62 protein-coding genes (2 of these 62 cut by a window edge) are annotated in these 54,149 nt (G+C 68.5%); 44 read left to right on the plus strand and 18 right to left on the minus strand.

Features of this window, described 5'->3' with window-relative positions; genetic code table 11:
• Nucleotides 1-546, minus strand: partial view of a S1 RNA-binding domain-containing protein gene (locus KBY95_RS01145; protein WP_254962844.1) — the 5' end (the start) only. The gene continues 753 nt to the left of window position 1, outside the view; the window shows 546 of its 1,299 coding nt (coding positions 1-546); the start codon lies at nt 544-546; the stop codon falls past the left edge of the window.
• Between the two features lie 71 nt (nt 547-617).
• Between KBY95_RS01145 and KBY95_RS01150 the strand changes: the two genes are divergently transcribed.
• The 6 genes from KBY95_RS01150 to folE all read left to right on the plus strand — a co-directional run bounded on the left by KBY95_RS01150 (nt 618) and on the right by folE (nt 5,817).
• Complete coding sequence (locus KBY95_RS01150; protein ID WP_254962963.1) at nt 618-1,424, plus strand: creatininase family protein; 807 nt, start codon at nt 618-620, stop codon at nt 1,422-1,424.
• A gap of 35 nt (nt 1,425-1,459) precedes the next feature.
• Nucleotides 1,460-2,191, plus strand: a complete 732-nt coding sequence (locus KBY95_RS01155; protein WP_254950332.1) for an aldehyde oxygenase (deformylating) — start codon at nt 1,460-1,462, stop codon at nt 2,189-2,191.
• An 81-nt stretch (nt 2,192-2,272) separates the two neighbouring features.
• Nucleotides 2,273-3,322: a long-chain acyl-[acyl-carrier-protein] reductase gene (locus tag KBY95_RS01160; RefSeq protein WP_254962845.1), complete on the plus strand. Its 1,050-nt coding sequence runs from the start codon at nt 2,273-2,275 to the stop codon at nt 3,320-3,322.
• A 17-nt stretch (nt 3,323-3,339) separates the two neighbouring features.
• A complete protein-coding gene (locus KBY95_RS01165) occupies nt 3,340-4,329 on the plus strand; it encodes an acetyl-CoA carboxylase carboxyltransferase subunit alpha (protein ID WP_254962846.1) in 990 nt (329 codons plus the stop codon).
• 25 nt (nt 4,330-4,354) lie between these two features.
• Nucleotides 4,355-5,065, plus strand: a complete 711-nt coding sequence (locus KBY95_RS01170; protein WP_254962847.1) for an SDR family oxidoreductase — start codon at nt 4,355-4,357, stop codon at nt 5,063-5,065.
• Between the two features lie 8 nt (nt 5,066-5,073).
• The gene (folE, locus tag KBY95_RS01175; protein WP_254962848.1) at nt 5,074-5,817 is read left to right on the plus strand and encodes a GTP cyclohydrolase I; all 744 of its coding nucleotides are present in this window, start codon (nt 5,074-5,076) and stop codon (nt 5,815-5,817) included.
• Nucleotides 5,818-5,832: 15 nt separating this feature from the next.
• Here folE and KBY95_RS01180 read toward each other — a convergent pair whose 3' ends face one another.
• Together KBY95_RS01180 and KBY95_RS01185 are read right to left on the minus strand one after the other, a co-directional pair.
• A complete protein-coding gene (locus KBY95_RS01180) occupies nt 5,833-6,363 on the minus strand; it encodes a hypothetical protein (RefSeq protein ID WP_254962849.1) in 531 nt (176 codons plus the stop codon).
• A 56-nt stretch (nt 6,364-6,419) separates the two neighbouring features.
• Nucleotides 6,420-7,076 (minus strand): phosphoribosylanthranilate isomerase, encoded by a 657-nt coding sequence (locus KBY95_RS01185; RefSeq protein ID WP_396094860.1) that lies wholly within the window; start codon nt 7,074-7,076, stop codon nt 6,420-6,422.
• 79 nt (nt 7,077-7,155) lie between these two features.
• On the opposite strand from KBY95_RS01185, the gene KBY95_RS01190 reads away from it, so the two are divergent.
• Nucleotides 7,156-8,460 (plus strand): site-2 protease family protein, encoded by a 1,305-nt coding sequence (locus KBY95_RS01190; RefSeq protein WP_254962850.1) that lies wholly within the window; start codon nt 7,156-7,158, stop codon nt 8,458-8,460.
• On the opposite strand, the gene KBY95_RS01195 is transcribed toward KBY95_RS01190, so the two are convergent.
• A complete protein-coding gene (locus KBY95_RS01195; RefSeq protein ID WP_254962851.1) occupies nt 8,394-9,263 on the minus strand; it encodes a lipoyl protein ligase domain-containing protein in 870 nt (289 codons plus the stop codon). The two genes, KBY95_RS01190 and KBY95_RS01195, sit on opposite strands and share 67 nt — an antisense overlap.
• A 20-nt stretch (nt 9,264-9,283) precedes the next feature.
• On the opposite strand from KBY95_RS01195, the gene KBY95_RS01200 reads away from it, so the two are divergent.
• Nucleotides 9,284-10,093, plus strand: a complete 810-nt coding sequence (locus KBY95_RS01200; RefSeq protein ID WP_254962852.1) for a sulfite exporter TauE/SafE family protein — start codon at nt 9,284-9,286, stop codon at nt 10,091-10,093.
• Here KBY95_RS01200 and KBY95_RS01205 read toward each other — a convergent pair.
• Nucleotides 10,054-10,539, minus strand: a complete 486-nt coding sequence (locus tag KBY95_RS01205; protein ID WP_254962853.1) for a CRR6 family NdhI maturation factor — start codon at nt 10,537-10,539, stop codon at nt 10,054-10,056. The genes KBY95_RS01200 and KBY95_RS01205 overlap by 40 nt on opposite strands.
• 91 nt (nt 10,540-10,630) lie before the next feature.
• Between KBY95_RS01205 and psaM the strand changes: the two genes are divergently transcribed.
• From psaM to KBY95_RS01230, 5 genes are all read left to right on the plus strand, one after another.
• Nucleotides 10,631-10,735 carry a photosystem I reaction center subunit XII gene (gene psaM, locus KBY95_RS01210; protein ID WP_035828799.1) on the plus strand — a complete coding sequence of 35 codons (105 nt, stop codon included), beginning with the start codon at nt 10,631-10,633 and terminating at the stop codon, nt 10,733-10,735.
• 73 nt (nt 10,736-10,808) lie between these two features.
• Entirely contained in the window at nt 10,809-11,336 is a 528-nt protein-coding gene (locus KBY95_RS01215; protein ID WP_254962854.1) for a hypothetical protein, read from the plus strand.
• Between the two features lie 35 nt (nt 11,337-11,371).
• On the plus strand, nt 11,372-12,376 hold the full coding sequence (locus KBY95_RS01220; protein WP_254962855.1) for a protochlorophyllide reductase: 1,005 nt from the start codon (nt 11,372-11,374) through the stop codon (nt 12,374-12,376).
• Nucleotides 12,377-12,380: 4 nt separating this feature from the next.
• Nucleotides 12,381-12,878: a hypothetical protein gene (locus KBY95_RS01225; RefSeq protein WP_254962856.1), complete on the plus strand. Its 498-nt coding sequence runs from the start codon at nt 12,381-12,383 to the stop codon at nt 12,876-12,878.
• Nucleotides 12,875-13,759, plus strand: a complete 885-nt coding sequence (locus KBY95_RS01230) for a hypothetical protein (protein ID WP_254962857.1) — start codon at nt 12,875-12,877, stop codon at nt 13,757-13,759. Before KBY95_RS01225 ends, KBY95_RS01230 begins: the two co-directional genes overlap by 4 nt.
• Nucleotides 13,760-13,772: 13 nt before the next feature.
• Here KBY95_RS01230 and bchL read toward each other — a convergent pair whose 3' ends face one another.
• From bchL to KBY95_RS01250, 4 genes are all read right to left on the minus strand, one after another.
• A complete protein-coding gene (gene bchL / locus KBY95_RS01235; protein WP_254962858.1) occupies nt 13,773-14,684 on the minus strand; it encodes a ferredoxin:protochlorophyllide reductase (ATP-dependent) iron-sulfur ATP-binding protein in 912 nt (303 codons plus the stop codon).
• A 136-nt stretch (nt 14,685-14,820) separates the two neighbouring features.
• Entirely contained in the window at nt 14,821-16,467 is a 1,647-nt protein-coding gene (locus KBY95_RS01240) for a ferredoxin:protochlorophyllide reductase (ATP-dependent) subunit B (RefSeq protein WP_254962859.1), read from the minus strand.
• A gap of 7 nt (nt 16,468-16,474) precedes the next feature.
• Entirely contained in the window at nt 16,475-17,743 is a 1,269-nt protein-coding gene (locus tag KBY95_RS01245; protein WP_254962965.1) for a ferredoxin:protochlorophyllide reductase (ATP-dependent) subunit N, read from the minus strand.
• 103 nt (nt 17,744-17,846) lie between these two features.
• The gene (locus KBY95_RS01250; protein WP_254962860.1) at nt 17,847-18,350 is read right to left on the minus strand and encodes a hypothetical protein; all 504 of its coding nucleotides are present in this window, start codon (nt 18,348-18,350) and stop codon (nt 17,847-17,849) included.
• A 270-nt stretch (nt 18,351-18,620) separates the two neighbouring features.
• On the opposite strand from KBY95_RS01250, the gene KBY95_RS01255 reads away from it, so the two are divergent.
• Both KBY95_RS01255 and KBY95_RS01260 read left to right on the plus strand, forming a co-directional pair.
• Nucleotides 18,621-20,225 carry a diguanylate cyclase gene (locus KBY95_RS01255; protein WP_254962861.1) on the plus strand — a complete coding sequence of 535 codons (1,605 nt, stop codon included), beginning with the start codon at nt 18,621-18,623 and terminating at the stop codon, nt 20,223-20,225.
• Between the two features lie 143 nt (nt 20,226-20,368).
• Nucleotides 20,369-21,169, plus strand: a complete 801-nt coding sequence (locus tag KBY95_RS01260) for a BMC domain-containing protein (protein WP_254962862.1) — start codon at nt 20,369-20,371, stop codon at nt 21,167-21,169.
• Nucleotides 21,170-21,173: 4 nt separating this feature from the next.
• Here KBY95_RS01260 and KBY95_RS01265 read toward each other — a convergent pair whose 3' ends face one another.
• Nucleotides 21,174-21,770 carry a non-canonical purine NTP pyrophosphatase gene (locus KBY95_RS01265; RefSeq protein WP_254962863.1) on the minus strand — a complete coding sequence of 199 codons (597 nt, stop codon included), beginning with the start codon at nt 21,768-21,770 and terminating at the stop codon, nt 21,174-21,176.
• A 235-nt stretch (nt 21,771-22,005) separates the two neighbouring features.
• Between KBY95_RS01265 and KBY95_RS01270 the strand changes: the two genes are divergently transcribed.
• From KBY95_RS01270 to cbbX, 16 genes are all read left to right on the plus strand, one after another.
• The gene (locus KBY95_RS01270) at nt 22,006-23,022 is read left to right on the plus strand and encodes a sodium-dependent bicarbonate transport family permease (protein WP_254950293.1); all 1,017 of its coding nucleotides are present in this window, start codon (nt 22,006-22,008) and stop codon (nt 23,020-23,022) included.
• 46 nt (nt 23,023-23,068) lie between these two features.
• Nucleotides 23,069-23,350: a P-II family nitrogen regulator gene (locus KBY95_RS01275; protein WP_254962864.1), complete on the plus strand. Its 282-nt coding sequence runs from the start codon at nt 23,069-23,071 to the stop codon at nt 23,348-23,350.
• A 200-nt stretch (nt 23,351-23,550) separates the two neighbouring features.
• Complete coding sequence (locus KBY95_RS01280) at nt 23,551-23,862, plus strand: BMC domain-containing protein (RefSeq protein WP_015107695.1); 312 nt, start codon at nt 23,551-23,553, stop codon at nt 23,860-23,862.
• Between the two features lie 51 nt (nt 23,863-23,913).
• Entirely contained in the window at nt 23,914-25,326 is a 1,413-nt protein-coding gene (locus tag KBY95_RS01285; protein WP_254962865.1) for a form I ribulose bisphosphate carboxylase large subunit, read from the plus strand.
• A 100-nt stretch (nt 25,327-25,426) separates the two neighbouring features.
• Nucleotides 25,427-25,768, plus strand: coding sequence for a ribulose bisphosphate carboxylase small subunit (locus tag KBY95_RS01290; RefSeq protein ID WP_094586905.1), 342 nt, complete (start codon nt 25,427-25,429; stop codon nt 25,766-25,768).
• A gap of 72 nt (nt 25,769-25,840) precedes the next feature.
• Nucleotides 25,841-28,252 (plus strand): CsoS2 family carboxysome shell protein, encoded by a 2,412-nt coding sequence (locus KBY95_RS01295; protein ID WP_254962866.1) that lies wholly within the window; start codon nt 25,841-25,843, stop codon nt 28,250-28,252.
• A 6-nt stretch (nt 28,253-28,258) separates the two neighbouring features.
• Nucleotides 28,259-29,794 (plus strand): carboxysome shell carbonic anhydrase, encoded by a 1,536-nt coding sequence (locus tag KBY95_RS01300; protein ID WP_254962867.1) that lies wholly within the window; start codon nt 28,259-28,261, stop codon nt 29,792-29,794.
• A 2-nt stretch (nt 29,795-29,796) separates the two neighbouring features.
• Complete coding sequence (locus tag KBY95_RS01305; protein WP_254962868.1) at nt 29,797-30,099, plus strand: carboxysome peptide A; 303 nt, start codon at nt 29,797-29,799, stop codon at nt 30,097-30,099.
• On the plus strand, nt 30,099-30,350 hold the full coding sequence (locus tag KBY95_RS01310; RefSeq protein WP_254962869.1) for a carboxysome peptide B: 252 nt from the start codon (nt 30,099-30,101) through the stop codon (nt 30,348-30,350). Before KBY95_RS01305 ends, KBY95_RS01310 begins: the two co-directional genes overlap by 1 nt.
• Before the next feature lie 80 nt (nt 30,351-30,430).
• Nucleotides 30,431-31,054, plus strand: coding sequence for a BMC domain-containing protein (locus tag KBY95_RS16355; RefSeq protein WP_315858877.1), 624 nt, complete (start codon nt 30,431-30,433; stop codon nt 31,052-31,054).
• A 5-nt stretch (nt 31,055-31,059) separates the two neighbouring features.
• On the plus strand, nt 31,060-31,527 hold the full coding sequence (locus tag KBY95_RS01320; protein WP_254962870.1) for a ferritin-like domain-containing protein: 468 nt from the start codon (nt 31,060-31,062) through the stop codon (nt 31,525-31,527).
• Between the two features lie 11 nt (nt 31,528-31,538).
• Nucleotides 31,539-33,383, plus strand: coding sequence for an NAD(P)H-quinone oxidoreductase subunit F (locus KBY95_RS01325; protein WP_254962871.1), 1,845 nt, complete (start codon nt 31,539-31,541; stop codon nt 33,381-33,383).
• Between the two features lie 9 nt (nt 33,384-33,392).
• Nucleotides 33,393-34,925 (plus strand): NADH-quinone oxidoreductase subunit M, encoded by a 1,533-nt coding sequence (locus KBY95_RS01330; RefSeq protein ID WP_254962872.1) that lies wholly within the window; start codon nt 33,393-33,395, stop codon nt 34,923-34,925.
• Nucleotides 34,922-36,082: a CO2 hydration protein gene (locus KBY95_RS01335; RefSeq protein ID WP_254962873.1), complete on the plus strand. Its 1,161-nt coding sequence runs from the start codon at nt 34,922-34,924 to the stop codon at nt 36,080-36,082. The genes KBY95_RS01330 and KBY95_RS01335 overlap by 4 nt, the downstream gene beginning before the upstream one ends.
• A 15-nt stretch (nt 36,083-36,097) precedes the next feature.
• The gene (locus KBY95_RS01340; protein ID WP_254962874.1) at nt 36,098-36,343 is read left to right on the plus strand and encodes a 4a-hydroxytetrahydrobiopterin dehydratase; all 246 of its coding nucleotides are present in this window, start codon (nt 36,098-36,100) and stop codon (nt 36,341-36,343) included.
• A complete protein-coding gene (cbbX, locus tag KBY95_RS01345; RefSeq protein ID WP_254962875.1) occupies nt 36,330-37,298 on the plus strand; it encodes a CbbX protein in 969 nt (322 codons plus the stop codon). Before KBY95_RS01340 ends, cbbX begins: the two co-directional genes overlap by 14 nt.
• Before the next feature lie 3 nt (nt 37,299-37,301).
• On the opposite strand, the gene dnaA is transcribed toward cbbX, so the two are convergent.
• Complete coding sequence (gene dnaA, locus KBY95_RS01350; RefSeq protein ID WP_396094855.1) at nt 37,302-38,735, minus strand: chromosomal replication initiator protein DnaA; 1,434 nt, start codon at nt 38,733-38,735, stop codon at nt 37,302-37,304.
• A 91-nt stretch (nt 38,736-38,826) separates the two neighbouring features.
• Here dnaA and KBY95_RS01355 point away from each other — a divergent pair, with 91 nt between their 5' ends.
• Genes KBY95_RS01355 through KBY95_RS01365 form a run of 3 tightly spaced genes read left to right on the plus strand, consistent with a single transcriptional unit; the run spans nt 38,827 to nt 41,344 of the window.
• A complete protein-coding gene (locus tag KBY95_RS01355) occupies nt 38,827-39,963 on the plus strand; it encodes a trypsin-like peptidase domain-containing protein (protein WP_254962876.1) in 1,137 nt (378 codons plus the stop codon).
• Complete coding sequence (locus tag KBY95_RS01360) at nt 39,960-40,601, plus strand: TIGR04282 family arsenosugar biosynthesis glycosyltransferase (protein WP_254962877.1); 642 nt, start codon at nt 39,960-39,962, stop codon at nt 40,599-40,601. The genes KBY95_RS01355 and KBY95_RS01360 overlap by 4 nt, the downstream gene beginning before the upstream one ends.
• Complete coding sequence (locus KBY95_RS01365; RefSeq protein WP_315858878.1) at nt 40,592-41,344, plus strand: TIGR04283 family arsenosugar biosynthesis glycosyltransferase; 753 nt, start codon at nt 40,592-40,594, stop codon at nt 41,342-41,344. Before KBY95_RS01360 ends, KBY95_RS01365 begins: the two co-directional genes overlap by 10 nt.
• Here the strand turns inward: KBY95_RS01365 and KBY95_RS01370 are convergent.
• Nucleotides 41,287-41,757, minus strand: coding sequence for a GNAT family N-acetyltransferase (locus KBY95_RS01370; protein WP_254962968.1), 471 nt, complete (start codon nt 41,755-41,757; stop codon nt 41,287-41,289). The two genes, KBY95_RS01365 and KBY95_RS01370, sit on opposite strands and share 58 nt — an antisense overlap.
• Nucleotides 41,758-41,899: 142 nt before the next feature.
• On the opposite strand from KBY95_RS01370, the gene KBY95_RS01375 reads away from it, so the two are divergent.
• On the plus strand, nt 41,900-42,667 hold the full coding sequence (locus tag KBY95_RS01375; RefSeq protein WP_254962878.1) for an alpha/beta fold hydrolase: 768 nt from the start codon (nt 41,900-41,902) through the stop codon (nt 42,665-42,667).
• On the opposite strand, the gene KBY95_RS01380 is transcribed toward KBY95_RS01375, so the two are convergent.
• Complete coding sequence (locus KBY95_RS01380) at nt 42,619-44,418, minus strand: ABC transporter ATP-binding protein (RefSeq protein ID WP_254962879.1); 1,800 nt, start codon at nt 44,416-44,418, stop codon at nt 42,619-42,621. The genes KBY95_RS01375 and KBY95_RS01380 overlap by 49 nt on opposite strands.
• Nucleotides 44,415-45,083 (minus strand): ATP phosphoribosyltransferase, encoded by a 669-nt coding sequence (hisG, locus tag KBY95_RS01385; RefSeq protein ID WP_254962880.1) that lies wholly within the window; start codon nt 45,081-45,083, stop codon nt 44,415-44,417. The genes KBY95_RS01380 and hisG overlap by 4 nt, the downstream gene beginning before the upstream one ends.
• A gap of 29 nt (nt 45,084-45,112) precedes the next feature.
• On the opposite strand from hisG, the gene gloB reads away from it, so the two are divergent.
• The 4 genes from gloB (at nt 45,113) to KBY95_RS01405 (ending at nt 48,101) form a co-directional block, all read left to right on the plus strand.
• Nucleotides 45,113-45,871 (plus strand): hydroxyacylglutathione hydrolase, encoded by a 759-nt coding sequence (gloB, locus tag KBY95_RS01390; RefSeq protein ID WP_254962881.1) that lies wholly within the window; start codon nt 45,113-45,115, stop codon nt 45,869-45,871.
• Between the two features lie 144 nt (nt 45,872-46,015).
• Nucleotides 46,016-46,387: an STAS domain-containing protein gene (locus tag KBY95_RS01395; protein WP_254962882.1), complete on the plus strand. Its 372-nt coding sequence runs from the start codon at nt 46,016-46,018 to the stop codon at nt 46,385-46,387.
• Between the two features lie 46 nt (nt 46,388-46,433).
• The gene (locus tag KBY95_RS01400; RefSeq protein ID WP_254962883.1) at nt 46,434-46,847 is read left to right on the plus strand and encodes an ATP-binding protein; all 414 of its coding nucleotides are present in this window, start codon (nt 46,434-46,436) and stop codon (nt 46,845-46,847) included.
• A gap of 105 nt (nt 46,848-46,952) precedes the next feature.
• A complete protein-coding gene (locus tag KBY95_RS01405; protein WP_254962884.1) occupies nt 46,953-48,101 on the plus strand; it encodes a PP2C family protein-serine/threonine phosphatase in 1,149 nt (382 codons plus the stop codon).
• Here the strand turns inward: KBY95_RS01405 and KBY95_RS01410 are convergent.
• Nucleotides 48,085-49,269, minus strand: coding sequence for an ABC transporter ATP-binding protein (locus tag KBY95_RS01410; RefSeq protein ID WP_254962885.1), 1,185 nt, complete (start codon nt 49,267-49,269; stop codon nt 48,085-48,087). The genes KBY95_RS01405 and KBY95_RS01410 overlap by 17 nt on opposite strands.
• 29 nt (nt 49,270-49,298) lie before the next feature.
• Here KBY95_RS01410 and KBY95_RS01415 point away from each other — a divergent pair, with 29 nt between their 5' ends.
• The 3 genes from KBY95_RS01415 (at nt 49,299) to KBY95_RS01425 (ending at nt 50,688) form a co-directional block, all read left to right on the plus strand.
• Nucleotides 49,299-49,727 carry a Rid family detoxifying hydrolase gene (locus KBY95_RS01415; RefSeq protein ID WP_254962886.1) on the plus strand — a complete coding sequence of 143 codons (429 nt, stop codon included), beginning with the start codon at nt 49,299-49,301 and terminating at the stop codon, nt 49,725-49,727.
• Nucleotides 49,728-49,795: 68 nt separating this feature from the next.
• Nucleotides 49,796-50,071, plus strand: a complete 276-nt coding sequence (locus KBY95_RS01420) for a cell division protein SepF (protein ID WP_254962887.1) — start codon at nt 49,796-49,798, stop codon at nt 50,069-50,071.
• An 80-nt stretch (nt 50,072-50,151) separates the two neighbouring features.
• Nucleotides 50,152-50,688: a L,D-transpeptidase gene (locus KBY95_RS01425; RefSeq protein WP_254962888.1), complete on the plus strand. Its 537-nt coding sequence runs from the start codon at nt 50,152-50,154 to the stop codon at nt 50,686-50,688.
• Nucleotides 50,689-50,695: 7 nt separating this feature from the next.
• On the opposite strand, the gene KBY95_RS01430 is transcribed toward KBY95_RS01425, so the two are convergent.
• Genes KBY95_RS01430 through KBY95_RS01440 form a run of 3 tightly spaced genes read right to left on the minus strand, consistent with a single transcriptional unit; the run spans nt 50,696 to nt 52,058 of the window.
• On the minus strand, nt 50,696-50,926 hold the full coding sequence (locus KBY95_RS01430) for a hypothetical protein (RefSeq protein WP_254962889.1): 231 nt from the start codon (nt 50,924-50,926) through the stop codon (nt 50,696-50,698).
• Nucleotides 50,923-51,222, minus strand: a complete 300-nt coding sequence (locus KBY95_RS01435; RefSeq protein WP_254962890.1) for a TIGR02450 family Trp-rich protein — start codon at nt 51,220-51,222, stop codon at nt 50,923-50,925. Before KBY95_RS01435 ends, KBY95_RS01430 begins: the two co-directional genes overlap by 4 nt.
• Nucleotides 51,222-52,058: a fumarylacetoacetate hydrolase family protein gene (locus KBY95_RS01440; protein ID WP_254962891.1), complete on the minus strand. Its 837-nt coding sequence runs from the start codon at nt 52,056-52,058 to the stop codon at nt 51,222-51,224. Before KBY95_RS01440 ends, KBY95_RS01435 begins: the two co-directional genes overlap by 1 nt.
• Before the next feature lie 138 nt (nt 52,059-52,196).
• On the opposite strand from KBY95_RS01440, the gene KBY95_RS01445 reads away from it, so the two are divergent.
• Nucleotides 52,197-53,951, plus strand: a complete 1,755-nt coding sequence (locus KBY95_RS01445) for an NAD-dependent malic enzyme (protein WP_254962892.1) — start codon at nt 52,197-52,199, stop codon at nt 53,949-53,951.
• Between the two features lie 111 nt (nt 53,952-54,062).
• A protein-coding gene (locus KBY95_RS01450; RefSeq protein ID WP_254962893.1) for a bifunctional orotidine-5'-phosphate decarboxylase/orotate phosphoribosyltransferase crosses the window boundary here: on the plus strand, nt 54,063-54,149 show its 5' portion. It continues 1,497 nt past the right edge of the window; 87 of the gene's 1,584 nt are visible here — the first part of the coding sequence; it begins with the start codon at nt 54,063-54,065; its stop codon lies off the right edge, out of view.

The following is a 54,149-nucleotide window of genomic DNA, read 5'->3' on the forward strand; positions in this document are numbered from 1 at the left end:
CTTGCCGCCGATGTCGACATAGACACCGTCGCTCTCCATGCCGATCACCACCCCCTTGACCACCTCACCGGTGGTGCCGACCGGAGCGTTCTCATCGAGGGCGGCGAGGAAGGCTTCCTCATCGAAATCGAAGTCGTCCACGGTGCGGGCCTGGCGGGAGGCCGGCGCAGGGGCGGCCTCTGCGCCGGCGTTGGTGGCAGTGGCGGTGGCAGTGGCGGTGGCAGATCCACGGGAGGCCGAACTGCCGCGGCGATCGGTCGCCGGGCCCAGCAGGTCGGCCATGGTGAGGCCCTCGAGGGCGTCCATGCTGAAGCGGTCCTCGTCCGCCGGGGGCGACGACGGCGGGCGCAACGGCGCTGCGGCCGGGCTCGACGGGGATGGAGCCAGGGGGGCTTCAGCCACCACCTCCTCCTCCTTCTTGATCATCAGCACCTGGGGGGGCTTGCGCAGCGGCGCCGGGGCCGACCCGGAAGGCCTCGCCGGCGGCATCGGGCGCTGGGCGGGGTTCCGGGGCTGACGCGGCGCGGGGTTGCCGGTTCCTGCCATGGAGGTCTCCAGCGAAGCACGGGGCTCCATACTGTACGAATCACCCGTTGAGGCCCGTCCTCACCCCGCCGATGCCCCCCTGCAGCGAGCGTCGCCTCGCCAGCCTCAGTTGGACAGCGGTGCCTGAACAGGCCACCCGCCCGGGAAGCACGGTGGTCTGGCCCTTCGGCGCCATCGAGCAACACGGACCCCTGCTGCCCCTGGGCACCGATGCCCTGTTTGCCGAGCGGGTGGCCGAGGCCGTGCTGGAGCGGCTTGACCCCGACCTGCCGATCTGGCGGCTGCCGCTGCAGAGCATCGGCTTCTCCCCGGAGCACCTGGGCTTCCCAGGAACCCTCAGCCTTCCCGCCGATCTGATGATCGCGCTGGTGCGCTCCGTGGGCAGGGGGATCGCGGCAGCGGGCTTCCAGCGGCTGGTGCTGTTCAACGCCCATGGCGGCCAGATCGGTCTGCTGGAGGCGGCGGCGCGGGAGTTGCGGGTGCTGGAACCCGGCCTGGCGGTCCTGCCCTGCTTCCTCTGGCGCGGCGCCGATGGCCTGGCGGAACTGATTCCCGACCCCGAACGCAGCACCGGGCTCCATGCCGGCCTGGCGGAGACCAGCCTGATGCTGTTTCTCGAGCCGGCCACCGCCGGAGCCCTTCCCGCCGCCGACGGGCTTGCCCCCAACCCGCCTCCCCCCAGCGGCTGGAGCCTGGAAGGGGCCTGCCCCTGTTCCTGGCGCACGGAGGAACTGAGCGTCAGTGGGGTCATCGGTGATCCCGCTGGCGCCAGCGAGGACCTCGGCCGCAAACTCTTCCTGCGTCTGGTGGACAGCTGGGAGCGGCGCCTGGACGCTCTGGTGCGTAGCGATTGGCCACCGACTTCCGGCAGGCCATGACTAAAGTTGTCGGATTGACTGAGCCTGCGGTCCCCATGCCCACCCTGGAAACCACCACGTCCGTCGATTCCGCCCTGGGCCCGCTTGAGGGGAGCGAACTTCCCGACTTCACCACCGCCGCCTACAAGGACGCCTACAGCCGCATCAACGCGATCGTGATCGAAGGCGAGCAGGAAGCCCACGACAACTACATGTCCCTGGGGACGCTGCTTCCTGACCAGGCCGAGGAGCTGGGCCGCCTGGCGCGCATGGAGCTGAAGCACATGAAGGGTTTCACCGCCTGCGCCAACAACCTCGGCGTCACCGCCGACATGCCCTTCGCCCAGGAATTCTTCTCCCCCCTGCGCAACAACTTCCAGGCGGCCCTCAAGGACGGGAAGGTGGTCACCTGCCTGCTGATCCAGGCCCTGCTGATTGAAGCCTTCGCCATTTCGGCTTATCACATCTACATCCCTGTGGCCGATCCTTTCGCCCGCAAGATCACCGAAGGAGTCGTCAAGGACGAGTACACCCACCTCAACTACGGTCAGGAATGGCTCAAGGCCCACCTTGAAGAGTCCCGCGCCGAGCTCGAGCAGGCCAACCGCGACAACCTCCCCCACGTGCGCCGCATGCTGGATCGGGTCGCCGCCGATGCTGCGGTGCTTCACATGGAAAAGGAAGACCTGATCGAGGATTTCCTTATCGCCTATCAGGACGCCCTCACCGACATCGGCTTCACCCCTCGGGAGATTGCCCGCATGGCCGCTGCAGCGCTGCTGGGCTGAGCTGACCGCTCGGGCTCACCGGGGGAGGATGTAGCGTCGGCGACATCGGGCCCTGCCCTGCCGCCGCTTTCTCCTCCCTGCATGTTCGGCCTGATCGGTCATTCCACCAGCTTCGAGTCGGCGCGCAACCTGGCGCGAAGCCTCGGTTTCGAGGAGTACGCCGACGGGGATCTGGACATGTGGTGCAGCGCCCCGCCCCAGTTGGTGGAGAGGATCAGCGTCACCAGCCCCACGGGCCAGTGCATCGAAGGGGCCTACATCGACTCGGTGTTCGTTCCGGAGATGTTGAGCCGCTTCAAGACGGCCAAGCGCAAGGTTCTCAATGCCATGGAGCTGGCCCAGAAGAACGGCATCGACATCACCGCCCTGGGTGGCTTCACCTCGATCATTTTTGAGGATTTCAAGCTGCTGAGGGAACAGCAGGTCCGTGCCACCACCCTGGACTGGCAGCGCTTCACCACCGGCAACACCCACACCGCCTGGGTGATCTGCCGCCAGGTGGAAGCCAACGCCCCACAGCTGGGCATTGACCTGCGTCGGGCCAAGGTGGCCGTGGTGGGCGCCACCGGCGACATCGGCAGTGCCGTCTGCCGTTGGCTCTCCCAGCGCACCGGCGTCCAGGAACTGCTGCTGGTGGCCCGCCGTCCCCAGCCGCTGGCCGATCTGCAGCAGGAGCTGGGCGGGGGCCGCATCCTTTCGCTGGAGGACGCCATGGCCGAGGCGGACGTGGTGGTCTGGGTCGCCAGCCTGGCCCAGGCCAGCAGCATCGATCCGGGCCGGCTGCGCCGTCCCTGCCTGATGATCGACGGCGGTTACCCCAAGAATCTGGACACCAAGGCCGCCGGCGAAGGCATCCACGTGCTCAAGGGCGGCATCGTTGAATTCGGCTCCGACATCGGCTGGCAGATGATGGAGGCGGCGGAGATGGCCAATCCCCAGCGCCAGATGTTCGCCTGCTTCGCCGAAGCGATGCTGCTGGAGTTCGAAGGCCTGCGCACCAACTTCAGCTGGGGCCGCAACAACATCACCCTCGAGAAGATGGATCTGATCGGCGCCGCCTCGCTTCGCCACGGTTTCCAGGCCCTTGGCCTGGAACATCCGGCACCGGTCCCCAGCTTCTCCTCCACCTGATCCCTGCTTTCCCGACCATGGCCCGCCGCGTCCTGCTGGACTTCGAAAAACCACTGGTGGAGCTGGAGGAGCAGATCGAGCAGATCCGCCAGCTGGCCCGGGATTCCGAGGTTGATGTGAGCCAGCAGCTGCTGCAGCTGGAAACCCTCGCCACCCGGCGCCGCGAGGAGATTTTCAGCTCCCTCAGCCCAGCCCAGAAAATCCAGGTGGCCCGCCACCCCCAGCGGCCCAGCACCCTCGACTACATCCAGGTGATCACCGACGAGTGGATCGAGCTGCACGGCGACCGCCGTGGCAACGACGACCGCGCCCTGGTGGGCGGCGTCGGTCGCATCGGCGACCGGGCCGTGATGCTGCTCGGCCACCAGAAGGGCCGGGACATGAAGGAGAACGTGGCGCGCAACTTCGGCATGGCCTCGCCCGGCGGCTACCGAAAGGCGATGCGCCTGATGGACCATGCCGACCGCTTCCGTCTGCCGATCCTCAGCTTCATCGACACCCCCGGGGCCTACGCGGGGGTCAAGGCCGAAGAGGAGGGGCAGGGCGAGGCGATCGCGGTCAACCTGCGCGAGATGTTCCGGCTGCGGGTGCCCATCATCGCCGTGGTGATCGGTGAGGGGGGCTCCGGCGGCGCCCTCGGTATCGGCGTGGCCGACCGGCTGATGATGTTCGAGCACAGCGTTTACACCGTGGCCAGCCCCGAGGCCTGTGCCTCGATTCTCTGGCGTGATGCGGCCAAGGCCCCCGCCGCCGCCGAGGCCCTGCGCATCACCGCTGCCGATCTTCTGCAGCTGGGGCTGGTGGATGTCCTGCTGAAGGAACCCTCCGGGGGCAACCATTGGGCGCCGATGCAGGCCGCCGAGACACTTCGCACGGCCCTGCTGGACCAGCTCGATGCGCTGCAGACCTGCAGCGAATCCGCCCTGGTGGAGGCCCGCTACGCCAAGTTCCGGCGCATGGGCCAGGTTCTGGAGGGGGCGGCGACGGATCCCGCCCACGCGCCGTAGGGTTGATTCCCTGCCACTGCGCCCGTTGCCCACCGCCCTGATCACCGGTGCCTCCCGCGGCATCGGCGCCGCCGCCGCCCGCCGCTTCGCCGCCGAGGGCTACGACCTCCTGCTGGTGGCCCGCACCCCTGCCGACCTTGATGGCCTGGCCGAGGAGCTGCGGGGGCTGGGTCGCCGTGTCGAAACCCAGTCCCTCGACCTGGCCCAGGCGGAGGCCATCCCTGGCGCGATGGCCGAGCTGCTCGGGCGGGGGCTGGTCCCTTCGGTGGTGATCAACAACGCCGGTGCCGCCTGGACCGGCTCCCTGGCGGCCATGCCCCTCGAGCGCTGGCAATGGCTGCTGCAGCTCAACCTCACCAGCGTCTTCCAGGTCTGCCTGGCGGTGCTGCCCGGCCTGCGCCAGGCCGGTGGCGGCAGGATCATCAACGTCAGCAGCCATGCCGCCAGGAATGCCTTCCCGGACTGGGGGGCCTACTGCGTCAGCAAGGCCGCCCTGGCGTCGTTCAGCCGCTGCCTGGAGGCAGAGGAACGCGCCGCCGGCATCGCGGTGAGCACCCTCACCCTGGGGGCGGTGAATACACCTCTCTGGGACAGTGAAACCGTCCACAGTTCCTTCGACCGACGTGCCATGCTTTCAGCGGAGCAGGTGGCTGAATCCCTGCTTTACCTTGCGCGGCAACCCAACAGCCAGACGGTTGAGGACCTCACCCTGATGCCAGCCGCCGGAGCCTTCTAATCCCCCCTATGACATCCACCCTTCCCAACGGCCTCAGCGCCCGTCAGGCCGCTCCCGTCACGACCCCCATTCCTGTCAGCCTGCGGATCCGCGAGCGACTGCAGAAGGAAGGTGTGCCGTTTCTGGCCAACGACAACATTTCCGAGCACCTGCGCGAAGGAGAACTCGACCAGCTGGAGATTGAAGTCGCCGGCAAGGTGAGGGAACTGCTGCGTAGCCTGGTGATCGATATCGAGAACGACCACAACACTGCGGAAACTGCAGAGCGGGTGGCCAAGATGTATCTGCACGAGGTGTTCAAGGGGCGCTACCACGAGCAACCCAAGATCGCCAGCTTCCCCAACGTGAAGCAGCTCGATGAGATCTATACCGTTGGTCCCATCTCCATCCGCTCCGCCTGTTCCCACCATCTGGTGCCGATCCTGGGCAACTGCTGGATCGGGATCAAACCCGGCGAACGGGTGATCGGTCTGTCGAAATTCTCCCGGGTCGCCGACTGGGTCTTCTCACGGCCCCATATCCAGGAAGAGGCCGTGATCATCCTCGCTGACGAGATCGAACGGCTGTGTGAGCCCCTCGGCCTGGCGATCCTTGTCAAAGCCCAGCACTACTGCATGAAGTGGCGCGGCGTGAAGGAACCCCAGACCAGCATGGTGAACTCCGTCGTGCGGGGTGATTTCCGCCACGACCCCAGCCTCAAGCAGGAGTTCTTTGAACTCGTGCGTCAGCAGGAGTCACTGCTCGGCAACTGAGCCGCTGCTGGAGGCTCAGGATCCGGGTCGGGCCATGACCGGCCCCACCACCTGGGACACACTGCGCTGGCTGCCGCTTGAGGTGGGCACGGCCACGACCACCATCACCTGATAGGCCACATCGGCCGGCGTCAGGGCATAGGTGGGACCGCTGGCCCCCTCGATCAGCTGCCAATGGCGCCGGCCAGGGGCCAGCCGATACCAGTGAAAGGCGCTGGGAGGCAAGGCGGCCAACACCTCAGACGTGGCCGTGGCTTGCAGCAGGGCTCCCTGCCTGGCTTCCCCCTGCAGCAGCAGCTGGTTGAGCCCGGCGATCCGCTGCTCCACCGCCCCCTCGATCTGCTGATCCCCGGCGATCTCCTGGCGCAGCAACTGGATCTGCTGCTGGGGATCGGCCGTGATCCCCGGCACACATTGCAGCGTCCCCTGCACCAGCTGACAACCCACCAGATCCTGGGCTTTGAGGCCGGTCCCTGGCCCCATCAGCAGCAGCAGGCCCAGGGGCAGGGCAGCACGAAGGCTGAGGGTGCGACGGAGGAAGGACAAAGGGAGCTCAGAAATCGGACTGCACCGATCCTGGACCCGGCAGCGCCAAACGCCAATCAACCGGTGGCGGATTCACGCACTGCCGCCACCAGGGCCGCGACCCGCGCCAGGTTCTTGACGCCGGGGCGATCCTCCACGGAGCTGGAGGCATCAAGACCATCGGGGCGGAGCCTGGCCAGCAACTCGGCCACCATCTCGGGGCCGACGCCACCAGCCAGCCACCAGGGTGTGGCCGGGCGGAATTCCTCCAGCCAGGCGGTGGGGATCCGGTGCCCGGTCCCCCCCAGCTGGCCGGGCTGCCAGGCATCGAGCAACAGGGCCTCCACAACGCCGGCATAGGCGGCCGCCGCCGCCAGATCCTCGGGGGAGCGAACCCGCAGGGCCTTCCAGAGCCGGACATCCAGCCGCTGGGCCAGCTCACGGCAGCGCTCCACGCTTTCGTTTCCATGCAGCTGGAGCACCGCATGGCCCCGGCCCACGCCGAGCTCCTCCAGCCGGTCGTCGGTGGGATCGGCCACCACCAGCACGCCGAAGCAGTCGCCGCCACCGCCGGCCATGGCCGCGAACAGATCGGGCCGTTGCGCCGCAGGCACAAAGCGGGGCGAGCTGGGAACCGCAATGACGCCGATCGCATCGACCCCCAGGGCCGCGATGGCGGTGGCCTGGGCCGGCTCCCTGAGCCCACAGATCTTCAGCAGCGGCGAGGAAACCAGAAACAGCTCGTCGGGGCTGCCTTTCTAGGATGACGTCGAAAACCCCGGCTCTGGCCGGATCTCTGCCCGGATGGTGCCCGTGGGTGAAGGCTGGCAATTGCTGACGATCCGCGGCATTCCCCTGCGCATCCACCCGAGCTGGTTTGTGATCCTGCTGCTGGCCACCCTGGGCTTCCAGCAGCAGTACGCCATCAGCCTCCGCGGCCAGCTCGCCCCGCCGGCGCTATGGGCCGTGGCCCTGGTCACCTCCCTGGCCCTGTTCGTCTCCGTACTCCTGCACGAGCTGGGCCATTCCCTGGTGGCCCTGCGCCAGGGCGTGAAGGTGAAATCCATCACCCTCTTCCTGCTGGGGGGGGTGGCCAGTGTGGAGCGGGAGTGCTCCACTGCCCGCGGTGCCCTGATGGTGGCGGCGGCGGGTCCGGCGGTGAGCCTGGCGCTGGGCATCGGCCTGCTGGCCTCCAGCCATGCCGCCACCCACCTCACCCCGGTCCTGGGCCAGATGGTGGAACGGCTCGGCGCCCTCAACCTGATCCTGGGTCTGTTCAACCTGCTGCCCGGGCTGCCCCTGGATGGGGGGCTGATCGTCAAGGCCCTCGTCTGGGAATTCTCCGGCAGCCAAAGGCGGGGCGTGGAGGTCGCCAATACCTGCGGCCGCTTCCTGTCCCTGTTCGCCGTGGGGATGGGCACGGTGCTGCTGCTGCGGGGTGGCGGCATCGGCGGGGCCTGGCTGATTCTGCTGGGTTGGTTCGGCCTGGGGGCGGCCCGCAACCAGAAGCAGATGCTGGTCGTCCAGCAGGCCCTCAAGGATCTCAAGGTCAAGGATGTGGCCCAGCGCCGCTTCCGGGTGATGGAGGCCGACACCAGCCTGCGGGAGCTGAGCCGGATGCGCCTCGGCACCGCCCCGCCGATCGCAGAGGCCGGGGAAGGCGCTGCCCCCTCCGACAAGGACGTCAATGGCCCAGCGGAGTGGCTGCTCGTCTGCGACAGGGGCCGCTGGCAGGGTGTCATCGACGACGCCCCCCTCCAGGCCCTGCCCGTTCAGTGCTGGGACAGGGAACGGGTGGGCGATCATCTGCAGCCCCTCTCCAGCCTGCCCTCCATCCCCGAATCGGCCCCGCTTTGGCAGGCCGCCCTCCAGCTCGAAGACGGCGACCACCAGCGGCTGCTGGTACTGAGTCCGGCCGGACTCCCCTGCGGCACCGTGGAGCGGCCCGAACTGGGAGATGCGGTGCTGAAGAAGCTGGGCCTGCGGCTCCCCGCCAATCTGCTCACCGCCGCCCGGCGTGAGAACGGCTATCCCCTCGGCATGGCCCTGGGTCAGGTGGCCCGCGGCATGGTCAGTTCCGGGGAGGTGTCCCTGCTGACGGACAGTGTCGGCCGATAACGTCCCAGGACCGGTGCGATCGCGGCCAGGGCCGCGGACCCGAGGGGCAGGACCCGTGGCGGTGGAGTGTCGTGATCGCCGCCGCCATGGCCCCGCTCAGCCAGCAGGGGCAACCAGCGCGCCGCCGAGCGGTACAGGTGCTGCTCCAGGTCCTCCCCGGCCAGCGGCAGGGGATCGAGCTCCGGGGGATCGCCGCTGAACACCTCCCGCCAGAGGCTGGGGCAGGGATCCAGCTGGATCGATCCGTGCTGCAGCAGATGGCCGCCACGCCAGAGCTGGGCACTGCCCACCCGCTTGGCGCCATTGGCCTGCACCAGGTCGGCGACGGTGCTGGTGGCGAAGCAGCTGCTGCGTTGCAGGCTGGCCGCCTGGCTGCCGCACAGCAGCGGCTGGCCCATGGCCGCGAACGCTTCAACGAGCCAGACGAGGGCTCGGCCGTAGACCGCAGAGCGTGTTCCCTGCGGCCGGGGCCACACCAGGGCATAGGTGAGATCGCCACCATGGAGGACGGCCCGGCCGCCACTGGGCCGTCGCACCAGATCAAGGCGCCCCTGCCGGGCCAGATCACACCAGTGGGGCTCCAGCCGGCGCTGGTGCCAACCCAGGGAGAGGGTCGGCCGCGACCAGCGATACAGACGGAAGGCCGGCGCCGGAACCACCTGGGATGCAGGGTTCGCCGCCGCCACCTGGCCTTCCAGCAGCCAGGCATCGATGGCCATCTGCCAGGTTCCGCCGAGGCGACAGGACTGGATCCAGCGAACCGGCGCCGCCGGCTGGACGGATGGAGCGGCCTGCGCTGTCATGACTTCTGCTCGCCCGGCCCATGGCAACGACCCTGATCTGGAGTCTGCTGCCACTGCTGCCCCTGGGACTGGTGGCCGGCCTGCTCTCCGGGTTGCTGGGCATCGGCGGTGGGCTGATCTTCTCCCCGCTGCTGTTGCTGCTGGGCCTGACACCCCACCAGGCCCTGGCCACCAGCACGCTGGCGATCGTGCCCACCACGCTCGGGGGCACGATCGCCCATGTCCGCAGCGGCAGGCTCACCTGGCCGGGAGGCGTGGCGATCGCCGGCGGGGCCGCCCTCAGCGCCGGGCTGTTCAGCCGCCTGGGCCAGGGCCTGGCCGGCTGGCAGCTGCTGAGCCTGCAGGCGCTGCTCTATGCCCTGCTCACGGGGCTGGTCCGGCCGCGCAGCCAGCCGTCCCCGGCGCACGAACGGGAACCCCATCCCCTCGCCCTCTGCCTGGTGGGGGCGCTGGCGGGGGTGGCGGCCGGCCTGTTGGGGGTGGGTGGCGGCCTGGTGATGGTGCCGGTGCTGGTGGGGGGGCTGGGGATGCCCGTCCATGGGGCGATTCGTTACAGCACGCTGGCCGTGCTGGCCTCCTCCTGCAGCGCCTCGGTGGCCTTCCTGGCCGATGGACGGGCGAATCCGCTGGTGGCTCTGGTGCTGGGAGGTACCGCGGCCGTGGCGGCCCAGTGGTCCGCCAGCCGGCTCGAGCGGGTCCCGGAGGAACGGCTGGTCTGGATGCTGCGGGCCATCACCCTGGTGCTGGCGCTGGACAGCGGCCGCCGCGCCGTGGGCCTGTGGATCGAAGCTCAGGGGATCACGCTCCAGAAACCGGGGTCGAGCTCGTAACCGAGGACAGCGGCCATCTGTCCCAGGTTGGCGCGGCACTCGATCCCCCCGGCAGCGGCCCAGTCGTCGAGGAGGAACAGGCGCTGGGTGATCCAGAGCTCCAGGCTCTCAGGCGCGAAGCGGATCCCCTCGGTGGGGCTGAAGCCATGGGGGAGCAGCATCGCCACATGGCGGGTGAGCTGGCCCCCGCTGCGCTCCAGCGCCAGGGGCAGCCAGGGATGGAGCGCGTCGGCCCGCAGACTCCACAGCCGCAGCTCGGCAATCTCCGAGAGTTCGCGGGGGTCTGCGGCTTCCCGGGGCCAGTCGAAGTCGATCTGAAGTCCGCTGGCGGCGGTGAGCAGCTCGGCTGGTGCCAGCGACGCCAGGCCCGCCAGGGGGGAGAGATCCAGCCCACGCACCTGATCGGCGCTGACCTTCAGGGGCTCGGAGCAAGGGTGAAGCGCCATCAAGAGCTGTGACAGGGCAGGGCCGCAGGCTGGACCGTAGCTCGCGATGACCGAAGAATGGGTCGGTCAAACTCCATTCACCGTCACGGATATGGTCACCCCGATCAACCAGGCCGAAGTGCTGATTGCCCTCGTCGTGGCGGCCCATGCCGGCGTGCTGGCCGTGCGTCTCTGCTTCAGCCTGTACAAAGCCTGAAGCTGCAGGGGCTGCGCCCTTGGCAAGGGGCGGAGAGGCTGCTACAAGCGAAGGGCTCGCAGCCTTTCCTCAGGTGCGCCAGACCCAGCCCCAGCCTCCCCGGCGCCAGTCTTCGGCTGCAAACCGCTCCACGGGCCGGTCGCGGCGCTCCTCGACCCTGCAGGCGGCCCCGGACCGACCGGTCGGCCCGTTGCCCCCCCGTTCCCCTGCCGAAGCCGGGGGGTACGGGCTGGAGAGCCAGCTGCTCTCCCTCTCCGCCGAACGGCAGGAGCTGATGTGCAGCCTCATTGGCCTGGCCGTCAAGCTGGGGCTGGTGGCCCTCACGGGCGTCAGCCTGTTCCAACTCGCCGGCGCTTACCAGCAGCGCATGGAAAGCCAAGGGGAGATCTCGGCCGTTCTGGAGCTTGAGAACGCCAAGCTGGTCAAGGCCAGGGAGCGTTTCGACGCCCTGTTCATGGTGGAGGGAGAGCAGCGCCTGATCCGGGAGCAGAGCCAGTGGATCGCCCCGAACCGGCTGCGGGTGATCTGGCAGTCGAAGCGTCCGTTTCCAACTGTTGAATCCCCCGCGCCCGGTTCCGGAAACCAGTCCGCCCGTCCGTAGGTTGGGGCTCCCTTCGCGCCCGGACCATCCCCGCCATGGTGACCCCATCCGGTGACACCGCCCTATCTCCTGCCAGCCGCGGCGTTCCGGGAACGGCCCTGATCACCGGCGCTTCCTCCGGAGTCGGTCTGTTCGCCGCCAAAGCCCTGGTGGATCGCGGCTGGCACGTGGTGATGGCCTGCAGGGACACCGACAAGGCCCGCCGGGCCCAGGCGGCCCTGGCGATGGCTGAGGCCGCGGTCACGCACCTGAAGGTGGACCTGGCGGATTTCGACAGCGTGCGTGCCTTGGTCGACGCCTTCCACGCCACCGGTCGCCCCCTGGATGCCCTGGTCTGCAACGCGGCGGTTTACCTCCCCCGGCTGAAGCATCCGGAACGCTCTCCCCAGGGCTACGAGATCTCGATGGCCACCAATCATTTCGGCCATTTCCTGCTGATCCACCTGCTGCTGGACGACCTCAAGCGGTCCAGCCACCCCTCGCGCCGGCTGGTGATCCTGGGCACCGTCACCGCCAACTCCAAGGAGCTGGGGGGCAAGATCCCCATCCCCGCCCCCGCCGACCTGGGCGATCTCTCCGGTTTCGCCGCCGGCTTCAAGGCCCACATCGCCATGGCCAGCGGCAAGAGCTTCAAGCCCGGTAAGGCCTACAAGGACAGCAAGCTGTGCAACATGATCACGACCCAGGAACTGCACCGCCGGCTGCACGGCAGCACCGGAATCGTGTTCACCTCCCTGTACCCGGGCTGCGTGGCTGACACCCCCCTGTTCCGGCACACCCCGCAGGCCTTCCAGACCATCTTTCCCTGGTTCCAGAAGAACATCACCGGCGGCTACGTGAGCCAGGCCCTGGCCGGGGAGCGGGTGGCGCAGGTGACGGCGGATCCAGACTTCGCCAGTTCTGGCGTGCACTGGAGCTGGGGGAACCGCCAGACGAAGGGGGGCAAGCAGTTCAGCCAGGAACTCTCGGAGAAGGCGAGCAACCCGGTCACCGCGCAACGGATGTGGGACCTTTCCCTGCAGCTCGTGGGGCTGGCCTGAGGCGATGAACCGCACGCTGCGCTGGGGAGTTGGGCTGCTGCTGCTCGTCAGCCTGGCCGTCGGTGCGTTCCTGCTTCTGCCCTTCCGCACCTGGTTGCCCGGCGGCACCGTGGCGGATGTTCCCACCAGCCAGGTGGTGAACGGCACGGCCTTCAACCGTCTGTTCCCCGAGCCGGAAGCTGGCGACCTACTGGTGTTCACCCAGGAAAAACGTGGCTTCAGTGAGGCCAGGCTCAAGCACGGCGATCAGGTGAAAGCCCTGCTCGCCATCTCCGATGTCACCACCGCTCCGGAAGCACGCCGCAAGTTTGAGGCCAGCCAGAGCCGGCTGCAGGGCTGGCCGCTGGTGGAGCAGGGTCCGCAGGCCACGGCCCTGCTGGTCGCCGACCGATTCCAGATCAAGGTGATCGGCCAGGGCGATGGGCTGGAGGCCGACGAACGTCAGGAGCTGATCGGCCAGTTCAATCTCAAGGGACTGGCGGCCCTGGAGCCCGCCGCGTGAGTTCCGTTCTCGAGCGCCTCGACCGCCTGCCCCGACGCAACCTGACGGTGCTCGCCATCAAGGGCCTCAGCACCCTGGTGCCCGGCGGATGGAAGAACATCACCCGTGCCGACGAGCTCATCGGCGACGTGCTGGGCAGCACCGATCCAGAGCTGATCCGCCAGGTGCGCGCGCGCGCTGACGCCTTGAGCCGGGCGCGCCACGAAGGCTATGGCCGAGCCCTGAGCTTGTACGACGCCGTCAACCGGTCCCAGAAAGCCGCCGGTGGGCTGCGGCTGCTGGCCAACATCGGTGGCGCCTTGCCGTTGGTGAAGCGCGTCGCCGACCTCACCCCCAGCAGTGAAACGCTGCAGGCGGCGGATCTGAGTTTGAAGGTGGCCGCCGAGATGCTGGCCTTCACCCAGGTGAACGGCCTCCCGGGGGACAGCTTCGGCGACTTTGCCGCCGCCTTGGCCGAGTACGCCGGTGAGGCCCGGGTACGAATGGCCGCGTTGATCTGTTTCGATGCCCTGCTGCCCCTGGGCGATCAGGCCCTGCAACGGCTGGATGGCCTGCTGGGAGGGGTTGGCAAGCGGGACCTGCACCAGCTGCCTGCCTATGCCGGCCTGGCCTCCAGGCTGCCGGGGCGTGGCGATGAGGCCCACCTGACCTTCCTGCGCCGGGGCATGGACCAGTGGCTGGGCTGGGCTGGAGGCTTCAGCAGCCAGCTGGGTCTCAGCGGCCAGAAGGCCGTGCAGGCCCTGGAGAGCACCCTCGGCCCCTGGCAGGGGAGCTTCCAGCAGATGGCCACCTTCCTCGATTCCTTCACCGACACCTACCAGCACACGGGCGTGCAGGCCGTGGCCCGTCGGCTGGTGGAGCGGGCCACGGCAGAAATCTGACCCCCCGAGGGGATCAGTCGAAGCCCAGCAGGTCGAAGATCTCCCGATCCTTGAGGGACACGGCCTCCAGCGGCTCCACGTCGGTGAGCATCTTGCGGGCCAGGCTCAGGTATTCCTCCTGCACGGCGTCCACTTCCGGTGTGCTCTCCATCTCGAAGATGGTGCACTTCTTGAGCCGTGATTTGCGAATCGCATCAACGGTCTTGAAGTGGGCCATCGTACGGAGCCCGGTGCGCTCGTTGAACTTGTCGATCTCGTCGGTCTGCTCGGAGCGGTTGGCAATCACCCCGCCGAGGCGCACCTTGTAATTCTTGGCCTTGGCATTGATGGCCTGCATGATCCGATTCATGGCGAAAATCGAATCGAAATCGTTAGCGGTCACGATCAGGCAGTAGTGCGCATGCTGGAGTGGGGCTGCAAAGCCGCCGCAAACCACGTCACCGAGCACATCGAAGATCACCACATCGGTGTCTTCCAGCAGGTGATGCTCCTTGAGCAGCTTGACCGTCTGACCGGTGACGTAGCCACCGCAGCCTGTGCCGGCCGGAGGGCCGCCGGACTCGACGCACATCACGCCGTTGTAGCCCTCGAAGACGAAGTCCTCGGGCCGCAGCTCCTCGGTGTGAAAATCGACGGTCTCGAGGATGTCGATCACCGTCGGCACCATTTTCTTGGTGAGGGTGAAGGTGGAATCGTGCTTGGGGTCACAACCGATCTGCAACACCCGTTTGCCCAGCTTGGAAAAGGCAGCGGAGAGATTGGAGGAGGTGGTGGATTTGCCGATGCCGCCCTTGCCGTAGACGGCGATCACCAGCGCCCCCTCTTCGATGTTCATCGACGTGTCCTGATGCACCTGCAGGCTGCCCTCACCATCTTCACGGGGGTTGGCGGTGGTGCTTGAGGGAGACGTGAGTGTGGTGGTCATAGGAAGAACAAGGGGAAGCCGGCGCACCGGCGGATCACTCGTAAGGGAACAGCCTGCTCAGATCGGATCTCGGCTGTCGGGGGATCACGCAAACCGAAACCTGGCCAGCTTGGGCCACAACGGCTGAAGTGGGTCCTCAACGGCTGAAGTGGGCCTTGGCGTCATAGAGGGCCTCGGCATCAATGCGTGCCAGGCCCCGTTCGCGGGCGAAGGCTTCGGTGTTCTTACGCACCTTGCCCCGCACGAAGAAGGGAATCTTGGCGAGTTCCGCCTCCCCATCCGCTGTCCAGAGGCTCTCGAGCGCCTCCCGCACGGCGTCAGCGGCCGTGATGGTGCCGGGAGCGGATGCCGAAGCGGCCGGAGCAGCCTCGGGCTCCCCCGTCCCCGCCGCCGCCGGGGCGCCGTCACCCAGGTGGCTGCGGTGGCCGTCGACGAACTCGAAGTCGTGGCGGAACATGCCGATCAGGTGCTCCTCCAGGCCCATCATCAGCGGGTGCACCCAGGAATCGAAGATCACGTTGGCCCCCTCCCAGCCCATCTGGGGGGAGTACCGGGCCGGCACATCCTGCACATGCAGGGGGGCACTGATCACGGCACAGGGCAGCCCCAGCCGCTTGGCGCTGTGGCGTTCCATCTGGGTGCCGAGCACCAGTTCGGCGGCCGCCTCGCCCATGGCCTTCTCCACCACCAGGTAGTCGTCGGTGATCAGGGCCTCCAGGCCCAGTTCGGCGGCGGCGGCCCGCACCTCCCTGGCCTGCTCCCGGCTGTAGCTGCCCAGACCCACCACCTGGAAGCCCAGTTCCTTGGAGGCGATCCGGGCAGCGGCGATGGCGTGGGTGGCATCGGCGAAGATGAACACCCGCTTGCCGGTGAGGTAGGTGGAATCCACCGACTTGGAGTACCAGGGCAGGCGGGAGCGGCGCTCGGCCTCGCTCGGTTGCCCCTCCACGGTCTGCAGATCGGCTGGGAGCGCCAGGTCGAGCACGCCATGGAGCTCCCGCAGGAAGGCGGCGGTGGCCCCGATGCCGATCGGCACCGTGCGCACCACCGGGGTGCCGAAGCTGCGCTCCAGCCAGCTGCACATCGGGCCTGCCACCTCCGGATACAGGCAGACGTTGGCGTCGGCCGTGGGGAGGCGCGTCAGATCGGCGGGCCGGGCTCCCAGCGGTGCCACCACCGCCACATCGATGCCGTGCTCGGCCAGCAGCCGGGTGATCTCCAGCACGTCGTCGCGGCAGCGGAAGCCCAGCAGGCTGGGACCCAGCAGGTTGACCCGGGGCCGGCGGCCTTCCTCGCGCCAGCGGGACGGGGAAGGCTTGGGGGTGCCCGGCGGCGGCAGCTGGTCCTTGAGCAAGGTGCGGACCAGTTGGTAGAAGGTTTCGGCCGCTCCCCAGTTCTCCTTCTTGGAGTAGGCCGGCAGTTCCAGGTTCACCAGCGGCACCCCCAGATTCATGCCCCCGGCCAGGGCGCCGGGCTGGTCCTGGATCAACTCGGCAGTGCAGCTTTCCCCCACCAGCAGCGCCTCAGGCTGGAAGCGCTCGACGGCCTGGCGGATCGAGCGCTGCACCAGCTCGGCGGTGTCGCCGCCCAGATCCCTGGCCTGGAACGTCGTGTAGGTGACGGGGGGACGCAGGCCCCGCCGCTCGATCATCGTGAACAACAGGTCGGCATAGGTGTCGCCCTGGGGGGCATGGAGCACGTAGTGCACCCCCTCCATGGAGGTGGCGATGCGCATGGCCCCCACGTGGGGGGGGCCTTCGTAGGTCCAGAGGGTCAGTTCCATGGGGGTCTCAGGAGAGCTGCAGCAGGGCCCGGCGCCGCAGGGGGCGGGCAAAGAGTTCGGCCAGTTCACCGGCCTGGTCGCAGCCGTGGATGGGGCTGAACACCAGTTCGATCGACCACTTGGTGGCGATGCCCTCGGCCTCGAGGGGATTGGCCAGCCCCAGGCCGCAGAGCACCAGGTCGGGGCGGGCGGCCCGCACCCGCTCCAGCTGCAGGTCGACGTCCTGGCCCTCGCTGAGCTGGGTGGCGGGGGGGAGCAGGGCCAGATCGGCGGCCATCAGCTGGCGATCGAGGTAGGGGGTGCCCACCTCCACCAGCTCCATGCCGCACTCGCGGCTGAGGAAGCGGGCCAGGGGGATCTCCATCTGGGAATCGGGCAGCAGGAACAGCCGCTTGCCGGCGAGCACCTCCCGATGGGGCGCCAGGGCCAGGCGGCCCCGCTCCACGAGGGGGTCCAGCACGGCGTTGAAGCGGTCGGCGGGCACGCCGAAGGCGGTGGCGGCGGCGGCCATCCAGTCGCGACTGCCCTCGACACCGAAGGGATAGGGGGCGCTCAGCAGGGTGGCGCCCCGGTGCTGCAGGGCCCGGGCGGTGGCGCTCAGGAAGGGCTGGGCCAGCAGCACCCGCGTCCCCTTGCCCACAGGCGGCAGGTCGGTGGAGCGGCGCGGCGGCAGGCTCCGGACCGTGGTGAGGCCCAGCCGCTCGAAGATCAACCGGAAGCGATCCTCCACCGCATCGGCGAGGGTGCCGACGATCAGCAGCTGCTCCTCGTCGGAGCTGGGCAGCAGGGGCAGCATCGCCAGCAGGGCGTTGTCTTCCCCCTGGGTGAAGGTGGTCTCGATGCCGCTGCCGGAGTAGTTCAGCACCCGCACCCGCCCCAGCAGCTGGGTGCTGAGCCGCTCGGCCGCCTTGGCCAGGTCGAGCTTGATCACTTCACTGGGACAGGACCCCACCAGGAACAGGGTGCGGATCTCGGGGCGGCGCTCCAGCAGATCCCTCACCAGACGGTCGAGTTCCTCGTTGGCATCCGCCAGACCCGCCAGGTCCCGTTCGCCGAGGATCGCCGTGCCGAAACGGGGCTCGGCGAAGATCATCACCCCAGCCGCCGACTGGATCAGGTGGGCGCAGGTGCGCGAGCCCACCACCAGGAAGAAGGCATCGGGCATGCGGCGGTGCAGCCAGACGATGGAGGTGAGGCCACAGAACACTTCCCGCTGGCCGCTCTCCTTGAGGATGTCCGGAGGAGAAGGCTGAATCGGTGGAGCGGACACACCCATGGAGGGGATCGCCAGGTATCGAGCTTCCATGGGTTAGCGGGGCAGACGGGGTCAGCGGCCGACTGCGTTACATCTTTTCGGGATCGTGTCCGGATTTCAGCGTTCAGAGGCGGCGGCGGAACCCCTCACCGAAACTGGCGCCGCGCTCGTCGCGATCGCCATCGGCGCTGCGGCTGAGCTTCCAGACGTTGCGTCCCAGGCGCCGGGCCCTCAGCCCACCGCGCTCGACCACCGGCGCCCCCGGCCGGGCCCCCATCAGCTGGGCCACCTCGGCGGTGCTCAGGGGGGCGCCGGTGCGGATGGCCAGGTCGGTGATCTCGAGCCGCTGGCGCAGGCCCCCCAGATCGACAGGGTGGTCTGCTTCGCCGGTCTCCTTCCAGTCGCCGAAGCCGTCGGCGCCGACGCTGCCCAGGCGCCGCATCAGACCCAGGCCGATGAAGGCAAGGGCCTGCTCCGGCCGCACCCCCTCATCCAGCGCCCGGGTGAGCCATTCGGACACGGTGTCCTGGTCGAGGGAGGGGCGCAGCGGATGGGTCTCGCCCGCGACCGCGGCGGCCGGGGATTCGCTGGTGGTGGAAGGGGCGGAAGCGGTGCGCCGGGTGGTCATGGTCGCGCCTGTGAAGGTTGCCTGGAAGGTATCGGTTGGCTTCGGTCCCGCAAGGGTCCCTGGGCTCTGAAGCCCCTCTGCAGCACAATGAATCCAGGCCTGATCCACCCCCTGTCGCGTGCACTGCCGAGTGCCTCCACTCAGTGCCTCCCCGTTCACATCATGGACCGTTCTCTCCACCGGCCCTGCGAACATTCCGCCTCCCAGGTCCGACGCGACGCGACCTCAACGCCGGAGAAGCCGATAGAGATCGCACCCGGTGTTTGGTGGGTGGGTGTGCGGCTGGATAAGGATCATTTCCAGTGCCACACCTATTTCCTCGCCAACGGTTCGGAGGGGGTGCTGATCGATCCTGGCTCGCCACTCACGATCGAAGGCACCCTGGCCAAGCTGCGAACCATCACCGATTTCGGAGCGATCCGCTGGCTCGTCTGTCACCACTCCGATCCCGACATCTGCGCCGCCCTGCCCAGGCTGGGCGAAGTCCTGACACACCCTGAGATTCAGGTGGTGACGGAGTGGCGCGCCAATGCCCTGATCCGTCATTACGGCCATCGTTTCTCCACCTACCTGGTGGAGCAGCACGACTGGTGCCTGCCCCTGCTGGGGGGTCGGCGGCTGGAATTCCAGCTGACCCCATACCTCCATTTTCCGGGGGCCATGGTTTCGTACGACTCCCTCAGCCACACCCTGTTCTCTTCGGATCTGTTCGGAGGCTTCGTCCCCGACAGCAACGTGCTGGAGTCAGATGATGCGGCCTACATCATCGAGAACGCCCGGCCCTTCCATCAGCACTACATGCCGAGCAGGGAGCTGCTCAGCGCCGGCCTGGCCCGCATCCGCTCCCGCTGGCCGTGCATCGGGCGAATCGCCCCCCAGCACGGCCACATCGTTGCCGCCACCATTGTCGATGAGGTGTTCAGCGCCCTGGGCGCCATGGAGTGCGGCGTCTATTGCCTCGCCGACGCAGACATGGACCTGAAACGACTGCTCCGCATCGCCGAAGCGCGGCGGCGTCTGAACGACGTACTGGTGCATCAGAGCAGCCCCGTGGGGATGGTCCGGGCCATCGGCAACATCCTCGAATCCTCAGGCCAGGCCAGCGCCTGTGAACTGGCCGTGGAGATGCCCACCGATGGCTGGACCACCTGGTCTGCCGATGACAGCCATCCCCAGCGGCGGAAGCCCCATGCGGGCTGGCATCAGATCTGCCTGCTCGGCCAGCCCGCCATGGTGCTGGCCATCCAGGGCCATGGTGCATCGCAGTTGTTCGATCCCGACATGGAAAAGATGTTGCGGGACTTCGCCGATTCAATGCGCCCCTGGCTCGACCATCTGCTGGAGGAACAGCTCCAGGCCCGCGAGATGGCGGCACTCAACATCGCGGTCCTCTGCGATCCGCTCACGGGCCTGGCCAACCGGCGTGCCCTTGAAGAGGTGAAGCTGCCGTCCGCTTACTCCCTGATCGAGCTGGATCTCGACCATTTCAAGCAGGTCAACGACAGCTTCGGCCACGACGCCGGCGACCGGGTTCTTAAGCAATTGGCCCAGATTCTGAGGGAATCGGTGCGGGAGCAGGACCAGACCTTCCGCCTCGGCGGCGAGGAGTTCCTGGTGCTTCTGCCGGAGGCCGACCAGGCCACAGCCCTGCTGGTGGCCGAAAGGATCCGGCTCTCGGTGCGGCAACTCGATCTTGCCCGGGACGCCCCCGATGGCGGAATCACGGTCAGCCTGGGGGTGAGCACCAAGCCGGCCCAGCTCAGCTCCGATTTCTCCCAGCTGATGGGGCTGGCTGACCAGGCGCTCTATGCCGCCAAAGGGGAGGGCCGCGACCGGGTTTGCGCCGCCGATTCCCTGTCCCTGAGCAGCCGCTAAGCCGGGATCGCCCCTGGCAGCGCCCCACCCGGGAGTACCCTCCAATCCTGGACTGCCCCTGAAGGCGACCAGGGATCCCGGCGCTTCAACGACCCGGTGATCGACACGACCGTCCTCTCCGGGAGTTGGCGCCTGGCGCCGTGATGGATTCGCAGGCTGCCCGTTCCTTCCTTCGCGACGATCGGTCGGACGCCAGAAGGCGGGCGGCGAACCTGCGCATCACCGGCACCGATGTGGGCGGCGAGGCCTCCGGGGCCAGTTGCGTGATCACCACCGACAGCGAGGGCAGGCGCCTGGCGCGCCAGTCGAGCCATGTGCAGTCGATCGAGCTGCGCACCTACGTCTTCCTGGATTCCCTCCAGCCCCAGTTGGCCTCCTACATGGGCACGGTGTCCCATGGCTTCCTGCCGATTCCCGGCGATGCCTGCCTCTGGCTGGAGGTGTCCCCTGGCATGGCGGTGCACCGGGTCACCGACATCGCCCTCAAGGCCAGCACGGTGCGGCTCGGCCAGATGGTGGTGGAGCGGGCCTTCGGCTCCCTGGCCCTTTACCACCGGGATCAGAGCAATGTGCTCCACTCCGGTGACGTGGTCCTGGAGGCCATCGGCAGCCGGGTGGAGCTGCGCAGCCGCTGTGAGGTGACCTGGACCGAGATCATCCGGGCGATCACCCCCGACCATGCCGTGCTGATCAACCGCCAGAACCGCCGCGGCTCGATGATCCAGGCCGGTATGAGCATGTTCATCCTCGAGACCGAGCCGGCCGGTTACGTGCTGATCGCCGCCAACGAGGCGGAGAAGGGCTCCAACATCACCGTGGTCGACGTCAAGGCCGTCGGTGCCTTCGGCCGCCTCACCCTGGCGGGCAAGGAGGGCGATGTGGAAGAGGCCGCCGCCGCCGCCATGCGCGCCGTGGCCCAGATCAATGCCGGCGCTGGCGCCTGAACGCTCAGCCCAGGCCCAGCAGACGTTTCAGACCCGGGGCCATCGCCCGGGCCGCCTTGCCACGGCTGCCCAGCCGGCTCTTGAGGTGCTCGCCCATCTCGGCATAGCTGCAACCGGCTTCGCGCACGTGGAACAGCGGGTCATAGCCGCCGCCATGGCCCGAAGGCTGGCGCAGGATCAGCCCGCGGCAGAGCCCCTCCGACTCCAGCACCACCGCACCGGACGGGTCGGCCAGGGCCATGGCGCTCACGAAGGTGCCGCCGCGGTAGAGGGAGTCGCCAAGCTCCTGCAGCAGCCGGTGGATCTTCTCGTGGTCGGTGGGTGCATAGCGGGCCGAGTACAGGCCGGGGCGGCCATCGAGGGCATCCACCTCCAGACCCGAATCGTCGCCCAGCGACCAGCAGCCGGTGAGGGCGGCCACGGTGGAGGCCTTCAGACGGGCATTTTCCGCATAGGTATGGCCGGTCTCCTCGATCTCCAGATCCTTCGGTTGCTGCCTGACCTCCAGACCCACCTCGTCGAGCATGGCCGTGATTTCGGCCACCTTGTGGGGGTTGCCGCTGGCGATGACCAGCACCGGGTGGGAAGGGGAGAGGAACAAACCAGGCCCACGGGGGGCCCCATTGTGGTGCAGAGCGGTAGGCCGGGCGCTGAAGGGGTGGGACAGGACGGGTTGAACAGTCCACCCCCGGAAAACTCCAGGGTTCCTGCCCCGGGCGGACGCTAGGGACTTCGCCGGCGATCGGACGACACGGGGGGCAACGTTGCGCGACCGGTGACGGCCTGCAGCCGCTTCCGCCCCTAGGTTTCCTCCACCCTTTGGGCCCCGGAGGGCAATGCAGTCGAGCCTGGTCCTACAGAACCTGCTCTCCGCGCCGGTGCTGTTCTTCTTCCTGGGCATCCTCGGTGTGTTGGTGGGCTCCGACCTGGAGATCCCCTCCCCACTGCCCAAGCTGTTCTCCCTCTACCTGCTGCTGGCGATCGGCTTCAAGGGGGGCATGGAGCTGGCCCACAGCGGCCTCGGCCCCCAGGTGCTGCTGACGATCGGGGCGGCGGTGCTGATGTCGCTGCTGGTGCCCCTGACCAGCTTCCTGTTCCTGCGACTACGCCTTGATGGTTACAACGCCGCCGCCATCGCCGCTTCCTACGGCTCGATCAGTGCCGTCACCTTCATCACCGCCGAGAGCTTCCTCAATGTTCTGGAGGTGAACTTCGACGGCTTCATGGTGGCGGCCCTGGCCCTGATGGAGTCGCCGGCGATCGTGGTGGGAGTGATCCTGGCCAGACTTTCGGCCCCCGCGGAGGAGGCGGAGACGGCTGGGGAGGCGGAGGATGGCGGGGGCAGTCTGCGCTGGCGGGAAATTCTCCAGGAGGCCTTTCTCAACGGCTCCGTCTATCTGCTGATCGGCAGCCTGGTGATCGGCTATGTGGTGGCCGCCTACAGCCCTGCGGGGTTGGAGAAGATGGATCCCTTCACCGAAAAACTCTTTTATGGCGCCCTCTGTTTCTTCCTGCTCGACATGGGCATCGTGGCGGCACAGCGGCTGCGGGACCTGCGCCAGACGGGGGCGTTTCTGATCGGGTTCTCCCTGCTGGCCCCCCCTGTGCATGCCCTGGTGGGGCTGCTGGTGAGTGTCCTGCTGGGCCTGAGCCAGGGCAACACCCTGCTGTTCATGGTGCTCTGCGCCAGCGCCTCCTACATCGCCGTGCCGGCGGCGATGCGCATGACCGTCCCCCAGGCCAATCCAAGCCTGTACATCTCCACGGCCCTGGGTCTCACCTTCCCCTTCAATGTGGTGGTCGGGATTCCCCTCTACATGGCGCTGACCCGACACTTCATCCCCGTCGGCTGAGCCCAGGCTCCATGCCATTGCCTCGCCGAACCTTCGCCCCATCACCATGAAGCGAATCGATCTGTTTCTCAGCGAACGGGAGTTGAACCGGGTCTGCAAGGCCATCACCGCGGCCGGCGCCAAGGGCTACTCGGTGATGCGGCATGTGACCGGCATGGGGCCGTCCGGGGAGATCTCTGAAGGGATGGATTTCAGCGGGCTGGGGGCCAATGCCCACGTGATCGTGTTCGTGGAGGACGCCCTGCTGGCGGCCATGGGCAAGGCCCTGCGGCCCCTGCTGAAGCGCTACGGCGGGGTGGGCTTCGTCTCGAGCGCCGAGCCCCTCTGAGCCCCAGGGAAACCCCAGCGCGGCCATGGTGGGAGCAGCGATCAAGCAAAGTTTGCTTTTTGTGTTGCACTGATCAGCTGCCCTTATCAGCCGATCGCGAAACCATGATGGCCGCCGGGCTCCCAATCGCTTGACGGAGGGTTTGACGGAGGAGCAAGGTTGCACACGAACATTCCACCCCCCTCCTCCAGGAGCAGGTAATGGCAAACGAAACCATGGGCATCGCCCTCGGCATGATCGAGACACGCGGTCTGGTCCCCGCCATCGAAGCGGCTGACGCCATGACCAAAGCCGCCGAAGTGCGCCTCATCGGTCGCGAATTCGTCGGAGGCGGCTATGTGACCGTCCTGGTGCGGGGTGAAACCGGTGCCGTCAACGCCGCCGTCCGCGCCGGCGCTGACGCCTGCGAGCGGGTTGGTGACGGCCTGGTGGCCGCCCACATCATCGCCCGTCCCCACCGTGAAGTGGAGCCGGCGCTGAACAGCAGCTTCGGCCTGGGATCGAAGGACTGAGCGGTCAAGGCGACCCTCTGATTTTTCATCCGAACCCATCCGAACAATCCCATGAGCAAGAAGTACGACGCCGGGGTCAAGGAGTACCGCGACACTTACTGGACTCCCGATTACATCCCCCTCGACACCGACCTGCTGGCCTGCTTCAAGTGCACCGGCCAGGAAGGTGTGCCCAAGGAAGAAGTGGCTGCCGCCGTGGCCGCCGAATCCTCCACAGGCACCTGGTCCACTGTGTGGTCCGAGCTCCTCACCGATCTCGACTTCTACAAGGGCCGCTGCTATCGCATCGAAGACGTCCCTGGTGACAAGGAGTCGTTCTATGCCTTCATCGCCTACCCCCTCGACCTGTTCGAAGAAGGCTCGGTGACCAACGTGCTCACCTCCCTGGTGGGCAACGTGTTCGGCTTCAAAGCCCTGCGTCACCTGCGTCTGGAAGACATCCGCTTCCCGATGGCCTTCATCAAGACCTGCCCTGGCCCGCCGAACGGCATCTGCGTCGAGCGCGACCGGATGAACAAGTACGGCCGTCCCCTGCTGGGTTGCACCATCAAGCCGAAGCTCGGCCTTTCCGGCAAGAACTACGGCCGGGTGGTCTACGAATGCCTCCGCGGTGGCCTCGACTTCACCAAGGACGACGAGAACATCAACTCCCAGCCCTTCCAGCGCTGGCAGAACCGTTTCGAGTTCGTGGCCGAAGCCGTCCAGCTCGCCCAGGAAGAAACCGGCGAGAAGAAGGGGCACTACCTCAACTGCACCGCCGCCACTCCTGAGGAGATGTACGAGCGGGCTGAGTTCGCCAAGGAACTCGGGCAGCCGATCATCATGCACGACTACATCACCGGTGGCTTCACGGCCAACACCGGTCTGTCGAAGTGGTGCCGCAAGAACGGCATGCTGCTGCACATCCACCGGGCCATGCACGCGGTGATCGACCGCCATCCCAAGCACGGCATCCACTTCCGGGTGCTGGCCAAGTGCCTGCGCCTCTCCGGTGGCGACCAACTGCACACCGGCACCGTGGTGGGCAAGCTCGAGGGTGACCGCCAGACCACCCTGGGCTTCATCGACCAGCTGCGCGAATCCTTCATCCCCGAAGACCGCACCCGCGGCAACTTCTTCGATCAGGACTGGGGTTCGATGCCCGGCGTCTTCGCCGTGGCCTCCGGCGGCATCCACGTGTGGCACATGCCTGCCCTGGTCGCCATCTTCGGTGACGACTCCGTACTCCAGTTCGGTGGTGGCACCCACGGTCACCCCTGGGGCTCGGCCGCCGGCGCCGCCGCCAACCGGGTGGCCCTGGAAGCCTGCGTCAAGGCCCGCAACGCCGGCCGCGAGATCGAGAAGGAAGGCCGCGACATCCTCATGGAAGCCGCCAAGCACAGCCCCGAGCTGGCCATCGCCCTCGAGACCTGGAAGGAGATCAAGTTCGAGTTCGACACCGTCGACAAGCTCGACGTCGGCTGAGCCGACACACGGCCCCCTGCCTTGCCACCGCTGACCGAAGGTGCACCCACCGGAGGTCAGCGGAGCTGGGCTTCCCATCCCATTCCCCACAAGGATCCCCATGCCCTTCAAGAGCACCGTGGGTGACTATCAAACAGTCGCCACCCTGGAGACCTTCGGCTTCCTCCCGCCGATGACCCAGGACGAGATCTATGACCAGATCGCCTACATCATTGCCCAGGGCTGGAGCCCCCTGGTTGAGCACGTTCACCCCAGCCGCTCCATGGCCACCTACTGGTCGTTCTGGAAGCTGCCCTTCTTCGGTGAGAAGGATCTCGGCGTGATCGTCAACGAACTGGAGTCCTGCCACCGGGCCTATCCAGACCACCACGTGCGCCTCGTGGGCTACGACGCCTACACCCAGAGTCAGGGTGCCTGCTTCGTCGTGTTCGAAGGCCGCTGATCCAGCGGTCCCAGCGGATCCCGGCCGGCGGCCGGGGTCCATCACTTCTGATCATCCATTCACGGGGCGGACATGGCCAAGACCACCAGTCGGGAAGCAGCTCTGGAGCGCCGCAAGGCCCTCACCAACGGCGGCAAGAAAGCCTCCGCCCAGTTCATGTCCTCCCCAGGTCGGGTGCGTACGGCCGCTGATGTCCAGCGCCCCAGCCCCGAAGCGGTGAGTCCCGCACCGGCCCCGGCCCCGACCTCCCCACGCAGCAGCGCCACGCCGCGACGGGCGTCCGCCTCGCTCACCTCCGCGTCCGGCTCCGGCCATCGCAGCAACGCCAAGCCGTTGGCGAACCCCAGCCGGAACCTGGTCCTGGAACGCCGTGAAGCCCTGTCCCGCCGCGGCAAGCGCGCCGACACCTCCAGCGACCGCACCCGCCAGGAGGTGATGCGCGCCACCAAAGCCAGCCAGTCCGCCGCCACCCCCGCCGTGGCCGTCGCCAGCGATCGCCCCTGCGGCTGCAAGGACGCCAAGGCGGCCGCAGCCGCCAGCAGCAACAACTCCGCCGGCCTCGGGGCGTCCCTGGCCAACCGCAATGCCCGCAATGGCAACGGAGAGCGCCGCAGCGTCGCCAAGCGCACCGCCCAGCACAACCCCAGCCGGGCCATCGTCATGGCCCGCCGCGAGGCCCTCTCCAAGCGGGGCAAATCCGCCAGTGCTCCCACCAGCGCCGTCGCCGCCTCGGTGGCGCGCCAGTCGAATCCCGACATGAGCAGCCGCGAGCTGGCCCAGAAGGTGCGCGAGCTGAAGTGCAAGGTGGGCTCCGCCGGCAGCTCCCGCAGCGGTGGCTCCCGTCCCACCGGCCCCCGCCGCGGCCAGGCCAAGATCGATGCCGCCGCCGATGCCCATTGGAAGGTCGGCGTGAGCGAAACGGTCCGTGGCCAGGTGGTCACCGGGACCCAGGCGAACCGCTCCCTCAAGACAACCGGCAACGAGGCCAGCACCTGCCGTCCGGTCACCGGCACCGAGTACATGGGCGCCGAGATCTTCCGCACCTTCTGCCAGAGCGAACCCACCCCGCTCCAGCCCGCCAAGGTGAGGGTGAGCGCCACCAGCCATGGCAACCGGGTCACGGGCAACGAAGTGGGCCGCTCCGAGAAAGTCACCGGCGACGAGCCCGGAACCTGCAAGACCATCACCGGCACCGAATACATCTCCGCCAACCAGAGCGCCACCTGGTGTGGCACCTCCGCCCCCGCCCCCTCCCCCCGCAAAGTCGGGTTCACCCGCACCGTCGAGGGCCGGCCGGTCTCCGGGGTGAGCGTGGAGCGATCCGAGAAAGTCACCGGCAACGAACCTGGCTCCAACCGCCAGCTCACCGGCACCCAATACATGGACGACCAGGCCCAGGTACCTGGGCGCGCCCCGGCCAAGGTCAGCAGCCTGCACACCCTGCGCGGCACCGGCATCACCGGCACCCACGTGGGCCGCAGTGAGCACGTCACCGGCGACGAGCCGGGCTCCTGCCGTTTGGTCACCGGCGATGAATACATCGGCACGCAGCAGTTCGAGCAGTTCTGCGGCACCAAGCCGGCACCGGAAGCCGCCAAGGTGGGCTTCAGCGTCACCAACAAGGCGTTGGTGGTGAGTGGCACCCGCACCGGCCGTTCCGAGAAGGTCACCGGGGATGAGCCAGGCACCTGCAAGGCCGTCACCGGCACCCCCTACGCCGGCATGGAACAGGCAGGCACCTGGTGCTCCTCCGACCGGGTGGCCGAGATCCGCCAGCGCACCCCCGCCCGCATGGGCACTGTGATGACCGGCCTTCAGCCCGGCATCGGCGGCGTCATGACCGGCGCCGAGCGCGGCGCCTGCGAGGACATCACCGGCACCCCCTACATCGGTGGCGACCAGCTGACGGAGGCCTGCGGAGCCGCCAGCAGCCACGACGCCGATTTCCCCCAGCCCCTCACCGGTCAGCCCTGGCAGCAGTTCAGCGTCCAGTCCCCGGCCCGGGCCGCGCACACGGCCCAGACCGCCCGCCAGCGGCCCGGTGGCGTCACCGGCAACAGCTACGAGCAGGGCAACCGCATCACCGGCCCCTTCGACATGGCCGCCGACAAGGTGACCGGCACCGAACAGTTCCGCTTCGACCGTCCCGGCCCCGAACGGGTCAGGCTGCGGCAGCCGCCCGCGGCAGCGTCGGTGACCGTGGATGAGGACGCCCGTCCCACCTCCCGGGTCACCGGCGAAGGCCTCTCCGCCGGCCTCAACATCACCGGCGATGACTGGGGTCGGGGCAAGCACGTGACCGGCACCGAAGGGGCCTCGGCCCGTCGCCGCAACCCCAGCAGGGTCGGCCCGATCTCGGCGATGCCCGGCTTCCAGAACAAGCGCAACGAAGCCCTGCCCGAGCCCACCAGCAAGATCAGCGGATCCTGCGGCAGCACCAACTCCGGTTCCCTGATCACGGTCTCCGGCGGAGCCCGCGGCTGATCCCTGATGCCCCGCCGCCCGGCTCCAACCATCCGTCCCCTGGCCCCCAGTGCCCCCCGGCGCCGGAGTGAGTCTTCCGGTGGCGCCGATCTCTCCCGGCGCCTGGCGGCTGTGCGGCTCGGCCAGGGGGCCGCAAGCCTGCATCCGCTGACGGACAGCGCCGCGAATGCGGCCCTCGAGAGCTATGACCGCGGCGTCAAGGAGGCCTTCGATCGAATCGTGCCCGTGCTCAAGCGCCTGTCGGCCCTGCAGCACGAGGATGACTTTGTCGAGCGCGCCCAGGCCCTGGCCCAGGCCGAACTCGGCTTCAGCCTGCCCCTGCCGATCCTGGAGAAGGCCTGGGTCAGCCAGCTCGACATGCGCAGCCTGTTCGCCTGGTGCGTCTTCGAAACCTACGAACAGACCAGCGACGGCTTCTTTCGCGACGATCCCCTGCATGGCCAGCCCGGCAGCCCGGCAGCGGAGGAATTCAACGCCTTTCTGCTCTCCTGCGGCTTCCACCTGCTGGATGCCACCCCCTGCGCCGACGGTCGCCTGGCCCATGCCATCGCCTTCGCCCTGCGGCTGCCGTTCAGCTCGGTGCGCCGCAGGCCCCATGCCGGTGCCCTGTTCGATGTGGAGAACACGGTCAACCGCTGGGTCAAGACGGAACATCGCCGCTACCGGGAGGGCGTTCCCAACCCCGCCCACGACGACACCCGATACCTGAAGGTGGTGCTGTATCACTTCAGTTCCCGCGACCCCTCCCACGAGGGCTGCGCCGCCCATGGCAGTGACGACGCCCTAGCCGCCAGCTGCGGCAGGCAGCGACTGATGGAGTTCCAGCAGGCGGTGGAGAACAGCTTCTGCTGCGGCGCCTCCGTCGACCTGCTGCTGCTGGGCATCGACACCGACACCGATGCCATCCGGGTGCACGTGCCGGGCATGGACGGCAGCACCCGCCTGGATCACTGGCTGGATGCCACCACGGTGTATGAGGCGACACGCCAGCTGCACCCCGAGGAGGCCCGGCGCCGGATCGCTGAACTGGTGACGGCGGCGGCGGCCAGCAGCCCCGATCCGGGCATGGTGCGCCTGATCGCCCGGCTGCTGGAGAACAACATCTCCCAGATCGACTACGTGCGCCAGTACCACCACGGCTGCTATTCCGATGCCGGCCATGCCGAGCGCTTCATCGGCGTGGGGATCGGCTTCAAGGAGATCCACCTGCGCAATCTCACCTACTTCGCCTACATGGACACCGTCGAAGAGGGAGCCCCGGACATGGACGTGGGGGTGAAGATCTTCAAGGGGCTCAATGTGTCGCGTGGCCTGCCGGTGCCGGTGGTGGTGCGCTTCGATTACAACGGCAAGGTGCCCGGGGCCCGGGAGCGGGCGGTGCGCCATGCCCAGCGGGTGCAGGAAGCGATCGAGAACCGTTACCCCGAGCTTTTCTCCCAGGGCCTGCTGCATGCCCTGCTGACCGTGCGCGACCAGGAACGGCACACGCCCGCCGAGGCGGTAGGTTCCAGCATCAGCCTCACCACCGCAGGAGGACACTGACCATGTTGATCTGCAAAGTGGTCAAACCCCTCGTCTCGACCAATCGCATCCCCGATTTCGAGCACAAGCACCTCCAGGTGGTCCAGGACGGCAGCACCCAGAAAGTGGCCGTGGATGCGGTGGGCTGCATCCCGGGCGACTGGGTGATCTGCGTGGGCAGCTCGGCGGCCCGGGAAGCGGCAGGGAGCAAGTCTTATCCCAGCGATCTCACGATCGTGGGGATCATCGATCACTGGGATCCCGAGGCCGGCAAGGCCAGCCCACCCCCGGCCGAGACCCCGACCAGCCAAGGAGGAGCCGCCTGATGGAAATCATGCAGGTCACCGGCTCCCTGGTCTGCTCCCAGCGGGTCCCCGGCCTGGAACACTGGAACCTGCGGGTGCTGCGCAGCACCAAGGGCAAGTTCAGCGTGGCGGTGGACCCCGTTGGCGCCGCACCCGGCAACTGGGTGTTCACCGCCAGCGGTTCGGCCGCCCGCTTCGCCTGCGGCAACCCGGAGACGCACACCGATCTCACCATCGGCGGCATCATCGATTTCTGGGAGCCGGACGGGTAGGCGCCGGGGGGTACCGCCACCGGGCGGCCCGCCTCCTTTCGATTGTCTCCACTCCAGTTCCTCCTCCCCGCGCCCGTCCCATGGCCAGCCGCACCCCCCGCACCGGTCCCGACGCCACTCCCACCCCGGTGACGCCGCAGGTTGATCCAGGTGCCGTGGCTGGCACCCCGCCACCAGCCCTGCCACCAGCAGCAGAGGCCAAAGCGGTGGCCAAACCGGCGGATCCCAAGCCGGTGGCCGCCACCAAGGCCCCCCGGGCGGCCCGCGCCACTGCGCCGGCCCGCCAGCCGCGCCGCACTCCCGCCACCACCGCCCGCTCCAGCGCCTCCAGCCCCAGTCGCCGCGGCAGCGGCGGCGCCGGCACCCCCCCCACGACCCCCACTCCCCGTACCTCCCCCATGGCCACCATCCACGGCATCGCCCTCGGTCTGATCGAAACCCGTGGCCTGGTGCCGGCGATTGAGGCGGCGGACGCCATGACCAAAGCAGCGGAAGTCACCCTGATCGCCCGCGAATTCGTCGGTGGCGGCTACGTCACCGTGATGGTGCGCGGAGAAACCGGTGCCGTGAACGCGGCCGTGAGGGCCGGCGCCGATGCCTGCGAGCGGGTGGGCGACGGCCTGGTGGCCGCCCACATCATTGCCCGTCCCCACAGCGAAGTGGAGCCGGCCCTGGCGGCCTCCGGCGTCGGCCGCAGGGGTTGATCCCCATGGACGCCGCCCATCCGCGCGTCCTCGGCTACCTGGGCCGCGCGCTGAGTCTGGAACTGTCCGCCGTGCAGCAGTACATGACCCAGGCCTCCCTCGTGGAGCTCTGGGGCGAGGCCGAGGCCGCCGAACGCTTCCGCCAGGAAACGGTGGAAGAGCTGCGGCATGCCGAACGGCTGGTGCAGCGCATGCTCCAGCTTGGGGTGGTCCCGGCCGCGTCCCAGCTGCGGCCCGTGGGCCACGCCGCCGATCTGGTGGGTCTGCTGCGCCTTGATGCTGACCTGGAGCAGGATCTGATCCAGCACTACGCCGAAGCCACGCGCTTCTGTCTGCTGATCGGCGATCGCAACAATGAAGCCTTCTTCCGGACGCTGAGGGACGAAGAACTGCAGCATGGGGAGGCGCTGGCGGCCTGGCTGGGCAGCCTGGGCAACGCCCAGTCCAGGTCCCTGCAAAGGGCCACCTTCTGACGTCCCTCCCCTTGCCGGACACCCTTCCCCTGTCGATCCAGCTCAGCTGGCTGATCCCCCTCTACGGATTCAGCGGCATGCTGCTCTCGCTGCCCTGGGCAACCGGCTGGGTCAAACGCAACGGTCCCCGTCCGGCCGCCTACCTCAACCTGCTGGTCACCCTGCTGGCGGTGCTGCACGGCAGCCTCGTACTGCGCGACGTGCTGGCCCTCGGTCCCCAGCACCTGGACATCGCCTGGTTCGCAGCGGCCGACCTGGACCTGCGCATCGGCTTCGATCTCTCGCTCACCAACCTGGCGGCCCTGGAGCTGGTCACCTTCATGAGCCTGGTGGGCCAGGTGTTCGCCCTGGGCTACCTCGACAAGGAATGGTCCCTGGCCCGCTTCTACGCCCTGGTGGGGTTCTTCGAAGGGGCCATGGCCGGGGTGGTGCTGAGCAGCAATCTGTTCATGAGTTATTTCCTGCTGGAGATGCTCACCCTGTCCACCTATCTGCTGGTGGGCTTCTGGTACGCCCAGCCCCTGGTGGTGACCGCCGCCCGCGATGCCTTCCTCACCAAGCGGGTGGGGGATGTGCTGCTGCTGATGGGCGTCGTCACGCTGTCGGCCTGGGCCGGATCCCTGGAATTCAACGACCTGTACGCCTGGTCCGCCAGCGAAACCCTGCCGGCCCTGGGGGCCACCCTGCTGGGCCTGGGGCTGATCGCCGGGCCGATGGGCAAATGCGCCCAGTTCCCGATGCACCTCTGGCTGGATGAAGCCATGGAGGGCCCGAACCCGGCCTCGATCCTGCGCAACTCCGTGGTGGTGACCTGTGGCGCCGTGGTGCTGCTGAAGCTGATGCCGCTGCTGCGCATCTCGCCGGTGGCCATCGACGTTCTGCTGGCGGTCGGCACGATCAGCGCGGTGGGCGGGGCCCTGGTGGCCATCGCCCAGGTCGACCTGAAGCGGGCCTGCTCCTATTCCACCACCTCCTATCTGGGGCTGGTGTTCGTGGCCATCGCCCTGCAGCAGCCGTTCATCGCCCTGCTGCTGCTCTTCTCCCATGCCCTGGCCAAGGCCGTGCTGTTCATGAGCGTGGGCAGCGTCATCGCCACCACCAACTGCCAGGATCTCACCGAACTGGGCGGCCTGGGGTCACGGATGCCCGCCACCACCTCCGGCTTCCTGGTGGGGGCGGCGGGCCTCACCGGCCTGTTGCCCCTCGGCTGCTTCTGGAGCTTCGGGCTGATGGTGGAGGGGCTGAGCTCCAGGGCCCCGTTCTTCGCCGCCGTGGTGCTGCTCACCAACGGCCTGACGGCCCTTAACCTGACGCGGGTCTACCGCCAGGTGTTCCTGGGATCCCCCCAGCCCAAGACCCGCCGCACCCCCGAGGTGAACTGGCTGATGGCCCTGCCGATGGTGACCGTCTCGGTGCTGGTGCTGGTGACGCCCCTGGCGATGGCCCGCATCGACAGGGTTCCCGGCATCGGGGCCTTCTCCAGCGTCACCGCCCTGGCGCTGGTGGGCAGCGGCCTGGCCGGTCTGCTGGCCGGCAGCCTGGTGCCGCTGGACACCTTCTGGTCCCGCTCCGTGCTGCGGCCCCTGCGCCTGCTGCAGGACCTGCTGGCCTTCGACTTCTACACCGATCGCATCTACCGGGCCACGATCGTGGCCTTCGTGGCCGGCCTGGCCCGGATCACCAATGGCTTCGACCAGCTGGTGGTGAACGGGCTGGTCAACCGCATCGCCGACGTCTCGATGGCCTCCGCACAGAGCCTGAAGCTGGGGGTCAGCGGCCGGATGCAGACCTACGTCTTCACCGTGGTGGCGGCGATCGTGGTGCTGATCGGCAGCCTCTCCTGGCTGGGGGGCTGAGCCGGAACCATGCTGAGCGCCCTGCTGCTGATTCCCTTCGCCGGCGCCCTCGGCCTGCTCTGCTGGCCAGGCGAGCTGGCCACCGAGCGCATTCGCCGCGCCGCCCTCGGCCTGCTGGTCCTGCAGCTGCTCTGGAGCCTGCGGGTGCTGCTGGCCTTCGATCCCGGCCAGTCGGGCCTGCAGCTGCAGGAGTCCTTCGCCTGGGTCGACAGCATCGGCCTCGATTACCGCCTGGGGGTCGATGGCCTGGCCATGCCGCTGGTGCTGGTCAACGCCGCCCTCACCCTGGTGTCGGCGATCTGCACCCGCGACCTCAGCCAGCGTCCCCGGCTCTACTTCGCCCTGCTGCTCGGGATCAGCGGAGCGGTGAACGGGGCGTTCCTCTCCGAGAACCTGTTGCTGTTCTTCCTCTTCTACGAGCTGGAACTGATTCCCCTCTGGCTGCTGATCTCCATCTGGGGCGGCGCCAACCGGGGCTATGCGGCCACCAAGTTCCTGATCTTCACCGCCATCTCAGGCTTCCTGATCCTGGGGGCCTTCCTGGGCCTCGCCCTGGTCACCGGCCAGGCCGATTTCGGCATCCACCCGGTGACCACCGCCCAACTGAGCATGGGCCCCCAGCTGGTGCTGCTGGGGGCCCTGCTGATCGGCTTCGCCATCAAGATCCCCCTGGTGCCCTTCCACACCTGGCTCCCGGATGCCCACACCGAGGCCTCCACGCCGGTGTCGGTGCTGCTGGCGGGCGTGCTGCTGAAACTGGGTACCTACGGCCTGCTGCGGTTCTGCCTGGGGATGTTCCCGGAGGCCTGGGCGTTGCTGGCGCCATGGCTGGCGGGCTGGGCGGCGGTGTCGGTGCTGTACGGCTCCCTGGCGGCCATTGCCCAGCGGGACATGAAGCGGATGGTGGCCTTCAGCTCCGTGGGCCACATGGGCTACATCCTGCTGGCCGCCGCCGCCGCCACCCCCGTGAGTCTGCTGGGGGCCGTCTTCCAGATGGTGAGCCACGGCCTGATCTCCGCCCTGCTGTTCCTGCTGGTGGGCGTGGTCTACCGCAAGACGCGCACCCGGGATCTGGAGGTGCTGCGCGGCCTGCTCAACCCCGAGCGGGGCCTGCCCTTCACCGGCACCCTGATGATCCTGGGGGTGATGGCCAGCGCCGGCATGCCCGGCATGGCGGGCTTCATCTCCGAATTCCTGGTGTTCCGCGGCAGCCTGGCCGCCTTCCCGGTGGCCACCCTGCTGTGCATGGTGGGCTCCGGGCTCACGGCGGTGTACTTCCTGCTGCTGGTGAACCGGGCCTTCTTCGGCCGGCTGGCGGTGACCCCACCCAGCGGCGATGCGGTGGCCGACTCCCGCCTCGAGGTGCGATTGCCGGCGGTGGCCCTGCGCGAGACCCTGCCGGCCCTGGCCCTGGCCAGCGGTGTGGTGGGCCTGGGGGTGCTGCCCTGGGGGCTGGGCAAGCTGAGCGAACAGGCCACCACCGCCATGGCCCAGTTGCCGGCCCTGGTGGCGGCGATCCAGGGCGGAGGGCTGCTGTCATGAGACCGATCCCCCGTTCCCCCAAACCGCCCCTCACCTTCAGCGGCGGGCTGCCCTCCAGCAACGACCTGGTGGAGACCCTGCTGGCCGGACGCACCCTGCTGGCCGAGTCCCCCGATCACCTGAGCCAGGTGGTGGACGTGCTCGAGAGCTACGGGGAGGTGCTGGACGCCTACAGCATCAACCTCATCTACCAGGCCGAGAAGCAGTTCCTGAATCCCTTCCCGGTGTTCCGCTTCCTCGACGGTGACCACAGCCCGGCGAAGATCTGGCGCCATCTGCTGCACGACCGGATCAACTTCGAATATGCGGAGTACTGCCAGAAGGCGATGCTCTGGCACGGCACCGGCGGCCTCGATGCCTACCTCGACAGCGAGGCGTTCGCCGCCAACTGCGCCGCCATCGTCGCCCACAAGACCCGCCGCGACCCCCTGCTGGCGGCCCTCAACCCGCTGTTCCCCCAGTTCCTGAGCGAACTGATCCGCTCGGCGGCCACCACCCATGCCCTTGGCCAGTTCTGGCGGGTGATGAGTGATCTGTTCCTGGATCTGGCCCGGGCCGAGCGGGACGGGCGGGTGGACTCGATCGCCGCGGTGGTGACGTTCATCAAGGAGGGCCTGGTGGCGGCGGCGGGGGGCCCGATCACCTACGCGGTGGAGATCGCCGGCACCCGTTGCTGGGTGCTCCCCCCCGAGGCGGGCCTCACCTTCCTGATGGATGTGGCCGTCCCGTACGTCGAAGCGGTGTTCCTGCGCGGCACCCCGTTCCTGGGCACCGTGTCCTTCAACGCCCAGGCCCAGCAGATCTCCCCCGACCAGGCCCAGTTCATGTATGGCGCCCTCTACGCCGACCCGTTGCCCACCATGGGCTCGGGTATCCCGCCCAGCCTGCTGATGCAGGACATGTACCGCCACCTGCCCGACCGCCTGCACCAGAGCTACCTGGCCGGCATCCGCGGGGCCGGGGACGTGCGGGTGAAGATCTGCATGACGTTCCAGAAGGCGATGTTCTGCGTCACCAACGCCGCTATCGCCGGCACCTTCCCCCATCCGCTCGACAGCGACATCCCGGCGCAGCAGGCGGCCAACCGGGCCTACGCCGCCGCCTGGGCCGCCCGCCTCTGCGTGGCCCGCACCGACTGTCTCGACGATCCGGGCTGATCTAGGGTCGGATCCATGGACCAGCCCTGGACCCGACGGCCCCGACCGGATCGGCTCGAGCGCCGCATCGAGTTCGATGACTACGAACGCACCCGCACCTTCCTGGAGCGCCTGAACGTCCTCTCGGAGCAGGAGGGCCGCTTCCCCGACATCAGCTTCGGGCGCACCTACGTGAACCTCACCGTGCGCGCCGAAGCCGACGAGGACCCCATCGGCGAACCGGAGGAAACCTTCGCCAAGGCCATCGATGGACTCCTCTAGCGACGAGGCTGCCGACGCCGCTGGGGCGGCCGCGGCCCAGGACACAACGCTGGTGGACCTGCGGGCGGCCTATGACGCCGCCGGCATCAAGGAGGGTCTCGACCAGCTCGACCGGGAACTGATCGGCCTGCGTCCGGTGAAGGCCCGGATCCGGGAGATCGCCGCCCTGCTGGTGATCAACCGGGCCCGCACCCAGGTGGGGCTCGAAACGGCGCCCCCCAGCCTTCACATGTCGTTCACCGGCAGGCCCGGCACCGGCAAGACGACGGTGGCAGCGCGGATGTCGAAGATCCTGCACGGGCTCGGTTACGTCCGCAAGGGCCATGTGGTGACGGCCACCCGCGACGATCTGGTGGGCCAGTACATCGGCCACACCGCCCCAAAAACCAGGGAAATGCTCAAAAAAGCAATGGGCGGCGTGCTGTTCATCGACGAGGCCTATTACCTCTACAGGCCCGAGAACGAGCGGGACTACGGCGCCGAGGCGATTGAGATCCTGTTGCAGGTGATGGAGAACAACCGCAACGATCTGGTGGTGATCTTCGCCGGTTACAAGGAGCGGATGGACATCTTCTACCAGAGCAACCCGGGCCTCTCCTCGCGGGTGGCCAACCACATCGACTTCCCCGACTACTCCGCCACGGAACTCCTGGCGATCGCCCAGCTGATCCTGGCGGCGGAGAACTACCGCTTCAGCCAGGAGGCGGGCGCGGCCTTCGCCGAGTACATCCAGCGCCGCATGCAGCTGCCTTTCTTCGCCAATGCCCGCTCGATTCGCAACGCCATCGACCGGGCCCGCATGCGTCAGGCCAACCGCCTGTTCAGCGGCATGGGCCGGGCCCTCACCAAAACCGACCTGATGACGATCGAGGCCGACGACATCACCGCCAGCCGGGTGTTCCATGGGGAAGTGGAAGGGCTGGATCCGGCCCAGCCCCTGACCGGCGCCGGCTGACGTTCAGCGGCGCTGGCGGCAGGCGATCTGCAGCAGATCCCGGACCTGCTGCACCCGCCGCGCCAGGGCAGGGTCGGTGCTGAGTTTCTTCTCCACCTGCTCCACGGCATACATCACGGTGGAATGATCCTTGCCGCCGAAGGCTTCGCCGATGCGCGGCAGCGACAGGTTGGTGTTCTGGCGCATCAGGTACATCCCCACCTGGCGTGACTGACTCACGGCCCGTTTGCGGCTGGGGCTGAGCATCTCGTCGATGCGCACCTCGAACACCTCGGCCACCTTCTCCAGCACCTGCTGGGGGGTGACCGCCACCTCATTGCCGATCGGATCGAGCATCGGTGCCAGCGATTCCACCGTCATCGGCAGACCCGTGATCGAGGCGAAGGCCACCGCCCGGGTGAGGGCGCCTTCCAGTTCACGGATGTTGGAGGTGAAGCGGCCGGCGATGTACTGGATCAGTTCCCGGGGCAGGGCCACCTGTTCCGCCTCAGCCTTCTTGTGCAGAATCGCCATGCGGGTCTCCAGATCCGGGATCTGGATGTCGGCGATCAGGCCCATCGAAAAGCGGGAAATCAGTCGCTCCTGAAGCTTGGGAATCTGGCTGGGTGGACGGTCGCTGGCGATCACGATCTGACGGCCAGCCTCGTGCAGGGCGTTGAAGGTGTGGAAGAACTCCTCCTGGGTGTATTCCTTGCCCTCGATGAACTGGATGTCGTCCACCAGGATCAGGTCGGCCGCCCGGTAACGATCCCGGAAAGCCTGCATCCCGTCCTTACGGATCGCCTGGATCAGGTCATTGGTGAAGGTCTCGGTGCTCACGTAGAAGACCCGTGCCTCCGGATCGATCTCCAGCCGGTAGTGGCCGATGGCCTGCATCAGGTGGGTCTTGCCCAGCCCCACGCCGCCACAGATGAACAGGGGGTTGAACTCCCGGCCGGGGGCCTCGGCCACCGCCAGGGAGGCGGCATGGGCCATGCGGCTGTTGGCGCCCACCACGAAGCGGTTGAACACGTAGCGGATGTTCAGGCCCGCCCCGGGGCGCAGGGGGGCCGGCACGGTCCTGGGGCCAGCGCCACCGGCACCACCCGCCGGCCCACCCCCCGAACGCACGGGAGCTTCCACCGCCGGCAGCGGCAGGGCGCCACCGTTCTCGCCGACAACCTCCAGCGCCCCGCCCAGGGGCTCAGCATCCGGAGCCACCTCCACCTCGACCCGCACCTGACGGCCGGCATGCTCGCTGGCCACCGCGGCGATCATCACCAGGTAGTTCTTGCGCAGCCAGCCGCAGGCGAAGCTGTTGGGGGCCTCGAGCCGCAGCAGGCCGTCGTTGAAGTCGCGACAGCGCGCCTGACGGATCCAGGTCTCGTAGGTCGGTTTGCTGAGCCTGCCCTGAAGATCCTGGCTCACCCGGTGCCACAGCTGATCACCCTGCTGCACCAGGAGCCCACGACGCGAAGGCCGAATATAGGCATCCCGCGCCCGGAGGTTCGTCTTTAATGAATCCTTCAGCGACGCCCGTCCGCCTCCGATGGTTCAGCCCCGTTTCCTGTCCCGCCTCACCCTCCTGGCGGTCGCGGCAGGCCTGCTGACCTCCTGCACCAGCACCCGTCTGGCCCTGCCGGGCCTGCCGGGCCTGCCGAAGCCCGAGCAGCCCCCCATCAGCGATGCGGGACCGGCGCCCATGCTGCAGCCCAGCAGTTCCGTGATCGTGGACGCCGTCGAGAAGGCCGGCCCGGCCGTGGTGCGCATTGACACGGTCAAGCGCACCGTGAACCCCCTGGGGGGGATCTTCGGACGGGGTCCGGCCATCCAGCAGCAGCAGGGCCAGGGATCGGGCTTCATCACCCGCTCTGACGGGGTGCTGCTCACCAATGCCCACGTGGTCGAGGGGGCCAGCGAGGTGAGCGTGACCCTGCCCGACGGCCGCAGCTTCACCGGCAAGGTGCTGGGGGCCGACCCCCTGACCGACGTGGCGGTGGTGAAGGTGGTGGCCTCCAAGCTGCCGGTCGCCACCCTCGGCGATTCCAACAAGGTCAGGCCGGGGGAACTGGCGATCGCCATCGGCAACCCCCTCGGCCTCGACAACACGGTGACGGCTGGGATCATCAGCGCCATCCAGCGCACCAACGCCGTGGGGGAGGGCCAGCGCGTTCCTTACATCCAGACCGACGCCGCCGTGAACCCCGGCAACAGTGGCGGCCCCCTGATCAACGATCGCGGCCAGGTGATCGGCATCAACACGGCCATCCGCCAAGCGCCGGGGGCCGGCCTGAGCTTCGCGATCCCGATCAACACGGCCCGGCAGATCGCCGCCCAGATCCTCGAGCGCGGCTATGCCAGCCATCCCTATATCGGTGTGCGCCTCCAGGCCCTCACCCCCCAGCTGGCCAAGGAGATCAACGCCACCACCAGCGAGTGCCGTCTGCCGGAGGTCAATGGTGTGGTGGTGGTTGAGGTGATGGCCAACAGTCCGGCGGCCCGGGGCGGGCTCAAGCCCTGCGATCTGATCGAGAAAGTGGGCGACAAGTCGGTCCGCAACGCCTCGGAGGTGCAGCTGGGAGTGGATCGGGGCAGGGTGGGCGAGTCCCTGCCGATCACGGTGCTGCGCAACGGCTCCAGGCAGAACCTCACCGTCCGCCCCGCCGAACTGCCTCGCGAGGGTTGAGACCATCCAGAGGCCGGGGCAACGGACCAGCCCAGCTGGTGATGCTGGCCCGCTGGCCGGCGCCGGGGCGTTGCAAGAGCCGCCTCGTCCCAGGGGTGGGCAGGGGCAGGGCCGCCGCCATCCAGGCCCGCCTCACTCAGCACGGGCTGGCGGCTGCCGCCCAGGCCCGCGAGGCCATGGCCGGGGGGGGACTGGAGCTGGTGCTGGCGGCGAGCGGCCTGGGGCCCAGGGCCGCCGGGCGCTGGGGCCGCCTGCTCGGCGTCGACCGGGTTGTGGAGCAGGGCAGCGGCAGCCTGGGGTTGCGGATGCAGCGTCAGATGCTGCGGGGCTGCCGGGAAGGGGCGGCGGCGGTGGTGCTGATCGGTAGTGACCTGCCGGCGCTGGCGGCCGAGGATCTGCTGGAGGCCTTCCGGGCACTGCAGCACAGCCCCGTGGTGCTGGGCCCCGCCGGCGACGGGGGGTACTGGCTGATCGGCCGGAGCCGGGCCGCGCCCCAGCTGTTCGCGGGCATCGACTGGGGCAGCGACCGGGTGCTGGCGCAGACCCTGCGGCTGGCAGGGCAGGCGGGCCTGGCCACGGCCCTGCTGGCGGAGCGCCACGATCTCGACCGCCCTGCCGACCTGGACCCATGGCGATGAGGCCGCCCCTGAGCGTGGTGATCGCCGCCCGCGACGAGAGCCGGGGCCTGCCCGCCCTGCTGGCGGATCTGGCCACGGCATCCGAGCTGGTGCTGGAGGTGCTGGTGGTGGATGGGGGCAGCCGGGATGGCACCCCGCTACTGGCCAGCCTGGCGGGCGCCCGGGTGCTCCACGACGGCAGCGGCCGAGGCGGCCAGCTGGCCGCCGGGGTGGCCCACAGTGCCGGATCCTGGCTGTTGCTGCTGCACGGAGACGTGCGTCTGCCGCCGGGGTGGGCCCGGGCCATCACAGCGGCGATCGCGGCCGGCGAAACCAGTGCCTGGGCCTTCCGGCTGCGCATCGCCGGCGATGGGCCGGCCCTGCGCCTGGTGGAGCTGGCGGTGGAGCTGCGCAGCCGCTGGCGCCAGCTGCCCTACGGCGATCAGGGACTGCTGCTGGCCCGGGGGCTCCATGACGCCGCCGGTGGGGTGGCGCCCCTGCCGCTGATGGAAGACATTGAGTTTGTTGAGCGCCTGCGGCGCCAGGCCAGAATCCGAACCCTCGCCCCTGCCCTGCAGGTGAACGGCCGGCGCTGGCAGCGGCTGGGGGTGTGGCAGACGGTGCTTGCCAACGCCCGACTCAGGCGCGCCTGGCGCCGTGGGGCGCCAGCGGCGCAGCTCGCCGAGCGCTACTACGGTCCCGCCGCTCAGGGGGCATACCAGAAGGCACAGCGGCGCTGCAGCGGCTCCAGCTCCCAACCCTGAGCGGCGTAGAAGCCCACCACGCCTGGGTCGGCGAACAAGCTGACCCGATCGATCCCCATGGACCGCAGTTGCTCGAGCACGTAGTCCATCAACTCCTTGCCCAGGCCGGCCCCCTGGTAGCGGGGATGGACGGCCACATCCCAGACGGTGGCCTCCACCACCCCGTCACCGGTGCAGCGGGCGAAGCCGACCAGCCGCGGCAAGCGGGCGTCATGGCGCCAGAGCCCCACCTGGAGAAGACTGTGCTGGAGGGCCTTGCGCACCCGCCGCAGGGGGCGGCGGCTCCAGCCCACCGCGTCGCAGAGCGCCTCGAGTTCGATCAGGTCGATCGGGCGCGTCTGGCTGAGCACCAGCTCCAGGTTGGGATTGGGGGTGGTACAGAGCCGGTGCGCGGACCCGTAGAGATCGGTCATCAACGGCAGGGTCTCGGGCACGGCGTGAGGGCTACGCGTTCTGAAGATCCTGGCGGATGCAGGCTTGACTACGGCAGGGTAGGGAATCCCACCGGCGACCGTCCTGAGCGTCCCCTCCACCAGCTCCGATCGGCCCCTGCTGGTGGGCGTGCATGGCTGGCTGCTGGCGGGCCGGCTGTGGCATCCCCTGAGGCGGGAACTGGCGCCGCGCTGGTCGCTGTGGCGCCCGGATCTGCCTGGTTTCGGGGGCAGCGTGCGGCCCCGGGGTCTGCAGGCCAGCTTGGCCAGCTACGGCCGCTGGCTGGCGGAGGCCGCCCAACGGGAAGCCGCCGGCCGGCCGGTGGTGTTGCTGGGCCACTCCCTGGGGGGAAGCCTGGCGCTCCATGCGGCGCCCCTGCTGGGGGAGCAGCTGCGGGGTCTGGTGCAGATCGCCGTGGGGGGCGGTGTGTATCAGCCGCGGCCCTTCGCCCGGGTCCGCCGGGGAGGGGCCGCCTTTCTGCGCTGGCGACCGGTCTGGGCCGCCCAGCTGCCCGGTACAGACGCGATCCGCAGCCCGCTGGTGGCCGAAGGCCGCGCCGCACGGGGACTGCTGGCCTGCAGCACCAACCGTGGCGCCGTGCGCCAGCTGCCCCGGCTCGCCGCCGAACTTCGGGTGCCCAGCCTGTGGATCGCCGGCAGCCGCGACCAGGTGATGCAGCCCCGCTATGTGCGCCATCTGGCCGGCTACAGCCCCGATCACCAGCTCGCCATCCTCAACGGCCTTGGGCACCTGCCGATGGGCGAACAACCGCGCCAGCTGGCCGCCCTGATCGACACCTGGCTGGAGGAGGGCCTGGAGCTGCCCACGCAGATCCAAGGGCCTCAGAGCGTGGCCAGCCCTTTTTCCTGCAACTCCGCCAACTGGGCGTAGAGCCCCCCGACGGCACGCAACTCACGGTGGTTGCCCTGCTCGATCAGACGACCGCGGCGCAGCACCAGGATGCGATCGGCGGCTTCGACGGTGGCCAGCCGGTGGGCGATGACGATGGCGGTGCGGCCGCTGAGCAGGGTGTCGAGGTCGCGCTGCAGGGTGGCCTCGGTGGAGGGGTCCATGAAGGCGGTGGCCTCGTCCATCACCAGAACGGAGGGGTCGCGGATCGCCACCCGCGCCACGGCCAGCAACTGGCGTTCGCCGGAGGAGAGGTTGCCGCCCCGCTCCCGCAACTCGGTGGCCAGGCCATCCCCCAGCCGGCCAAGCAGGGGGGTGAGGCCAAGATCACCGCAGATGCGCTCCAGAGCGGCCTCACTGATGTCGGCGTCGAGGCGCAGGTTGTCGGCCACGTTGCCGCTGAACAGGAACGTGTCCTGCAGCACCACCCCCAGGCGGCGGCGCAGGGTGGCGATGGGAAGCTCGCGGATGTCCACCCCATCGAGGCGGATGGTGCCCTGCTGGGGTTCATAGAGCCGGCAGAGCAGCCGGATCACGGTGGTCTTACCGGATCCGGTGGGACCCACGATCGCCACATGCTCGCCAGGGGCGATGCGGAAGGAGAGATCGGTGAGGATCGGATCGTCGGGGCGGTAGGCGAAGGAGACGTTCTCGAACTCCACTTCGCCGGGGCTGAAGCGTTCGGCGCCGGAGAGCACGGCGGCGGGGCTGCGCTGGCTGGCGGGTAGATCGGCGATCTCGATCGGCTGCTCGAGCAACTCACCGATGCGCTCGACGGCGGTGAGCCCCCCCTGGATCTGGGTGAAGCGCTCCGCCAGTTGCCGCAGGGGGTCGAACACCCGCTGGGAGAAGAGGATGAAGGTGGTGAGGGTGCCCAGGCCCATCGCCCCGCCGGTGACCATGGCGCCGCCGAGGGCCAGCACCATCGCCACGGCCGCCAGGGCTACCCACTCGATGAACGCCGAGATGGAGCTGTCGTAGAAGATCGTGCCGGTGACGGCCTGGCGATAGGCGTCGGTGGTGTGGGAGAAGCGCTCGCCGTTGACGGCTTCCCGCCGGAACATCTGCACCACCTCCAGTCCCTGCAGATTTTCCTGCAGGTCGGCGTTGAGCTGGCCCAGCTCCTCCCGCACCCGGTAATTGGCCTTGCGGTAACGGCCCTGCAACCAGAGCACCCCCATGGTCACGGGCACCTGGCTGGCCAGCAGCAGCAGCCCCAGCCGCCACTCGATCGACAGCATGGTGAGGCCGATCACCAGCAGGGTGACCAGATCGGAGAGCACCCCCACCGCACCACTGCCGAACACCTCCGCCAGGGCATCGACGTCGCTGGTGAGGCGGGTGAGCAGCTTGCCCACCGGCGTTCGGTCGTGGAAACGCAGCGACAGGGCCATCGCGTGGCGGAACAGGTCGTCACGGATGCGGGCGGTGAGCCGCTGTCCCACCACCTGCACGTTGTAAGTCTGGGTGCCCTGCAGGGAAAGCCGCAGCAGCACCGCCGCCAGCAGCAGCAGCACCAGCAGCCGCAGGGCCACCGGCACCGGCAGGGGGGCCAGCCAGGACAGCACCTCCTCGCCCCGTAGCTTGGAGATCACCTGGCCCACCAGCAACGGCTGCACCGAGGCCGCCAGGGCCAGGGGGATCAGCAGGAGCAGGGACAGCAGCAGACGCTTGCGATCCCGACCCAGATAAGGCAGAAGACGCCGCAGTCGCTGGCCATCGAGGCTGCTCATCGGGCGGAGACCTGGATGGCAGCGACGCGCTCGATCAGGCCCTGGAGGGCTCCGTCATCGAGGCGCAGGGCCAGGGGATGGCCGATCAGACGGGCCGTGCTGGTGAACAGATCCTCGATCGCCACCAGGCCGTTGTCCCGAAGGGTGCGGCCGGTGGCCACCAGGTCGACGATCGCCTCGGACATGCCCGTGATCGGTCCGAGCTCCACCGATCCGGTGAGGTGGATCAGCTCCACCGGCAGATCCAGCTGGTCGAAGAAGGCCTCGGCGCAGCGGGTGAACTTGCTGGCCACGCGGCAGTGGGCCGGCAGATCGGCGGCCCGCCGGTAGCCACTGGTGGCCTTGACCGCCACCGCCATGCGACAGCCGCCGAAGCCGAGGTCCACCAGCTGGGCCACAGGGAGCTGGTGCTCCCGCAGCACGTCGTACCCAACCACCCCGAGCTGGGCCTGGCCATAGGCCACATACACAGGCACATCGGCGTTGCGCACCAGCAGGGCCCTGGCCGTGCCACAGCGGCTCGGCACCATCAACAGACGGTTGTCCTCGTCCAGCAGATCGGAGAAATCCAGACCGGCCGCCGCGAAACGGCGCACCGAATCCTTCAGCAGGGCGCCTTTGGCCAGGGCGATGGTGATCGGGGATCGCTGGTTGGCGGTGATCATGGAAGCCAGCAGCAACCTGGACTGTAACGATGCAGGATCATCGCCAAGACCCGCCCCAGGCCCCACTGCAGGTGGTGCTGCTGCCGGTACTGCGGGACAACTACCTGTTCGTGCTCCATGACGGCCGGCAGGCGGCGGTGGTGGACCCGGCGGTGGCGGATCCGGCGATCGCCTGGCTGAAGCAGCGGGATCTGGAGCTGGTGGCGGTGCTGCAGACCCACCACCACAGCGATCACATCGGCGGTACCCCCGCTCTGCTGCGGGAATGGCCCCGCTCTGAGGTGGTGGCGGCCCTGGCCGACCGGGAGCGGATCCCCTTCCAGACCCTGGGGGTGGCCGGCGGTGACCGCTTCACCCTGTTGGGCCAGCCGGTGGAGGTGCTGGCGGTGCCAGGCCACACCCGGGCCCACCTGGCCTTCCACCTGCCCGTGCAGGGCGAGCTCTTCTGCGGCGACACCCTGTTCGCCGCCGGCTGCGGCCGGCTGTTTGAGGGAAGTCCCGAGCAGATGCACCACTCCCTGGGCCTGCTGGCGGCGCTGCCGGAGACCACCCGGGTGTGGTGCGCCCATGAGTACACCGCCTCGAATCTGCGCTGGGCCGCGGCCGAACGACCGGGGGATGGGGCCATCGCTGAACGGCTCCAGACGGTGCTGCTCGCCCGGGCCCAGGACAGACCCACCATCCCCAGCAGCATCGGCGAGGAGCGGCGCACCAACCTGTTCCTGCGGGCGGCGGATGGCCAGGAACTGGCCGCCCTGCGGCGCAGCAAAAATGAATGGACGGATTGAACGGCGGCTGCCGACTTGGGGGCGTATTGGGGCGGGAAGAATGATGGCCCTGCGCTGAATGTGTTGCACAACACAACCCAGAGTGCGTCTTGCAGGACAGTGGCCCAACCCAGGTAATGTCACTTGACTCAATTTCCAGCGGTCATGATGCAGACGGCTTCGATCCGATCGGACGATGTCCTGGAGGCCGATGGCTCCATCAAGCTGCGCAAGGTTGTGCTTGCAGGTCGCCTCGACATGCTGGGCATGGAAGACATTGCCCTCAAGCTCACATCGTTGACAGCCATCAAGCCACTGCGTGTCATTGTCGATCTGCGCGATGTCAGTTTTCTGGCCTCCATCGGCATCCGCAGCATCATCTCCAGTGCCCGCGCCCTGGACCAGAAGGGTGGCCGCATGGAGCTCCTTCTCGGCGACATCGAACTGGTGAAGGCCACGCTGGAATCCACGGGGATCGATGACGTGATCCCGATGATCAGCGATGAGGAGCAGGCCGAACGGGAAGCGCTGTCCTGAACCTCGACCGATGGCGCCACCGCAGCCCGACGCTCTCCGTCTTTCCGTGCAGCCCAGCCCCCTCGAGCTGCGCCGCTGCTCCGTCTGGCTGACGGACAACTGCCAGAACCAGTCCGTCCCCCCCGGACCCACAGGCAAGCTCGATCTCTGTCTCAACGAGGTGCTGGCCAACCTCATCGACCACGGCGGGGCTGCCGATTTCAACTGTCCGGTGGATCTGACCCTGGAGTTGGCCGACTGCGGCGATCGGGGGCTGGCCACCCTCACCATCACCGATGCCGGCCCGGCCTTCGATCCCCTCGGCGTCAGGCGCGGGCCCTTGCCAAGCAGCCTCCAGGAGGCGGAGCCCGGCGGTCTGGGGCTACTCCTGGTGAGTCGTTTCATGGATGAACGCAGCTACGAGAGGGCCGGGGGCAGGAACGTGCTTAAGCTCGGCATCTACTGGCCGAAAGGACCCTGATCTGGAATGTGCGTCGAGCCCTCACTCTCCCTTGATTCCTCGACCACCAATTCCCTTCCCTTTCAGGAGATTCCACTCTTCCGGAATGTCAGGCCCGACCAATTGATGGCGGCGCTGAATCGCTGCGATGTGCTGCCCTTGGCGGCAGGCCATGTGCTGCTCACCCCTGGCCAGACCAACGAGGACATCTTCATCATCCTGGCGGGAACGGTCACCGTTCACCTCGGCGCCGAGGGCTCCAGGGGGAAGGGAATTGCGATTCCCATCGGGCAATGCATCGGCGAGTTCTCCGCTATCGACGGAAGGCCGGCGTCGGCCATGGTGCGGGCAGAGGATGAGGCGGTCGTCCTGAGGATTCCCCAGCAGGTGTTCTGGACGCACATGGTGCAACTGCCGGGGGTGGCTCGCAACATGATGATTTCCCTGGTGGAGCGCACCCGGCTCACCAATCAACTGACGCTCGCCGCCCAGAGAGAAGCCCTGGAACTGTCCCATCTCCGCAAGGAAATGGACCTGGCCCGGGACCTGCAGCTGGGCATGTTGCCGCCGCAGGGCTGCTTGTTTGCCGAGCATCCAGACATCGAGATTGCCACTCTCATGGAGCCTGCGACCACGGTGGCAGGGGATTTCTTCGACGCCTTTTTCGTCGAGACGAACAAACTCTTCGTCTGTATCGGCGACGTCTCCGGCCATGGTCTGGGGGCCGCGTTGTTCATGGCTCGCACGGTTGGGCTGCTCAGGATTCTTGCGAACACGGAGTCATCCCCGGACGCCGTCCTGCGGCGCCTCAATGACAGCCTCACGGAGGGGAACGAAGCGTCCCTTTTCGTCACGATGTTCTGTGGCTATCTGGATGTGGACTCAGGCCTGTTCACCTACTCCAATGGTGGCCACTGCCCGCCCCTGCTGCAGCAACAGCACGAGATCCATCCGATTCCGATGCCAAAGGGTGTGGTGGTCGGTGTGTATCCCGACCGAACCTATCGAAATCTGACCCTGCAGCTCGAACCCGGAGACCTGCTGATGGTGTACACCGACGGTGTCACCGAAGCTGAAAACATTCAAGGGGAACCCTTCGGTATTCAGGGTTGCCAGCGGCTGCTTGCTCAGGCGGGTCAGGTTCCCCTGAATGCGTTGGTTGACGAACTGCGCCACCGATTGCGGGGCTTCACCAACAGCCAACACCTTGAAGACGACTGCACATTGCTGCTGCTGAGGCGGCGCCTGGTGCCCGGCCTCAGGGAGGGGAGTTGACGCTTTCGGCGCTGCGCCCCAGCGGCAGGGTCACCAGCGAGCGTCCACCAGGAAACAACAGCGCCGACTCTCCGGAGCGGAACCGCAGCCGTCCCCGCCGGCCGTGGGGGTGGTCCGCCTCCAGGGGCGCCCGCCAGCGCAGCCGGTGGTCACCGAGCTGCACTTGGTAGAGCCATTCCCGGCCGAGGAACTCACGGCCCGTGATCCAGGCCGGTCCCTCCTCCTCGGGCAGAAACTCCAGGGCCTGGGGGCGAACCATCACCTCGATGGCCTCCGGTCCCTCCCCGACCGCTGTTCCCCTGGCAGCCGGCTCGAGATCCCCAAGAACGGTCTGCAGCCGGCGACCTCGCCAGCAGGCCGGTAACAGGTTGGACTGGAGGACGAACTGGCCCACGAAGGCGGTAGCGGGCTGGTCGACCAGTTCGCGGGGCGGGGCGCACTGGTGCAGCACGCCATCGCGCAGCACCCCCACCCGGTCGCAGATCGCCAGGGCTTCCTCCGGATCGTGGGTGACCATCAGGCCGCTGGCGCCGCAGCGGGCCAGCACAGCTGGAAGCTCGCTGCGCAGCCGCAGCCGGACCTCCACATCCAGGTTGGAGAAGGGCTCATCCAGCAGCACCACCGAGGGCGAGGGCGCCAGGGCCCTGGCCATGGCCAGCCGCTGGCGCTGGCCGCCGGAGAGTTCGTGGGGGTAGCGGCGCTCCAGCCCGCCCAGGCCCAGCAGATCGAGCAGCCAAGCCACCCTGGCGGTGTCCTGGCCGCGGCGCAGGCCAAAGCAGGCGTTGCGCCAGGCGTCGAGATGGGGGAACAGGGCATCGTCCTGGAACACCATGCCAACGCCCCGACGCTCGGGGGGCAACAGCCTCTCCGGCCCCGCCACTTGCTGGCCGCCGATGTCGATGTTGCCGCGGCCAGGGCGCTCGAAGCCGGCGATCAACCGCAGCAGGGTGGTCTTGCCGCAACCGGACGGGCCCAGCAGTCCCACCAGTTCCCCCGCACCGAGAACGAGGTCAATGCCCTTGAGGGTCCAGGAGGAGACGTCGCGGCCCGGGTAGCGGTACCAGAGGTCTTCGATGCGGACGTGGTCGCGCGGGGCGACGTCCGCGGGGGTGGAGGCCGTAGCGGCTGGCGTGGCGGAAGGCGAGGCGATGGTGGTGGAAGAAGCCATAAGATCCCAGTCCTGCATTGTTGCCCGTCATGAGTTCCAACGCAGGCGGGGGTGACGAAAGGCACAGCCCCTTGTCTCATCCGGTCAACACGCCGGCCGCACCGGCCCCGGTGGGCCCCTACAACCAGGCCGTGCTCGCCGCTGGCGTTCTCTACTGCTCCGGCCAGATCGCCCTGGATCCGGTGAGCGGCACGCTGGTCGGAGACGGCGACGTGGAGGCCGAGACCGTCCAGGTGCTGAGCAACCTGCAAGCGGTACTGGCCGCCGCCGGCTGCAGCCCCGAGCACGTCGTGCGAACCACCGTGTATCTGGTGGACCTGAACGATTTCGCCCGGGTCAACAGCCTGTACGCCGCTGTCTTCGGAGCCGGCGTGGCTCCGGCGCGGGCCTGTGTGCAGGTGGCCGCCCTGCCGAAGGGGGCGCGGGTGGAGATCGACGCCATCGCCGTCATCGCCTGAGGCGGTTCTCAGCGAAGGCTCAAAGTCCTCCGCTGGCTGGGGGGGCCGGACTGAGGCAACCTGGACCTATGGAGACCCCCTTCGGCACCTGGTTTCACGAGGTGGTGGTGATGACACCGGGCCGCTTCGAAGAGGCCGTCGATGCGGTGCTGGCGGTGCAACAGTTCAAGACGGTGGTGCTCCACCTCAGTGCGATGGCGCCGGAGGAGGCCCAGCGCACGATCGACTTCGTGTCGGGCGGCGTCTTCGCCATGGACGGTCAGTCGGAGCGCCTCGGGGACACGGTGTTCCTGTTCGCACCGGCTCTGGTGACGATCAGCCGGGATGGGGACGACAGGGACTGAGCAGCCTGTGAGGACTGGGAACCCCGCCCTTGTGGGGCCCTCAACGGGGCAGTAACACGGGCACTGGTCCTGTTCTGCCCATGAAGCGATCCACCGGCCTGGCCCTGCTGGCCCTCGCCTGGGGCCTCACCGCTCCCCTGGCTGGCCCTGGCCCGAGCGCCCTGGCCTTGGGAACCGGTAGCGGGCAGATGGTGCTGGTCCGCACCGAGCGGCAACTGCCCATCAGCGGCGATCCGATCTGGGAACTGCAGCTGCTGCTCCCAGGCCAGCCGCCACGGGCCTACGAAGCCCTGGTGGGACGCGCGCGGCGCCAGGACGGCGACCGTGGCCGGCTGGGCAGCAAGGCGCCGTTACCGCGCGGCCGCTACGCCGTGACCGAGATCACGCCCGTGCAGCCGACGGATGAGGCGGAACTGGGCCGCTTTCTCTGGATCGGCCTGGAACCGGACTTCCCCACCGCTCGCCGGGGCCTGGGCATCCATCACGATCCCAGTGCCGGCCGGGGGCGCGGCAGCGGCACCGACGGCTGTATCGGCCTGATCCACGGCAACGACCTGCTGGTGCTCGGTGATCTGCTGCGGCGCAGCGGCACCACCGAGCTGCTGGTGCGGGACTGAGCGGCGCTCAGGCGCGGCCGGCCAGGGCCTCCTGCAGCCGCGGCTCCAGTTCCCGGCGCTGGGCCGGATCTCCCACCAGCATCAGGGTCCCGGTACCGGGCCACCAATTGAGCCGCAGGTTCGAGACGCCGTCCTCGACAACCAGCATCTCGAAGGAACCCTGGTGCACCCAGTGACCGATGCAGCCAAGGCCCTCGACCAAGGCCTGGAGTTCCTCCAGGGTTCCGTTGAAGGTCACAGGGCCATGGTGGAGTTCAAAGAGTTTAGGGAGTTCGGCGGTATCGGCCCAGCCATCACCGGCCCATCCGCTGGCCCCTGGTCTTGCGGCAGCTGCTGCCAGCCCGGTTGCCAGGCCTGGCGGTCGCGCAATTCACCCAGGGGAACGAGCAGCCGGTAGCCGGGGTCCAACACCGCCTGCAGTTCCACGCTCCGCTCCTGGCCGCGGCCCCGCTGGCCCAGCAGCGCGAAGTGGCGGTAGCCGCCGCTGCGCTCGGCCCGGGCGGGCGTGGCCGTCCAGGCGGCTGAAAGCTTCATCACGCGGAGGGCGAGCGGCGAGCGGCGATGGGCTCCTCGATCACCGGGTTGCGCAGCACACCAATGCCTTCAATCTCCACCTCGACCGTATCGCCGCTGCGCAACCAGCGGGGCGGGTCAGCGGCCATGCCGACGCCGCTGGGGGTGCCGGTGAGGATCACGGTGCCGGCCAGCAGGGTGGTGCTGGCACTGAGGAATTCGATGATCACCGCCACCGGGAAGATCATGTCGGCGGTGCTGGCCGCCTGCACCGTTTCGCCGTTGAGGCGGGTCTGCAGGGCCTGGCTCTGGGGATCGGGGATCGCCGCGGCACTCACCAGGCAAGGGCCAAGGGGCGCGAAGCTGTCGAAGCTCTTGCCGCGGCACCACTGCCCGCCGCCGAGGCGGGGCTGTTTCTGCCAGTCGCGGGCACTGACATCGTTGGCGCAGGTGTAGCCCAGCACCACCTCCAGGGCTTCGGAACGCGGCACGTTCCGACAGGTGCGACCGATCACCACCGCCAGTTCCCCCTCGTAGTCCACCTGGTGGCTGGCCAAGGTGGTGGGCAGGGTGATGGGGGCCTCCGGGTGCTGCACCGCCCCGGGCGATTTCATGAACAGCACCGGATAGGTGGGGATCGCCGCGCCGGTCTCGGCGGCATGGCGGCGGTAGTTCAGACCGATGCAGAGGATGGCCCGGGGCTCCAGGGGGGCCAGGATCCGCTCCACCACAGCCGGTTCCCCGCTGGGCACCAGTTCGCCGAACAGATCACCCTTCAGGCGCTCCAGGCCGCCGTCGGGATGGTGGCAGGCGTGGTGGATCCCGCCTGCCACCTCCTGATAGCGCACGATCTTCATAGGGGCCTCACAGGGACGTCGCGGAGGGCTCAGCAGCGGAACCGCCACCGGCGCCGAACGGCCACTCTCGCCCGGCAGACCGGAACGGGCCCGTCAGCCCGTGGATGATGGGGGCGCCAGCGGAACCAGGAGCACGCCGTGGTCGCCGAACCCCGTCGCCAGCGGAGCACCACCCTCCGGGGCGCCGAGCTGCTCAATGATCCGCTGCTCAACAAGGGCACCGCCTTCAGCCGGGCGGAGCGGCGGGACCTGGGGCTGGAGGCCCTGCTGCCCTGGCAGGTGGAGACGATCGAGGCCCAGGTGGAGCGCTGCCGGCTGGCCTTCGGCGCCATGGGCAGCGACCTGGAGCGCTACGCCTACCTCCAGACCCTGAGGGAGCGGAACGTCACCCTGTTCCACCGCTTCCTCGCCGACCACATCGAGCTGGCGATGCCGATCGTCTACACCCCCACGGTGGGGCAGGCGATCCAGCACTTCAGCCACACCTACCGCAGCCCCAGTCAGGGGATCTACCTGGCGGCGCCGCAGCAGGACCGGCTCGAGCAGCTGCTGGCCCAGGCCTGCGGCGGCTGCACCGGCCGGGCGCCGGCCCTGCTCCTGGTCACCGACGCCCAGGGAATCCTCGGTATCGGCGACCAGGGGGTGGGGGGCATCCAGATCTGCCAGGGGAAGCTGGCCGTCTACACCCTCTGCGCCGGGCTGGATCCGGCCCGGGGGCTGCCGGTGATGCTCGATGTGGGCACCGACAGGCCTGAACTGCTCGCCGATCCCTGCTACCCCGGCCTGCGCCAATCCCGGCTGCAGGGGGAGGCCTACACCGCCTTCCTCGATGGCTTCATCACGGCGGTGCAGCGGGTGTGCCCCGGCGCCCTGGTGCACTGGGAGGACTTCGGCGCCTCCCATGCGCGCCCGGTGCTGGAGGCCTACCGGCACCGGGTGCCGAGCTTCAACGACGACATCCAGGGCACCAGCAGCGTGGCCGCCGCGGCGATCCTGGCCGGCCTGCGGGGCCTCGGGCAGCAGCTGGCCGACCAGCAGATCGTCATCTTCGGGGCGGGCAGCGCCGGCTGCGGCATCGCCGAGCGGCTCTGGCGCCTGCTGCAGCGGGGGGGGCTCACGGCGGCCGAGGCCGCCGATCGCCTCTGGCTGATCGATCGCGACGGGCTGATCCACGCCGGCAGCCATGGGCTTGCTGACGGCGCCCGGCCGTTTGCCAAGTCGCCGGATCAGCTGGCGGCACGGTTCGGGGCGCAGGCCGGCGACGGCGGCCACGGCCCTGGCCTGCAGGCCGTGATCGAAGCGGTGCGGCCGGGGGTGCTGATCGGCACCTCCACCGCGGCCGGGGCCTTCGACCAGGCCGTGGTGGAAGCGCTCTGCAGCGGCGGGGTCCGGCCGATCGTTCTGCCCCTCTCCAATCCCACCCACCTGGCGGAGATCACCCCGGACAACCTGCTGCGCTGGAGCCAGGGCCGGGCCCTCGTGGCCACCGGCAGCCCTTTCGCATCGGTGACCTGCACCGGCAGCGCTGGCCAGCCGATCCAACGGGTGATCGGCCAGTGCAACAACTGCTTCGTGTTCCCAGGCCTGGGCTATGGGGCCGTCGCGGTGGGCGCGACGGAGGTGAGCGACGCCATGATCGACGCCAGCATCGAAGCCCTGGCCCGGGTGATTCCGGCTGCCAGTGATCCTGAGGCGCCACTGATGCCTCCCCTTTCGGCCGTGCAGGCGGTGTCGCAGGCCGTGGCCGAAGCCGTGGCGATCGCGGCGGTGCAGGAGGGCCTGGCGCGCCGGGCCAGCACGGCCGAGGACGCCAGGAGCAGGCTCGAAGACTGCCGATGGAGCCCCGCTTACGCCGAAATCCTGGCTTGCGATGCGCCGCCGGAGCCGGCCTAGGTCCGCCGTGGGGCCGGCCTGCTGAAGCAGTGGCATCAATAAGACCTGTTTCGCCCACTCGCATCGGCCACGGCCCTGGCCTTAGCACCTTGGTCAATCACCCCCCGCGCGATGGGCTTTTTCGTCCGGCTCACCGACGCCATCGCCGCCCGTCAGTCGCTCCTGGTCACCGGCCTTGACCCCAATCCGGAGATGCTG

This window comes from Cyanobium sp. Aljojuca 7A6, assembly GCF_024346455.1.
GTDB lineage: Bacteria > Cyanobacteriota > Cyanobacteriia > PCC-6307 > Cyanobiaceae > Cyanobium.

Bases quoted from the DNA above. Each gene is read 5' to 3' on its own strand.
- KBY95_RS01370 (WP_254962968.1), bottom strand. From the start codon at position 41,757: ATGACCGATCTCTACGGGTCCGCGCACCGGCTCTGTACCACCCCCAAT.
- KBY95_RS01340 (WP_254962874.1), top strand. From the start codon at position 36,098: ATGGACCAGCCCTGGACCCGACGGCCCCGACCGGATCGGCTCGAGCGC.
- KBY95_RS01155 (WP_254950332.1), top strand. From the start codon at position 1,460: ATGCCCACCCTGGAAACCACCACGTCCGTCGATTCCGCCCTGGGCCCG.
- KBY95_RS01165 (WP_254962846.1), top strand. From the start codon at position 3,340: ATGGCCCGCCGCGTCCTGCTGGACTTCGAAAAACCACTGGTGGAGCTG.
- KBY95_RS01380 (WP_254962879.1), bottom strand. From the start codon at position 44,418: ATGAGCAGCCTCGATGGCCAGCGACTGCGGCGTCTTCTGCCTTATCTG.
- KBY95_RS01305 (WP_254962868.1), top strand. From the start codon at position 29,797: ATGTTGATCTGCAAAGTGGTCAAACCCCTCGTCTCGACCAATCGCATC.
- KBY95_RS01280 (WP_015107695.1), top strand. From the start codon at position 23,551: ATGGCAAACGAAACCATGGGCATCGCCCTCGGCATGATCGAGACACGC.
- gloB (WP_254962881.1), top strand. From the start codon at position 45,113: ATGCAGGATCATCGCCAAGACCCGCCCCAGGCCCCACTGCAGGTGGTG.
- KBY95_RS01320 (WP_254962870.1), top strand. From the start codon at position 31,060: ATGGACGCCGCCCATCCGCGCGTCCTCGGCTACCTGGGCCGCGCGCTG.
- bchL (WP_254962858.1), bottom strand. From the start codon at position 14,684: ATGACCACCACACTCACGTCTCCCTCAAGCACCACCGCCAACCCCCGT.
- KBY95_RS01245 (WP_254962965.1), bottom strand. From the start codon at position 17,743: ATGGGTGTGTCCGCTCCACCGATTCAGCCTTCTCCTCCGGACATCCTC.
- KBY95_RS01250 (WP_254962860.1), bottom strand. From the start codon at position 18,350: ATGACCACCCGGCGCACCGCTTCCGCCCCTTCCACCACCAGCGAATCC.
- psaM (WP_035828799.1), top strand. From the start codon at position 10,631: ATGGTCACCCCGATCAACCAGGCCGAAGTGCTGATTGCCCTCGTCGTG.
- folE (WP_254962848.1), top strand. From the start codon at position 5,074: ATGACATCCACCCTTCCCAACGGCCTCAGCGCCCGTCAGGCCGCTCCC.
- KBY95_RS01405 (WP_254962884.1), top strand. From the start codon at position 46,953: ATGGCGGCGCTGAATCGCTGCGATGTGCTGCCCTTGGCGGCAGGCCAT.
- hisG (WP_254962880.1), bottom strand. From the start codon at position 45,083: ATGATCACCGCCAACCAGCGATCCCCGATCACCATCGCCCTGGCCAAA.
- KBY95_RS01440 (WP_254962891.1), bottom strand. From the start codon at position 52,058: ATGAAGATCGTGCGCTATCAGGAGGTGGCAGGCGGGATCCACCACGCC.
- KBY95_RS01160 (WP_254962845.1), top strand. From the start codon at position 2,273: ATGTTCGGCCTGATCGGTCATTCCACCAGCTTCGAGTCGGCGCGCAAC.
- KBY95_RS01275 (WP_254962864.1), top strand. From the start codon at position 23,069: ATGAAGCGAATCGATCTGTTTCTCAGCGAACGGGAGTTGAACCGGGTC.
- KBY95_RS01330 (WP_254962872.1), top strand. From the start codon at position 33,393: ATGCTGAGCGCCCTGCTGCTGATTCCCTTCGCCGGCGCCCTCGGCCTG.
- KBY95_RS01365 (WP_315858878.1), top strand. From the start codon at position 40,592: ATGGCGATGAGGCCGCCCCTGAGCGTGGTGATCGCCGCCCGCGACGAG.
- KBY95_RS01270 (WP_254950293.1), top strand. From the start codon at position 22,006: ATGCAGTCGAGCCTGGTCCTACAGAACCTGCTCTCCGCGCCGGTGCTG.
- KBY95_RS01290 (WP_094586905.1), top strand. From the start codon at position 25,427: ATGCCCTTCAAGAGCACCGTGGGTGACTATCAAACAGTCGCCACCCTG.
- KBY95_RS01195 (WP_254962851.1), bottom strand. From the start codon at position 9,263: ATGACAGCGCAGGCCGCTCCATCCGTCCAGCCGGCGGCGCCGGTTCGC.
- KBY95_RS16355 (WP_315858877.1), top strand. From the start codon at position 30,431: ATGGCCAGCCGCACCCCCCGCACCGGTCCCGACGCCACTCCCACCCCG.
- KBY95_RS01200 (WP_254962852.1), top strand. From the start codon at position 9,284: ATGGCAACGACCCTGATCTGGAGTCTGCTGCCACTGCTGCCCCTGGGA.
- KBY95_RS01420 (WP_254962887.1), top strand. From the start codon at position 49,796: ATGGAGACCCCCTTCGGCACCTGGTTTCACGAGGTGGTGGTGATGACA.
- KBY95_RS01225 (WP_254962856.1), top strand. From the start codon at position 12,381: ATGAACCGCACGCTGCGCTGGGGAGTTGGGCTGCTGCTGCTCGTCAGC.
- KBY95_RS01220 (WP_254962855.1), top strand. From the start codon at position 11,372: ATGGTGACCCCATCCGGTGACACCGCCCTATCTCCTGCCAGCCGCGGC.
- KBY95_RS01285 (WP_254962865.1), top strand. From the start codon at position 23,914: ATGAGCAAGAAGTACGACGCCGGGGTCAAGGAGTACCGCGACACTTAC.
- KBY95_RS01295 (WP_254962866.1), top strand. From the start codon at position 25,841: ATGGCCAAGACCACCAGTCGGGAAGCAGCTCTGGAGCGCCGCAAGGCC.
- KBY95_RS01395 (WP_254962882.1), top strand. From the start codon at position 46,016: ATGATGCAGACGGCTTCGATCCGATCGGACGATGTCCTGGAGGCCGAT.
- KBY95_RS01410 (WP_254962885.1), bottom strand. From the start codon at position 49,269: ATGGCTTCTTCCACCACCATCGCCTCGCCTTCCGCCACGCCAGCCGCT.
- KBY95_RS01415 (WP_254962886.1), top strand. From the start codon at position 49,299: ATGAGTTCCAACGCAGGCGGGGGTGACGAAAGGCACAGCCCCTTGTCT.
- KBY95_RS01335 (WP_254962873.1), top strand. From the start codon at position 34,922: ATGAGACCGATCCCCCGTTCCCCCAAACCGCCCCTCACCTTCAGCGGC.
- KBY95_RS01260 (WP_254962862.1), top strand. From the start codon at position 20,369: ATGGATTCGCAGGCTGCCCGTTCCTTCCTTCGCGACGATCGGTCGGAC.
- KBY95_RS01310 (WP_254962869.1), top strand. From the start codon at position 30,099: ATGGAAATCATGCAGGTCACCGGCTCCCTGGTCTGCTCCCAGCGGGTC.
- KBY95_RS01150 (WP_254962963.1), top strand. From the start codon at position 618: ATGCCCCCCTGCAGCGAGCGTCGCCTCGCCAGCCTCAGTTGGACAGCG.
- KBY95_RS01300 (WP_254962867.1), top strand. From the start codon at position 28,259: ATGCCCCGCCGCCCGGCTCCAACCATCCGTCCCCTGGCCCCCAGTGCC.
- KBY95_RS01240 (WP_254962859.1), bottom strand. From the start codon at position 16,467: ATGGAACTGACCCTCTGGACCTACGAAGGCCCCCCCCACGTGGGGGCC.
- KBY95_RS01205 (WP_254962853.1), bottom strand. From the start codon at position 10,539: ATGGCGCTTCACCCTTGCTCCGAGCCCCTGAAGGTCAGCGCCGATCAG.
- KBY95_RS01435 (WP_254962890.1), bottom strand. From the start codon at position 51,222: ATGAAGCTTTCAGCCGCCTGGACGGCCACGCCCGCCCGGGCCGAGCGC.
- cbbX (WP_254962875.1), top strand. From the start codon at position 36,330: ATGGACTCCTCTAGCGACGAGGCTGCCGACGCCGCTGGGGCGGCCGCG.
- KBY95_RS01355 (WP_254962876.1), top strand. From the start codon at position 38,827: ATGGTTCAGCCCCGTTTCCTGTCCCGCCTCACCCTCCTGGCGGTCGCG.
- KBY95_RS01425 (WP_254962888.1), top strand. From the start codon at position 50,152: ATGAAGCGATCCACCGGCCTGGCCCTGCTGGCCCTCGCCTGGGGCCTC.